Below are 55,142 nucleotides of genomic sequence, written 5' to 3' on the forward strand. Positions count from 1 at the left end.
GCCTGAGACCTGCGCCGTCTCGCTCACCGGCAGGGCCAGCGGATTGATGACGCGGCCGTCGAGCCGGGCGAGCAGCGCCGCCTGCTCGGCCTCCGTCGCGTCGAAGGTGACCAGCGCGCCCCAGCGGAAGGCGAAGGCCGGATGGGCGGCGCCGGTGAGGATGACCGGGTCCGCCCCGCCGCCCGCGCCACGGGAAAGGCCGCGCAGCTCCAGCCGCTCGCCCAGCAGCAGGGCGGTGGCGGTGAGGGGCGGCGTGGGGCTCAGCGCTGCCGCCAGGGCAGCTTGTCGGCCTTCCAGCCGGCGACGGTGCCGCGATGCCCCTCATGGTCGACCGGGCCCTCGAAGCCATCGGCCACGTTATAGGCATGCGGAAAGCCGGCCTGCTGGGCGGCCTGGCCGGCGGCGAGGCTGCGCGCGCCGGAGCGGCAGATGTAGAAGACGTGGCTTTCCGCCGTGACGCCGGCCTTGCGCAGATGCTCCACGAAATGGCCGTTCACCTGCATCCCCGGGAAGACCTGCCAGGGGATGAGCACCACCTGCTTGCCGAGGGGCGAGAGGTCCGGCACGCCCACGAAATTCCACTCGGCATCGGTGCGGACATCCACCAGCACGGCGTTGGGGTCGTTTTCCAGCGCGGCCCAGGTGTCGGTGGGCGAGATGTCGGGCACTCCGGTCATGCGATTCTCCTCAGGCTTGGCATGAGAATGGGGAGTCGGGCGTGCGGCAGCAATGAGGGGTGTGCAGGCTCTGGCATGCCCTGCTAGAGGGGCAGCCTGGACTTCCAGGGGAAAACGCCATGACGCCGCGCCGCCATCTGCTCCTCGCCACGGGCCTCGCCGCCCCCTTGGCCGCCCCCGGGGTGCTGCGCGCCCAGCCGGCCCCCCGCCTGCGCCTCACGCTGGACTGGGCCTTCCAATCGCCCAATGCCTTCGCCCTGGTGGCGCGCGAGCGTGGCTATTTCCGCGAGGCCGGCATCGATGTGCAGATCGATCGCGGGCAGGGCTCGGGCGGCGTGCCGCCCGCACTGGCCGCCGGCAGCCACGATATGGGCTATGCCGACATCAACCCCGCCATCCGCTTCCTGGCGCAGAACCCCGAGAGCGGGCTGATCTGCGTGGCCGTGCTGCATGACCGCGCGCCGCTCTGCGTCATCACCCGCGCCGATGGGCCGATCCGCACGCCGAAGGATCTGGAGGGGCGGCGGCTGGCCGCGCCCGATTTCGACGCGGGCCGCCAGCTCTTTCCGGCCTTCGCCCAGGCCGCCGGGGTGGATGCGAGCCGCGTCACCTTCCTCTCGGTGGCGCCGGCGCTGCGCGAGCCCATGCTGGTCCGGCGCGAGGCGGATGGGGTGACGGGCTTCGTCACCACCTCGGCGCTGGCGCTGAAGGGCATCGGCCTGCCCATCCCGCAGCAGCGGATCATGATGTATTACGACCACGGGCTGAACCTCTATGGCGGCGCGCTGCTGACGACCCGCGCCTATGCCGAGCGCAACCCGGCCGTGGTGCGCGGCGCCGTCGCCGCGCTCATCCGCGGCTTCCGCGACACGCTGAGCAACCCCGCGGGCATGATCCAGGTGCTGCGCCAGGTGGAGCCGCTGACCGATGCGGCCCTCGAGATGGAGCGGCACCAGTTGAACGTCGAGCGCGTGATCATGACCGACAATGTCCGCGCCAATGGGCTCTCGGCGGTGGACATGTCCCGCATGCAGACGGGCATCACGGCGGTCGAGGGCGCCTTCAACCTGACGCCGCGCGTGGAGGCGGCGCAGTTCTACCTGCCGGACTTCCTGCCGCCGGCGGAACAACGCCGCATCTGAATGCTTCCCGGGCGGTGGCAGCACGCCGCCGCCCGATTCCGAGGCATGCCGGGTGCGGCGGACGCATCGCCGCACATGCATGCGGTGGGAAGCGCCGCCCCGTGCTGCTAGCTGAAGATGCCAGGACAGCCCGGAGGCCCGCATGACCCGCCCCTTCGTCGAGATCGATCGCGTCGCCATGCGCTATGGCGGGGTCGAGGGCACGCTCGCCCTGCAGGATTGCAGCCTGAACGTGGAGAAGGGGGAGTTCATCGCCGTCGTCGGCCCCTCGGGCTGCGGGAAATCCACGCTGATGCGCCTCGTCTCCGGCCTCTGGCCCGCCACGGATGGCAATGTGGTGGTGGCCGGCGAGGAGGTGGACCGGCCGCTCAGCCTCGTCGGCATGGCCTTCCAGAACCCGACGCTGCTGCCCTGGCGGACCATCCTCGACAACGTGATGCTGCCGCTGGAGGTGGTGCCGGAGCACCGCAAGCGCCTGCGGGCCGAGCGCCCCAAATACGAGCAGAAGGCGCTGGACCTGCTGAAGCTGGTGGGCCTGGAAGGCTTCGGCGCGAAATACCCGTATCAGCTCTCGGGCGGCATGCAGCAGCGCACCAGCCTCTGCCGCGCGCTGATCCATGAACCGCCCCTGCTGATGCTGGACGAGCCCTTCTCGGCGCTCGACGTCTTCACGCGCGAGGATCTGTGGGAGGTGCTGCAGCAGGTCTGGATGGCGCGCAAACCCACCGTGGTGCTGGTGACGCATGATCTGCGCGAGGCCTGCTACCTGGCCGACCGCGTGCTGGTGATGTCGGCCCGTCCCGGTCGGATCATCGCCGAACGCACCGTGCCCTTCGCCCGGCCGCGCAGCCAGGAGACCATGGTGGAACCGGAATTCACGAAGCTGGTGGCCGAATTGCGCGGCTTCATCGCGCTGGCCCGCAAGGGCGAGGAGGTCACCTGATGGCGAGCAAGGCGCAATCCCGCATCGAGGCGCTGGCCGCCTCGGCCCGCCGTCGCCGGCGCCTGCAGGCCTGGCTGCCCTGGCTGGTGATCGCGGGCACCTTCATCCTCTGGGAGCTGGCGACGGACCTGTTTGGCATCTCCACCTTCATCCTGCCGGCGCCGAGCGACGTCTTCGCCGCCGCCGTGAAATGGTGGAAGCCCTTGCTGGATGACAGCCTGCACACGCTGATCTCGACGCTGGCGGGCTTCGGCCTCGCGGTGGTGGCGGGGCTGCTGCTGGGGGTGGCGATCGGTTCCTCCACGCTGGTCTACAAGGGGCTCTACCCCCTGCTCATCGCCTTCAACTCCATCCCCAAGGTGGCGGTGGTGCCGGTGCTCATCATCTGGTTCGGCATCGGCGTCTGGCCCGCGATCATCACGGCCTTCCTGATCAGCTTCTTCCCCATCGTCGTGAATGTCGCGACGGGCATCGCGACGGTGGAGCCGGAATTGCGGGACGTGCTGCGCGCCTTGGGGGCCAAGCCGTCGGACATCATCCGCAAGGTCGGCCTGCCGCGGGCCATGCCCTATTTCTTCGCCTCGCTGAAGATCGCGATCACGGTGGCCTTCGTGGGCTCGATCATCGCGGAAAGTGTCGCGCCCAATGCAGGCATCGGGCGGCTGATGATGGTGGCCTCCTCGCGCTTCGACGTGCCCCTGGTGTTCGCGGGCCTGATCGTGACGGGGATGATGGGCATCATGCTCTACTGGATCGCGGAATTCATCGAGCGGCGGACGACCGGCTGGGCGACGCGCGGGCAGGACGCGCAGAACTTCACGCCCGGTGGTTGAGAGCGGGCGGGTGACAGGTTAACGGGGCGCATGCGCCTCGGCTTCCTCACCCCCTCCTCCAACACCGTGCTCGAGCCGGCCATGGCCTGGCTGCTGCGGGACAGCCCGGGGATCACCGCGCATTTCGCACGCTTCCGGGTGCTGGCCATCAATCTCGGCCAGGCGGCGAACCAGCAATTCGACCCGGCGCCGGTGCTGGCGGCGGCGGAGATGCTGGCGGATGCGAAGGTGGATTCCATCTGCTGGGCCGGCACCTCGGGCTCCTGGCTCGGCTTCGCGCAGGATGAGGCGCTCTGTGCCGCCATCACGGCGCGCACCGGCATTCCCGCGACGACGGCGACGCTGGCGCTCAGGGATGCGCTGCGTCTGGCGGGGATGACGAAGCTGGCGCTGGTGACACCCTATCTGGCCGATGTGCAGGCGGCGATCCTGGCCAATCTGGCGCGCGAGGGCTTCACCGTGACGGCGGAGCGGCACCTGGAAGATCCGGGCAATTACAGCTTCGCCCTGCACGACGCGGAGAAGGTCGGCGCGCTGATGGAAGCCGCCGTGGCCGAGGCGCCGACCCAGGCGGTGGCCATCCATTGCACGAATTTCCGTGGCCTGCCGGCGGCGCGGGAGATCGAGCAACGCCATGGCGTGATGGTTGTGGATTCGATCGCAGCCTCGCTCTGGGGCGGCATCCGCGCGGCGGGCGGAGCGCAACCGAGCCGCGAGGATCGGCTGTTTCGACTCGCATAACGTGAATAATCTCTTTTTTGGTTAAAAATCGGTTGCAAAATACAGGCCCTGGTTGTATCCAGGGCCATGCTTCCCGCCCCGTTCCCCCGCCTTGCCTGGCCGTTCGGCACGTCGCCGGACCTCTCCTTCACCTGGATCCCCCTTGGGGCCACGCCGGAACCCGCACCGGCTTTCATTCCGCCCGTCGGGCCCGGCCTCGCGGAAGCGGGGCTGGCGGAGCCCGGGCTGCTGGCCCCCCTGCCCCCATCCGTGCCGGAAGTCTTGCCGCCGGCGGAAGCGCCCGCCCCGCCCATCCCGATCCCGGCCGGCTTCGCACCGGGCGCGCCCTTGCCCGAGCCGCCCGCCACCGTGATCCCGCCCACCGGGCCCGCACCGATACCCCCGCTGCCGGACATCCCCTTCGTGGTGCCGGAGCCGCCGCTCCCCGTGATCACGCCGCCCGGGCCCAATCCTTTCGCGGCGGACCCTGCGGCGCTGCTCGCGGCGCTTCAGGCCGCCCTGCCGCCCCTTCCGGAGGGGTTGCCCCCGGTGCCCCCACCCCACTTGGCCTGGTTTATGTAATAACATAACGTTTCGGGCAGCATCCGAATGAGCCTGCCCCATGCACCCATCGCTTCGTCTTTCCGCCGCCGCCCTTCTGCTCGGCGCCGGCTCCTTCCCGGCCAACGCCGAAGAGGCGGTGGAGGTGCCCGACACGGTGGTGCAGGCGCGCCGGCTGGACGCGGCGCGCGGCACCATCTCCCCCACGCTCGGCGCCACCGTCTCCACGCTGGACCGCAACGCGATCGAGGGCCTGCCCCAGGGCGTGCAGGCGCCGATCAACGAGTTGCTGCTCACCTTCCCCGGCGTGGTGCAGGACAGTTTCGGCGAGATCCATGTCCGCGGTGAGCACCGCAACCTGCAATACCGCATCAATGGCGTGACCATCCCCGAGGGCATCCAGGGCTTCGGCGCCTTCCTGGATGCGCGGGGCGTGCGCTCGCTCTCGCTCATCACCGGCTCGCTGCCGGCGCAGTTCGGTTACCGCACCGGCGGTGTCGTGGATGTGAACCTGATCTCCGGCACCTCCAATCCGGGCGGCTGGGCCAGCGTCTATGGCGGCAGCTTCCGCACCTTCCAGCCCTCGCTCGGCTATGCCGGCGTCTTCAACGGCTGGGATGTCTTCGCCATGGGGACAGCGAAGCAGAGCCTGATGGGCATCGAGCCGCCCACCGGCTCCTACGACGCCATCCACAACCGGACGAACCAGTATCGCGGCCTGCTCTCGGTCTCGCGGCCCGTGACCGAGTCCACGCGGATCAGCTTCATCGGCGGCGCCTCGGCCAATCGCTTCCAGATGCCGAACAATCCGGGCCAGCCGCAGGAATATCCGGTGGATGGGATCACCGATTTCAACAGCGCGCGGCTCAACGCGCATCAATGGGAGCGCAACCAGTTCGGCATCCTGGCCCTGCAGGGCGGCGACGCCGCGCTCGACTGGCAGGTGGCGGGCTTCGCGCGGCGCTCCTCCACCAAATACATCCCCGATGTGCAGGGCGAGCTGGCCTTCAACGGCGTGGCCTCCGGCATCCAGCGCCTCAGCCAGGCGGCGGGGGTGCAGGCCGATGCCTCCTACCGCCTCAATGCCGAGCACACGCTGCGCTTCGGCCTGATGACGATGGCCGAGCGCGTGCGCGCCTGGAACACCAGCTACGTCTTTCCCATGGATGCGGATGGCGAGGTGTTCGACGCCGCCTTCCCCGTCATCAACAACAACCGCCGCACCTCCTGGCTCTATGGCATCTACCTGCAGGATGAATGGCGCATCACCGACCGCTTCACGCTGAATTTCGGCCTGCGCGGCGATTATGCCGACCAGGCGGTGCAGGCGGGCCAGGTCTCACCGCGCATCAATGCCGTCTGGCGGCCCTGGGACGGCACGACGCTGACGCTGGGCTATGCGCGCTACTTCACGCCGCCCGCGCAGGACCTCATCACGCCCTTCACCGTCAGCCAGTTCGAGAACACGACCGGTGCGCCGCCCGGCACATACGGCGCGACGCCACGGCCCGAGCGCAGCAATTATTTCTCGGCCGGCATCTCGCAGCGCGTGACGCCGCAGCTCACGCTCGGCAGCAATGCCTGGTACAAGCAGGCGACCGACATGCTGGATCTCGGCCAGTTCGGCCGCGCGCTGGTCTTCACGCCCTTCAACTACGCGCGGGGGCAGAGCTACGGCATCGAGCTCACCGGGCAATGGACGAGCGAGCGCCTGAGCGTCTTCGCCAACCTCACCCTCTCACGCGCCATCGGCACCAATATCCGCAGCAGCCAGTTCAACTTCGACGCGGAGGAGCTGAGCTACATCGCGGGCAAGTATGTGCGCACCGATCACGACCAGCTCATCACCGCCTCGGGCGGCATCAGCTACCGGCCCTGGGAGGGGGCGCGCGCCTCGGCCACCGCCTACTATGGCAATGGCTTGCGGCGCGGCTTCGCCAACAGCGAGAAGCAGCCGGCCTATGCCACGATGAACCTTGGTTTCGCCCAGGAATTCCGGGCGTTTGACGGCGGCGCCTGGACCGCCCGCGTGGACCTGATCAATGTGACGGACCAAGTGGTGCAGCTGCGCGACGGCTCGGGCATCGGGGTCGGCGCGCCGCAGTTCCTGCCGCGGCGCGCCATCTATGCGGGGCTGTCCCGCGCCTTCTGAGGGGGCTCAGGCCGCCGCTCGCTCCGCCAGGAAGCCTCGCAGCGCCTCCTGCTGCGCGGGCGAGAGGGCGAAGGCCAGGCCGCAGCGCTGCGCGCCCGCCTCCACCACGCGGCCGGGCAGGCTCATGCCGCGCAACACCAGCGTGACCTGCGCGCCGGCGCCCAGGTCCGGCACCGGCTCCAGCCCCGCGCCGCCCTCGGAGAGATCGAGCAGCACCGCCTCCAGGCCCCTGCCCTGCCGTTCCAGCCGCACGGGAATGCCGAGCGCCATGCGGGGCGACCGGCGGCGATCCGCCGCGGCACTGCATTCGCGCACGGTGCGGACCAGCGTGCCCCGCACCTCATCCAGCGCACCGGCCGCCGCATCGGCGCTGCCGCGCATGCGCTCGGCGCTGTTCGCGGCCTCGGCCGCCTCATGCCCCAGGGATTGGACACGGCCCGAGACCTCGCGCGCCGCCTCGGCCGAACTGGCCACCGCGCGGGCGATCTCCTGCGTGGCGGCGGATTGCTGCTCCATCGCGGCGGCGACGCCGGCGGCGATGTGCTCGAGCCCCTCCACCGTCTGGCCGATGCGGCCGATGGCCTCGACGGCGCGGCCGGTCTCGGCCTCCACCTCCGCAATCTGCTGGCCGATCTCCTGCGTGGCTTGCGCGGTCTGGCTCGCCAGGCTCTTCACCTCCGAGGCGACGACGGCGAAGCCCTTGCCCGCCTCGCCCGCGCGCGCCGCCTCGATGGTGGCGTTCAGCGCCAGCAGATTGGTCCGGGCTGCGATGTCGGCGATCATCTCGGCCACCTTGCCGATGCGCTGCACCGCCTCCGACAGGCCACGGATCGTGCCGCTGCCCTCGCGCGTGCCCTCGACCGCGCCCTGCGTCAGGCTCGCCGCCTCCTGCATGCGGGCGGAGATCTCCCGGATGGAGGCGGACATCTGCTCGGCGGCGGCGGCCACCGTCTCGCTCGCTTCCAGCGCGTGGCTTGCGGCCTGGGCGGCACCCTGGCCGGCGGCGGAGATGCGCTCGGCGCCCGCGGCCACACCCTGCGTCTCCTCCGTCACGCTGCCCATGCGGGCGCCGATGGCGGCGAAGCTGTCCCGCGTCTGGTTCTCGATGCGGTCGGCCATCTCGGCCAGCGCCGCATCCTGCGCCTGGCGCGCTGCCTCGCGCTCGGCATCCGCGGCCTCCCGCAGGCGGGCGGCCTCTTCCTGCTGCGCCTGGAAGGCGGCCATGGCGCGGGCCAGCACGCCGATCTCGTCCGCCCGGGCGGTGCCGGGGACGGTGACGTCGCGCGCGCCTTCGGACAGGCGCCGGACGGTGATGGCCAGGGCATCCAGCGGCCGTGCCACGCGCAAGCTGATGAGCAAGGCCAGCGCGGCCGAGAAGGCCAGGCCCAGCAGGGCGAGCACGCCCTGGGACCACATGGCGGCCTCGGCCCGCGCGGTGCGCTCCGTGCCGAAGCGCGCCACGCCGGCCTCGGTCGCGGCCATCACGCCGACCATCCCATCGAGCGCGGGATTGGTGACGCTCATCCAGCGCGCCACATCCACCTCCGGCGCGCGGCCGGCCGCCCAGGCGGCGAGGATGTCGCGGGCCAGGGCGTCGAAGCCGGCCGGCGCGAGATACCGGCCGCGCGAGGTCTCGATCGCCTGCACGGCGGCGGGCAGGAAGAAGCCGGAGCGGGCCTGCACGTCGAGCGAGTCCAGCAGGGACCGCGCGGCGCCGCGCAACTCGATGATGCGGGTGAGCGCCGCGGCGTCCGGCGCGCGGCCGGCGGCGAGGCCCTCAGCGATGAGAGAGCGCGAGAGGCCGGCCGCATCGCGCAGGCGCCAGCTCATCATCAGCAGGTCGGCCCGGCGGAGCAGCGCCGCCTCATCCCCCGCGGCATGCGGCAACACCGTCATCCAGCCCGATCCCGCGGCCGAGACATGGCGGCGCGTCTCCTCGGCGTAGCGGCGCCGGGCGGCGGGGTCGCGCTGGGCGAGCGGCTGGGCGAGCAGGCGGTCGGCCTCGGCGCGCAGGGCCGGGACATCCCGCAGCAGGGCCTCGATCGGCGCATTTTGCGCGCTGCCGGGGGAGATCCGCAGCAGGGCCTGCGCGCCCGCCCGCATGGCATCCGCCGCGGCACGGTAGCGCTGGATTTCGGCACGCTGCGCGGCATCGGCCGGCGCCTCGGCCAACAGGGCGGTGAGGGTGAGCTGGCGCTCGGTCAGGAAAGCGGCGAGACCGGTGCCGAAGCGAACGGCGCCCATCATCTCCTCCGCCTCGGAGCGCACCGTGTCGAGCTGCACCTTGGCGCGATAGGCCAGGCTGCCGAGCGTGGCGGTCAGCGCGAGGCCCAGCAGCAGGATGGCGCCCGTCAAGGTTCGGCGGAGCGTGAAGAAGCGAGAGAAGCGCGAGGCGGACATGACGAACTCCAAGAGAAAGTTCCGTTCTACGGAACGAGGGTAAAGGCTTCCTTTCCGCGCCCCGCCCCTTGCCCCCGGCGCGCGGCCGCGCGAGCCTTCGGGCATGAGCGATTGGCAGGCCCGCGCGGGCACCTCCTTCACCCCCCGCAAGCAGCCGGCGACCGGTGCGCGCGGCATGGTCGTCACCAACCATCCGGCGGCGAGTGCCGCCGGCGCGCAGATGCTGGCCGAAGGCGGCAATGCGGTGGATGCGGCCGTCGCCGCCATTCTCGCCCTTTCGGTCTGCGAGCCGATGATGGTGGGGCTCTTCGGCGGGGGGCTGATGCACCTCGCGCATCCGGACGGCACGCATGAGGTGCTGGACGGCATGGCCTGCGCGCCCTTCTCGGCCAGGCCCGAGATGTTCGAGGGGCGCGAGCCGCATCGGCAGCTGCGCGGCGGGCAATCCGTCGCCGTGCCGGCCAATCTGCTGGCCTGGGAGGCGGCGCTGAAGCGGCATGGGCGCTTCTCGATGGCCGATGTGATCGCGCCCGCCATCCGCCTCGCCGAGCGCGGCTTCGCCGTCTCGGGCTATCTGAACGAGTGCATCCAGGAGACAGCGGCGGATCTGGCGCTTGATCCCGGCATGGCGCGGCTGTTTCTGCCCGATGGCGCGCCGCTGGCGCCCGGCGCGCGGCTGGTCAATGCCGCGCTGGGCGAGACGCTGCGCGCCATCGCGGCCGAGGGCGCGGATGCGCTGCATCAGGGGGATCTCGGCACCTCCGCGAGCCATGACCTGGCGCGCAAGGGCGGCATCATCACGACGGATGACCTGGCGGCGGCGAAGGTGATCAAGCGCGAGGCGGTGCGCGGGACCTATCGCGGGATCGAGGTCTGGGGGCCGCCCCCGCCCTCGGCCGGGGGCGTGCATGTGCTGCAGATGCTGAATCTGCTGGAGGCCTATGACATCGCCGCCAGCGGCTTCGGCACGCCCCAGACGCTGCACCTGATCGCGGAAGCCTTGAAGATGGCCTTCGCCGACCGCGCGGTGGCGACGGCGGATCCGGCCTTCCTGAAGGTTCCCGTGGCCAAGCTGATCAGCAAGGAATACGCGGCGGAGCGGCGGGGCTTCCTGGACCTCACGCGCGCGCAGGTGTGGACGGCGGGGCTATCCAACCGGGAGAGCGCCAACACCACGCATATCACGGTGGCGGATCACGAGGGGCGGATCGCCTGCTGCACCCACACCATCAACAGCCTGTTCGGCGCCAAGATCCTGCTGCGCGAGAGCGGGCTGATCCCGAACAACTACATGGCGCTGTTCGACCCGCGCCCGGGCCTCGCGCAGTCCATCGAGCCGGGCAAGCGCGTGACCACCTCGATGTCGCCCTTGATCCTGCGGAAGGAGGGGAAGCCTTACGCGGCGCTGGGGCTGCCGGGCGGCCTGCGCATCTTCGCCTCGACCTTCCAGGCGGTGATGAACCTGGTGGATCACGGCATGTCGGTGCAGGAGGCGGTGGAAGCGCCGCGCGCCTGGACCATGGGCGGACCGCTGGAGATGGAGCCGGGCTTCGGCGCCGAGACGCGCGAGGCATTGGCCGCGATGGGGCATGAGCCGCTGGCCGTGCCGCATGTGGCGGGCGGCATGGGGGCGATCCGCTTCCACGAAGACGGCCCCATGGAAGGAATGATGGAGGGCGCCTCCTGCTGGCGGGCGGATGGCGCGCCGGTGGGGATCGGCGGCGGGCCGGCGGCAAGCGGGGTGCGGTTCTTCCCGGATGTGGTGAAGTAGCTTTTCCGCCCTCAGGCGCCGGGCGCCGGCTCCGCCGGCTTGGCTACGCCGCGCCACGGGCGCGCCGGAGGGTCAGGGCTCATGGGCGGCGCCGGCCGCGTTGCGGCCGGATTCTTCCCGCGCACCGCCCGTTGGAGATCGCGGCGCGCGGCGCTAGAAGCCCCGCATGACCAAGCCGCTCAGCTTCCAGGACATGATCCTCACCCTGCACCGCTACTGGGCGGCGCAGGGCTGCCTCATCCTCCAGCCCTATGACATGGAGATGGGGGCCGGCACCTTCCATCCGGCCACCACGCTGCGCGCGCTGGGGCCCGCGCCCTGGTCGGCCGCCTATGTGCAGCCCTCGCGCCGGCCCTCGGATGGGCGCTATGGCGAGAACCCGAACCGTCTGCAGCACTACTACCAGTACCAGGTCATCATGAAGCCGAGCCCGCGCGACCCGCAGGCGCTGCTGCTGGAGAGCTACAAGGCGCTTGGCCTCGATCCCGCGCTGCACGACATCCGCTTCGTCGAGGATGACTGGGAAAGCCCGACGCTGGGCGCCTGGGGGCTCGGCTGGGAGGTCTGGTGCGACGGGATGGAGGTGACGCAGTTCACCTATTTCCAGCAGGTGGGCGGCATCCCCTGCGAGGTGCCCTCCTGCGAGCTGACCTATGGGCTCGAGCGCCTGGCCATGTACATCCAGGGCGTCGAGAATGTGTACGAGCTGGATTTCAACGGCCGCGGCGTGACCTATGGTGAGGTGTTCCACCGCGCCGAGGTGGAATACAGCGCGCACAATTTCGAGCATGCCGATGTGGCGCTGCTGAAGCGGCAATTCGAGGAGGCCGAGCAGGAATGCCATGCGCTGGTGGCGCAGCACCTGGCCCTGCCGGCCTATGACCACTGCATCAAGGCGTCCCACCGCTTCAACCTCTTGGATGCGCGCGGTGCGATCAGCGTGACCGAGCGCGCGGCCTATATCGGCCGCGTGCGCGCGCTGGCGAAGGCGTGCTGCGAAAGCTGGCTTCGGGAGCCGGCCTAGGGTAGAAAGGCCACGGAGGTTCTACCATGGGGCAGCTCAACATCAAGGATGAGGCGCTGATCGAGAAGGTCCGGCGCCTGGCCGAAAAGCGGCAGACGACACAGACCGATGTGCTGCGGCAATTGGTGGATGAGGCGCTGGCGCGCGACGACGCCGAGCGCGAGGCGCGGCGGCTGGAGAAGCTCGCCGCCATCCGCGAGATCACGGCCCGGACCGCCAAGCTGTTTCCGCCTGGCACCACCAGCGACCATTCCGACCTCTATGATGAGAATGGCCTGCCGAAGTGATTCTCGACACATCGGCCATCATGGCGATGCTGCTGGCGGAGCCGGAGGCAGCGGCCTTCGAGGATCAGGTGACGCGGACGGAAGCGGTCGCGATCTCCGCCGCCACGCATGTCGAGCTCACCCTCGTCGCGGCAGGGCGGCTCGGTCCGGAGATCTGGCCGGAGATGGATGATCTTCTGCTTCGGATGGGCGTCGAGATCATTCCCTTCACCGCCGAACACGCGGCCCTGGCGCGCGAGGGCTTCCGCCGCTTCGGCAAGGGGCGCCACCCGGCCGGCCTGAATTTCGGCGATTGCTTCGCCTATGCGCTCGCCCGCGCGCGCAACCAACCCCTTCTCTTCAAGGGCGATGATTTCGCCCGAACCGATGTGAAAGCCGCCCTCTAGTGCCCGAATTGCTCATCGAACTCCTCACCGAGGAAATCCCCGCGCGCATGCAGGCGCGGGCCGCCGAAGACCTCTGCCGGCTGATCAAGCCGGCGCTGGCGCCGCTGCTGGCTGGCGAGGCGCGCGGCTTCTACGGGCCGCGCCGGATCGGCCTGGTCGCCGAGATGGCGCTCTCCGCCGAGACGGCGGCGAAGGAGGAGCGCGGGCCGCGCGTCGGCGCGCCGGAGCAGGCGCTGGCGGGCTTCCTCAAGAAGCACAATGCGACGGCCGAGATGCTGGTGGAGCAGAACGGCTTCCTGGTGCTGGTGAAGCCGGGCGAGACCATCACAGCCGAGGCGCTGCTGATGCGCGCGCTGCCCGAGCTGCTCTGGAGCTTCCCCTGGCCCAAGAGCATGCGCTGGGGCGTGAGCCAGTTCACCTGGGTGCGGCCCTTGCAGCGCATCCTCTGCCTGCTGGATGGCCGCGTGGTGCCGGTGGCGCTGGCCCGTGGCGAGGATGCGGCGCATGGGCTGGTGGCGGGCGACATCACCGAGGGGCATCGCGTGCATGCGCCGGGGGCCGTGACCGTGACGGGTTACGCCGATTATCTCGCCAAGCTGCGCGCGCATTACGTCGTCGCCGATGTGGCGGAGCGGATTTCGATGATCCGCGACGGCGTGGCGGCACTCGCGGCCGAAAAGGGGCTGGAAGTGGTGCCCGATGAGGGGCTGCTGGCCGAGGTCGCGGGCCTCGTCGAATGGCCGGTGCCGCTCTTGGGGCGGATCGACGACGCCTTCATGGACCTGCCGCCCGAGGTGATGCGCACCTCCATGCGAGTGAACCAGCGCTACTTTTCCCTGTGCCATCCGGATGGGCGGGCTGCGCCGTTCTTCGGGATCGTGTCCAACATCGCGGCATCCGATGGCGGGGCGGCGCTGGTGGCGGGGAATGAGCGCGTGCTGCGGGCGCGGCTCTCGGATGCGCGCTTCTTCTGGGACCAGGATCGCAAGCAGAGGCTGGAGGCGTTCCTGCCGAAGCTGGAAGGCGTGGTGTTCCACGCCAAGCTCGGCACCCAGGCGCAGCGGGTGGAGCGGATCGCGAAGCTCGCCGCGCATCTGGCGCCGATGGTGGGCGCCGATGCGGCACTCGCCGAGCGCGCGGCGCGGCTGGCCAAGGCGGACCTGGCCTCGGGCATGGTGGGCGAGTTCCCGGAATTGCAGGGCGTGATGGGCGGCTACTACGCGCGCCTGCAGGGCGAGGATGCGCGCGTGGCCGATGCCATCGCCCAGCATTACCGCCCGCTGGGGCCCACCGATGAGGTGCCGCGCGAGCCGGTGGCCATCGCGGTCGCGCTGGCGGACAAGATCGACCAGCTCGCGGGCTTCTTCATCATCGGCGAGAAGCCCACCGGCAGCGGTGACCCCTATGCATTGCGGCGCGCGGCCCTCGGCCTCATCCGCATCATCCGCGAGGCGCGGCTGCGGCTGCCGCTGCGCGTGCCCTTCCTGGAGCACAGCGCGGCCGTGATCGGCCAAATCTACAACACGCATGTCTCCGCCGCGCAGCATGAGCTGGATCGGCTGGACGAGGCCTTCCCCTGGCTCGGGATCAAGGCGCTGGCGGTCGGCGGCAAGCCCCTGCCGGAGGAAGAGGGGCATGGGCCGCTCTACCGCTACGCCCAGCACCGGGACGAGACGAGCGGCGCGCTGCGCGAATTCATCGCCGAGCGGCTGCGCGTCCAGCTCCGCGCCGAGGGTGCGCGGCATGACATCATCGCCGCCAGCCTCGTCGGGGATGACGACATCCTGCGCATCCTCGCCCGCGCCGAGGCGCTCAAGGTGCTGGTCGAGTCGGAGGACGGCACCAACCTCCTCGCCGCCTACAAGCGCGCCCAGAACATCCTCCGCATCGAGGAGAAGAAGGACGGCCCGCATGACGGCCCGGTGGATGAGGCGCTGCTGACGCTCCCGCAGGAGCAGGCGCTGAATGCCGCGCTGGCCGGGGCCGAGGCCGCCGTCGCCCAGGCGCTCGGCTCGGAGGATTTCGCCGCCGCCATGGCGAGCCTCGCCGCGCTCCGTGCCCCGGTGGACGCCTTCTTCGAGTTGACCATGGTCAATGACCCGGTCCCCTCGTTACGGCAGAACCGTTTGCGGCTATTGTCACGCCTCAGGCGCGCCATGGACCAGGTGGCGGACCTGTCAAAGATCGAATCCTGAAGGAAACTCGCATGACCCAGTGGGTGTACAGCTTCGGCGCGGGGCATAATGAAGGCCGCGCCGACATGCGCAACCTGTTGGGCGGCAAGGGCGCGAACCTGGCCGAGATGGCCAGCATCGGCCTGCCCGTCCCCCCCGGCTTCACCATCACGACCGAGGTCTGCACCTATTATTACGACCACGGCCAGCAATACCCGGCCGACCTGAAGGCGGCCGTGAACGGCGCCCTCGCCCGCGTCGAGGCCGCGGTCGGCCTGAAGTTCGGCGATACCGAAAAGCCGCTGCTGGTCTCCGTCCGCTCCGGCGCGCGGGTCTCCATGCCGGGCATGATGGACACGGTGCTGAATCTCGGCCTGAACGACGCGACCGTCGAAGGCCTGGCCCGCGCCTCGGGCGATGCGCGCTTCGCCTGGGACAGCTACCGCCGCTTCATCCAGATGTTCGGCGCCGTGGTGCTGGACGTGGACCACCACCAGTTCGAGGACATCATCGAGGGCGTGAAGCTCGACCGCGGCGTGGCCGAGGACACGCAGCTCACCGCCGAGGACTGGAAGATCGTCGCCGCCGGCTACAAGGAGGTGGTCGCCCAGGCCACGGGCAAGCCCTTCCCGCAGGACCCGCATGACCAGCTCTGGGGCGCCATCGGCGCCGTCTTCGGCTCCTGGATGAATGCGCGGGCCAACACCTATCGCCGCCTGCACGACATCCCGGCGAGCTGGGGCACGGCCGTGAACGTCCAGGCCATGGTCTTCGGCAATATGGGCGAGGATTGCGCGACGGGCGTCTGCTTCACGCGCGACCCCTCCACCGGCGAGAACATGTTCTACGGCGAATACCTGGTGAACGCGCAGGGCGAGGATGTCGTGGCCGGCATCCGCACGCCGCAACCCATGTCCAGCCTGCGCGCCAAGCCCGGCGAGAAGCCGATGGAAGAGGTGATGCCCGCCGCCTACCAGGAACTCGTCCGCGTCCGCGCCGTGCTGGAAAAGCACTACAAGGACATGCAGGACATCGAGTTCACGGTGCAGCAGAACAAGCTCTACATGCTGCAGACGCGCAACGGGAAGCGCACCGCGGCCGCCAGCCTCAAGATCGCGGTGGACATGTGCGCCGAGGGCCTGATCGACGAGAAGGAGGCGATCAAGCGCGTCGCCCCCGGCTCGCTCGACCAGCTGCTGCACCCGACGCTCGATCCGAAGGCGCCGCGCAAGCTGCTCTCCAAGGGCCTGCCGGCCTCGCCGGGTGCGGCCTGTGGCGTGGTGGTGTTCAGCTCCGATGAGGCCGAGATGCGGGCGCAGAAGGGCGAGAGCGTCATCCTGGTGCGCATCGAGACGAGCCCGGAGGATATTCACGGCATGCACGCGGCGCGGGGGATCCTGACGACGCGCGGCGGCATGACCAGCCACGCCGCCGTGGTGGCGCGCGGCATGGGCCGGCCCTGCGTGGCGGGTGCGGGCGGCATCGCGGTGGATTACGCGGCGCAGGCGCTCTCGGCCGGCGGCCATGTGGTCCGCGCCGGTGACACCGTGACGCTGGATGGCGCGACGGGCGAGATCTTCCTGGGCTCCGTGCCCATGATCGAGCCCAAGCTCTCGGGCGATTTCGCCAAGCTCATGGAATGGGCCGATGGCGTGCGCCGCATGAAGGTGCGCGCCAATGCGGAGACGCCGCTCGATGCCGAGACGGCGCGCAAGTTCGGCGCCGAGGGCATCGGCCTCTGCCGCACCGAGCACATGTTCTTCGACCCCGCGCGCATCGGCGCGGTGCGCCAGATGATCATGGCCGAGCACGAGGATGGCCGCCGCGCCGCACTCGCCAAGCTGCTGCCCTTCCAGCGCAGCGACTTCACCGAGCTGTTCCGCATCATGGCGGGCCTGCCGGTGACGATCCGCCTGCTCGATCCGCCGCTGCACGAATTCCTGCCGCACACGGAAGAGGAAATCGCGGAGGTCGCGACCGGCCTCGGCGTGGAAGCGGTCGCCATGCAGCGCCGCCTGGCCGATCTCTCGGAAGCCAACCCGATGCTCGGCCATCGCGGCTGCCGCCTCGGCATCTCCTACCCCGAGATCTACGAGATGCAGGCCCGCGCCATCTTCGAGGCGGCCATCGCGGTCGCCAAGGAGACCGGCACGGCGCCCATCCCGGAGATCATGATCCCGCTCGTCATGTCCAAGCGCGAGCTGGACATCACGCGCGCGCAGGTGGAGGGCATCGCGGCCCAGGTCTTCGCCGAGACGGGCACCACCATCGAATACATGGTGGGCACCATGATCGAGCTGCCGCGCGCCTGCCTGACCGCCGACTCCATCGCGGAATCCGCCGATTTCTTCAGCTTCGGCACCAACGACCTGACGCAGACCACCTTCGGCCTCTCGCGCGATGACGCCGGCAAGTTCCTGCCGGCCTATGTCGAGAAGAACATCATCCCGAAGGACCCCTTCGTCTCGATCGACCCGGAAGGTGTTGGCGCCCTCGTCGAGATCGCGGCGCAGAAGGGCCGGCGCGTGAAGAACGGCCTCAAGCTCGGCATCTGCGGCGAGCATGGCGGTGACCCGGCCTCGGTGCAGTTCTGCGAGACGGTGAAGCTCGACTACGTCTCCTGCTCGCCCTACCGCGTGCCGGTGGCGCGCCTGGCCGCGGCGCAGGCCGCGCTGGACAGCGCCGGCCGGACCGACCGGACGGCGTGACCGCGGGGGCCTTGCCCCCGCACCCCCACCAAAGGCCGGGGCCTTTGGAAACCACTTATGGGGATTTGGGAGAGGGGCCTGAACGCGCGAAGGGCCCGGCGTGAGCGCGGGCCCCTCTCTCAAATCCCCATCACTGACGGGTTGCAAGGGCCTGGGCCCTTGCCGGGGAGCGCGAGGGGCAGCGCCCCTCGCAGGCCGCCCTCACGTCCGCCGGACGTTCCAGAAGACCGGGATGCCGCCCGGCTGCATCACGCCCGTCAGGTTGCGCCGATGCGCCAGCGGCTGGAAGAACTGGCCGAGCGGGATATAGGGCACGTCCTCCAGCATCTGGCGTTGCATGTCGGCGGCGATGGCCTGCTGGGCCGGCAGGTCGGGCGCTTCGAACCAGGCGTCGCGGAGTGCTTCGAGGCGGGCGCTTTCGGGCCAGCCGATGAAGCCCGCGCGCCCCTGGCCGCGCAGCATGAGATGGCCGGCGGGGTTCAGGTGATCGAGGCCGCCCCAATTGGTGCAGAAGGCGCTCCAGCCGCCCTGGTCGATCGGGGTCTGCTGCGCACGGCGCTGCACCACGGTGCCCCAGTCCATGGACTGGAAGTCGATGTTGACGCCCAGGCGGCGGAACATGTCGGCCGCGACCTGCGACCAGGCGGCAAGGCTCGCGATATCGGTGGTGCCGAGCAGCACGATGCGCTCATTGGCGTAGCCGCTTTCGCGGATCATGCGGCGCGCCGTGTCCATGTTGCGCTCGAAGACCTCGAGACCCACGGTGCTGGCGAGCGGCGTGCCCGGCGTGAAGGCGCCCACGCCGGATTTGAAGCCGGCGGGGTCGGTGCCCATGAAGGCGGTCATGTAGCTCGCCTGGTCCACGGCGCGCAGCAGGGCGCGGCGGAAAGCCGGGTTGTTCATCGGCGCGTGCAGGTGGTTGGGGCGCATCACGGCGATGGAGCCGAGGGGGTCGGGCTGCACCACGGCCACGTTGCGGTTGCGGCCGAGCATGGGGGCGAGGTCGGGCGTGACCGTCTCCCACCAGTCCATCTCGCCCGAGGCGAGCGCCGCGGCGGCGGTCGCGAAGTCGGGCATGATGTGCCATTCGACGCGGTCGAAATGCACCACCTTGGGGCCGGCGGTGCCCGAGGGCGTGCCGCCCTGCCGCGGGCGATAGCCGGCGAAGCGCTCATAGACGACGCGACTGCCGGAGACGAGCTCGTCCCGCTTGAAGCTGAAGGGCCCGCTGCCGATCACCTGCTCAGGGCGGATCTGGGTGAAGGCATCCGTCGCCGCGATGCTGGCTGGCATGATGAAGGGCGCGTTGCTGGTGGGCTTGGCCAGGCTGTCCAGCATCAGGCCGAAGGGGCGGCTCAGGCGGATGGTGAAGCGGCGGTCGTCGAGCGCCGTCATTTCCTCGGTGAGTGCGGCGAGGCGGGCGCCCATGGCGTCACGCTTGCCCCAGCGCGCGAGGGAGGCGACGCAGTCGGCCGCGCGGACGGGCTCGCCATTGTGGAAGCGCAGGCCCTCGCGCAGCGTGAAGGTCCAGAGCTTGCCGTCATTCGCGACGGTGTGGCCTTCGACCATCTGCGGCTGCGGGCGGTATTCGGAATCGAGGCCGTAGAGCGTGTCCCACACCATGAAGCCGTGGTTGCGGGTGATGTAGGCGGTGGTCCAGACCGGGTCCATCACGGTGAGGTTCGCGTGCGGCACCATCTTGAGGACGCGCGCGGATTGCGACTGCGCGATGGAGGGCGCGGCCGCGATGGCGGCGCTGGCGCCCAGGAATTGGCGACGATCCATTCTGGCTATCCCGGGTTGGGGTGGCGGAGGGGCGCAGCATGACGAGAAGGTCATCCGCCTGTCCATCGCATTCGTATCCTGGGGCGAGACGCCGGGGTGGAACGATTGTGACAGAAGCGTGACATGCCCTGGCCTTGGGCATAATCTGCGAAAAACCTGGGCTTTGGGAGGATTCATGCCGGCACGCATCGTCATCGCGGCTGTCGCGGCGCTGGGGCTCGCCGCCGGGCCGGCCGCGGCGCAGGGGTCGCTGAACCTCTATTGCTCGGTGCAGGTGGAATGGTGCCAGGCGGCGGCGACGCAGTTCCAGCGCGAGACGGGCATCCGCGTGAACATGACGCAGCGCGGCAGCGGCGAGATGCTGGCCGCGATCCGCGCCGAGGCGCAGAACCCGCGCGGCGATGTCTGGTTCGGCGGCACGGGCGATCCGCACATGGCCGCCGCCGAGGAGAACCTGACCCAGGCCTATGAGAGTGCGAACAATGCCGGGCTGCAGCCCTGGGCGCTGACGCAGTGGCGGCAATCCGAGCGGCGCTCCATCGGCGTCTATGCGGGGGCGGTGGGCTTCGGCTTCAACACGGAATTGCTGGCGCGGCGCAATATCGCGGCGCCGGCCTGCTGGGCCGATCTGCTGGAGCCGCGCTTCCGCGGCGAGGTGCAGATGGCGAACCCGAATTCCTCCGGCACGGCCTATGTGATCATCGCCACACTCGTGCAGCTGATGGGCGAGGATCAGGCCTTCGCGTATCTGCGGCGTCTGCACCCGAATGTGAACAGCTATACGCGCAGCGGCACCGCGCCGATCAAGGCGGTGGCGCGGGGCGAGACGGCGGTCTCGCTCAGCTTCGTGCATGATGCGGTGACGGAGCGGAATGCGGGCTTCCCCGTGGCCTGGGCGACGCCCTGCGAGGGCACGGGCTTCGAGATCGGCTCCATGTCCATCATCCGCGGCGCGCGCAACATCAACCAGGCGCGGCGCTTCTACGATTGGGCGCTGACGGCGCCGGCGCAGCGGCTCGGCTTCGAGGTGGCGGGGCAGTTGCAGACGCCCTCCAACCGCGAGGCGCCGCTGCCGCCGGGCGCGCCCGATCTCTCGCAGATGCGGCTGATCGAATACGACTTCGCGCGCTATGGCCGGGGGGCGGAGCGGCGGCGGCTGATCGAGAAATGGGACCGCGAGGTGGGGGCGCTGCCGCGATGATCGCACGGATTTTCGCCCTGGCGCTGATGGTGGCGCCGGCTGTGTCCCAGGCGCAGGGCAGCCTGAACATGCTCTGCGCGCCGGCCTCGGACTGGTGCGAGGCCATCGCCGCCGCCTTCCAGCGCGACACGGGCATCCGCGTGGCGATGGCGCGCAAATCCACCGGCGAGATCCTGGCGCAGCTGCGCGCGGAGGCGCAGAACCCGCGCACCGATCTCTGGTTCGGCGGCTCGGCCGAGACGCATCTGGTGGCCGCCGAGATGAACCTGCTGCAGGCCTATACCTCGCCCAACATGGCGGGGCTGCATGACTGGGCGCGGGAGCTGCACCGCATGTCGAACGGGCGCTGCGTGGGGGTGTCTTCGGGCGCCATCGCGCTGGTGTGGAATCGCGAGCTGATCGCGCGGCGCAACCTGCCGGTGCCACGCAGCTGGGCGGACCTGCTGAACCCGGCCTATCGCGGCGAGATCCAGCTGCCCAACCCCAATTCCTCCGGCACGGCCTATACGATCATCGCGGGGCTCATCCAGCTCTGGGATGAGGAGCGCGCCTTCGCCTATCTGCGGCGGCTGCATGCCAATGTGAACGCCTATACGCGCTCCGGCGCCGCACCCATGCAGGCGGTGGCGCGGGGCGAGACGGCGGTGGCCGTCAGTTTCAACATGGAGACCATTTCGCAGCAGCAGGCAGGCTTCCCGATCGAGATGGGCTATCCGGAGGAGGGCACGAGCTATGAGGTGGCCTGCATGTCCATCGTGCGCGGCGCGCGGAACCTGGCACAGGCGCGGCGCTTCTATGACTGGTATCTGACGCCGGCGGCGATGGATATCGGCCCGCGCGTGAACCAGTTCCACGCGCCCGCGCATCGCGACGCGACGCCCGATCCGCGCATCGCGGACATGAGCGGCATCCGCCTCATTCCCTACGACTTCGCGCTGTTCGGCGAGGCGGCGACGCGGCGGCGCATCCTGGAACGCTGGGACCGCGAGGTGGGCGCGCTGCCGCGTTGAGCCTGGCCCGCGCCCCTGGCCTGCCCGCCTGGCTGCTGGCGGCCCTCGCCGCCACGCTGCTGCCCTGGCACATGCAGCAGGATGGGGTGGCGGGGCTTTTCGCGCTGCGGGCGGAGGAGGCGGATGCGGCCTCGGCCCTCGGCCAGGCCTGGTTCCATGGGCGCTTCTGGTTCTGGCCGGTGCTGGCGGCGCTGGCGCTGGCCCTGCCGGGCGCCCTGGCGCGGCGCTCGGTCTTCCTGTTGGCGGGCGGGGGCCTCGGCTTGCTTGCGATCGTGGCGCAGGGCTTCGCCATCGGCATCCAGGGCTGGTCCTGGCCGTTCCTCGAGGCGTGGTTCGGCCCGCTGGAGGAGCGGCAATTCGGCATGGGGCTGGGCGGCGCGCTCTGCTTCCTCGGCTGCCTGCTGCTGGTGACGGATGGGCTGGCGCTGCGCGGCTTCTTCAAGGGCGATCGCTTCGTGGCGGGCGCGGTGGGGGTGCTGGCGGCCTCCATCCTGATCTTCACCGCCTGGCCGGTCGGCACCATGCTGCTGCAGATGTTCACGCCACGCGAGGAGCTGAGCGGCCTCACGGCGCTGGGCGTCCGCCTCTTCGACGGCAAGATCTGGGGGCTCGGTTGCGTCACCGGCCGGGTGCATTGCGGCGTCTTCTGGAACACGCTGGTGCTGGCGGTCTCCACCGCCTCGGCGGCGACGCTGCTCGGTCTCTGCTTCGCGCTCTTGGTGACGCGCAGCGGCTTTCCGGCCAAGCGCGCGCTGCGCCTGCTGACGGTGCTGCCCATCATCACGCCGCCCTTCGTGATCGGCCTCGGCCTCATCCTGATCTTCGGGCGTTCGGGCGTGGTGAACCAGTTCGTGCAATCCGCCTTCGGGCTGGAGCTGGGCCGCTGGATCTATGGCTTCAACGGCGTCTGGCTCGCGCAGGTGTTTTCCTTCACGCCCACCGCCTTCCTCGTGCTGATCGGCGTGGTGGAGGGGATTTCGCCGGCGATGGAGGAGGCCTCGCAGACATTGCGCGCGAGCCGCATGCGGACCTTCCGCGCCGTCTCGCTGCCGCTGATGCGGCCGGGTCTCGCCAATGCCTGGCTCGTCGTCTTCGTGGAGAGCCTGGCCGATTTCGGCAATCCGATCGTGCTCGGCGGCTCCTTCGGCGTGCTCTCCACCGAGATCTTCTTCGCCGTGGTGGGCGCGCAGCAGGATTTCGGGCGCGCGGCGGCGCTGGCGGCGATCATGCTGCTGGTGGCACTCGCGGCCTTCCTGATCCAGCGCGCGGTGGTGGGGGGCCGCTCCTATGTCGCGATGACGGGCAAGGGCGATGCCGGCCTGCCCACGCCCCTGCCCGCGCCCGTGCGGCGCCTCGCCTATGCGGTGGCGTTGCCCTGGGCGCTGCTCACCATCCTCGTCTATGGCATGGCGCTGGCGGGCGGCTTCGTGCGCGTCTGGGGGCGGGACTGGACGCCGACGCTGAGCCACTTCACCCGCGCCTTCGCGCTGGAATGGAGCGCTTCGGGCCAGATCATCTTCGTGGGCGGCGCCTGGAATTCGCTGTTTACCACCGTGACGCTCGCCGCCATCGCCGCGCCCATCACCGCGGGGCTCGGGCTGCTGGCGGCCTGGCTGCTGACGCGGCAGAGATTCGCCGGGCGCACCGCGCTGGAATTCGCACTGATGCTGACCTTCGCCGTGCCGGGCACCGTGATCGGCGTGGCCTATATCCTGACCTACAACCTGCCGCCGCTCGAGATCACGGGCACGGCGATGATCCTCGTCGCCTGCTTCGTCTTCCGGAACCTGCCGGTCGGCGTGCGTTCGGGTGTCGCGGCCATGAGCCAGCTCGACAAGTCGCTGGACGAGGCGGCGATCACGCTGCGTGCCTCCACCTTCCGCACGCTGCGCACCGTGGTGCTGCCGCTGCTCAAGCCCGCCATCGTCACCGCCCTGGTCTATGCCTTCGTGCGCGCGATGACGACGGTCTCGGCCGTGATCTTCCTCGTCTCGGCGGAATACGAGATGGCGACGGTCTTCATCATCAACCGCGTGATCAATGGCGATTACGGCCTCGCCATCGCCTATTGCGCCGTGCTGATCCTGCTGATGCTGGCGGCGATCGGGCTGATCAATCTGCTGGTGGGACGCCGCCAGCTCGGCCGGCGTGAAGGAGCGCGCACATGACCCGACACGGGGCAGAGGTCCGGCTCGAAGGCCTCGGCAAAAGCTACGGGCCGGTGCGCGCGGTGAAGCCGCTCGACCTCGTGATCGAGGGCGGCACGCTGGTCACGCTGCTGGGCCCCTCCGGCTGCGGCAAGACGACGCTGCTGCGCATGATCGCGGGGCTGGAGCAGGCGAGCGAGGGGCGCATCCTGATCGGCGGGCGGGACGTGACCTTGCTCTCGGCGGGCGAGCGCAATGTCTCCATGGTGTTCCAGAGCTACGCGCTGTTCCCGCATATGAGCGTGCTGGAGAATGTGGCCTATGGCCTCGTCTCCTCCGGCATTGCGCGGCGCGCGGCGGAGAGAACGGCGGAGGGCGCGTTGGAGACGGTGGGGCTGGCCGGCTTCGGCGCGCGCCTGCCCTCGGAGCTTTCGGGCGGGCAGCAGCAGCGCGTCGCCGTCGCGCGGGCGCTGGTGCTGGAGCCGGATGTGCTGCTCTTCGACGAGCCGCTCTCCAACCTCGATGCCCGACTGCGGCGCGCGATGCGCGAGGAGATCCGCGCCTTGCAGCAGCGCCTCGGCCTCACCGTCATCTATGTGACGCATGACCAGGCGGAGGCGATGGCGGTCTCGGACAAGGTGGTGGTGATGCTGAATGCCGGCATCGCGCAGATCGGCACGCCGCATGCGCTCTACACCCAGCCCGACAACGTCTTCGTCGCCACCTTCATGGGCGAGGCGAACCATGTGCGGGCCGAGATCGAGGCGCTGGAAGGCGATGCCGCGCGGGTGCGGCTGGGCGAGACGGTGCTGCACCTGCCGCATCGCGGGCTGACGCCGGGGCCGGTGGATCTGATGATCCGGCCGGAGGCGATCCGCATCGCGGCGGAGGGCGCGCTGCCGGCCACCGTCGCGCGCGCCACCTATATGGGGGCGCATACGGAATACGTCTTCACGACGCCGGTGGGGGAGCTCTTCGCCACCGACCGCCCGGGTGGAAGCCCGGGCGAAGCGGTGCGGCTGGCGCTCGATCCTGTCGGGACCGTGCTGGTGAGGCCCTGATACGAGAGGGCTCTGCCCTCTCGTGCTCTCCCGCCAAGAAACTCGTTTCTTGGATCTTCGATCTATTGGGTGCCCGAGGGGCTGGCCCCTCGGTCCCACAATGAGTGATCGGTCAGCCCTGGCGGGCCACCATCATCGACTTGATCTTGCCGATCGCCTCGGCCGGGTTCAGCCCCTTCGGGCAGGTCCGGGTGCAGTTCATGATGGTGTGGCAGCGATAGAGGCGGAACGGATCCTCGAGATTGTCGAGGCGCTCGCCCGTCGCTTCGTCGCGGCTGTCGGCGATCCAGCGATAGGCCGCCAGCAGGATGGCGGGGCCGAGATAGCGGTCGCCATTCCACCAGTAGCTGGGGCAGGAGGTGGAGCAGCAGAAGCACAGGATGCATTCCCACATCCCGTCGATCTTCGCGCGCTCCTCCTTGGACTGGCGGCGCTCCTCATCGGGCGGGGGCGGCGTGTCGCTCTTCAGCCAGGGCTCGATGCTGCGATATTGCGCGTAGAGCTGGCTGAGGTCGGGCACCAGGTCCTTCACCACCGGCAGATGCGGCAGCGGGCTGATGCGGACATCGCCCTTCACCTCATCGATCGGCTTCAGGCAGGCCAGCGTGTTCAGCCCGTCGATGTTCATCGAGCAGGAGCCGCAAATGCCCTCGCGGCAGGAACGCCGGAAGGTGAGCGTGCTGTCCACCTCGTTCTTGATCTTGATGAGCGCGTCCAGGACCATCGGGCCGCACTTGTCCATGTCCACCTCGAAGGTGTCCGTGCGGGGGTTGGCCCCGTCATCCGGATCCCAGCGGTAGATCTTGAACGCCTTGACGTTGGTGGCGCCCTCGGGCGCCTTGAACGTCTTGCCACCCGTGACGGTGGAGTTCTTGGGGAGGGTGAAAGTCGCCATGGATCAGAGTCCGATCGGCTGAGGTTGCTTGCAACCGAAGCCGTGAATCGGCCTCGCAAAAACGACTGAGACGGGTGCCGCGAGCGGAAGCGAGCGGCGCATGGCTCAGTACACCCGTGCCTTGGGGGGGAAGACCTGCACCTCGTTGGTGAGGGTGCGCATCTTCACGCCGCGGTAATCGAGGCTCACCTCGCCCTTCTCGTTCATCCAGGCCAGGGTGTGCTTCATCCAGTTCTCGTCGTCGCGCTCGGGGTAATCCTCCTGCGCGTGGGCGCCGCGGCTTTCCTTGCGCGCCTCGCCACCGACGATGGTGGTCAGCGCATTGCCGACCAGGTTGTCGAGCTCCAGCGCCTCCACCAGGTCGCTGTTCCAGATCAGGCTGCGGTCGCTGACCTTGAGGTCGCTCATGCCGGCATGGACGCCCTGCATCTTCTCGACACCTTCCTTCAGCAGCGCGGAGGTGCGGAAGACGGCGGCATGCGTCTGCATGGTGCGCTGCATGGCGAGACGCAGCTCGGCCGTGTTGGTGCTGCCCTTGGCGTGCCGCACGCGGTCGAAGCGATCGAGGCTGCTCTCGCCCGCGCGCGGCGGCAGCGGCGGCTGGGAGGCGCCGGGTTTCACCGTCTCGGCGGCGCGGTGCGCGGCGGCGCGGCCGAAGACCACGAGGTCGAGCAGGGAGTTGGTGCCCAGGCGGTTCGCGCCATGCACCGAGACGCAGGCCGCCTCGCCCACCGCCATCAGGCCGGGGACGATCGCGTCCTCATCGGCGCGGGTCGGGCGCAGCACCTCGGTGTGGATGTTCGTGGGGATGCCGCCCATATTGTAGTGGACGGTGGGGAGCATCGGGATCGGCTCCTTCGTCACATCCACGCCGGCGAAGATGCGCGCCGTCTCGGAAATGCCGGGCAGGCGCTCATGCAGGATGTCGGCACCCAGATGCTCCAGGTGCAGATGGATGTGGTCCTTCAGCGGGCCGACGCCGCGGCCTTCGCGGATCTCGATGGACATGGCGCGGGAGACGACGTCGCGCGAGGCGAGGTCCTTCGCGGTGGGCGCATAGCGCTCCATGAAGCGCTCGCCCTCGGAGTTCGTGAGGTAGCCGCCCTCGCCGCGGGCACCCTCGGTGACGAGGCAGCCGGCGCCGTAGATCCCCGTCGGGTGGAACTGCACGAATTCCTGGTCCTGCAGGGGCAGGCCGGCGCGCAGCACCATGCCGCCGCCATCGCCCGTGCAGGTGTGGGCGGAGGTGCAGGAGAACCAGGCGCGGCCATAGCCGCCGGTGGCCAGCACCACCTTCTGCGCGCGGAAGCGATGGATCGAGCCATCCTCCAGGCACCAGGCGGTGACGCCGCGGCAGACGCCCTCATCATCCATGATGAGGTCGAGCGCGAAGTATTCCACGAAGAACTCGCAGCCATGCTTGAGCGACTGCTGATAGAGCGTGTGCAGGATGGCGTGGCCGGTGCGGTCGGCCGCGGCGCAGGCGCGCATGGCGGGCGTCTTGCCGTAATCCTGCATATGGCCGCCGAAGGGGCGCTGGTAGATGCGGCCATCCTCGGTGCGGCTGAAGGGCACGCCGTAGTGTTCGAGCTCGATGACGGCGGGGATCGCCTCGCGGCACATGTATTCGATGGCGTCCTGGTCGCCCAGCCAGTCCGACCCCTTCACGGTGTCGTACATGTGCCAGCGCCAGTCATCCTCGCCCATATTGCCGAGTGCCGCACCCACGCCGCCCTGGGCGGCCACGGTGTGGGAGCGCGTGGGAAAGACCTTGGTGATGCAGGCGGTCTTCAGCCCCGCCGCCCCCATGCCGAAGGTGGCGCGCAGACCCGCACCGCCGGCGCCGACCACCACCACGTCATAGGTGTGATCGACGATGCGATAGGCCCCGAAGGTAGGCTTGCTGATGGCGTTCATGCGACCCGGTCCGCTCCGCTCAGGCCCGAGATGTGTCACCCCGGGCGGAATGTCATGCCGGGCGTTGTTCCCGGCCTCTTGGGTGGAGCTTGGTGGTTCCCGTGGAACCGCAAGCCCCTCTCGTGGCGCTTAGAGCGCGAAGGCGATCCGCAGCACGGCGAAGGCGCTGGCCAGCGCCATCAGCAGCGACGCCGCCTTGATCAGCAGGATGAAGGCAAGGCGCTTGAACTCGTCCCGCACGTAATCCTCGACCACCACCTGCAGGCCCGCGGCCATGTGATGGAAGGTGAGGCCGATCAGCACCAGCAGCAGCACCGCGTTCAGCGGCTGCGCGATCCAGAGCAGCGTCTCGAGGTAGGAGGCGCCGGCGAGGCCGATCATGCTCGCCACGAACCAGATGGTCAGCGGCAGCAGCGCGATGGAGGTGACGCGCTGCATCCACCAGTGATGCGTGCCCGTTTTGGCCGAGCCCATGCCGCGCACGCGGCCGAGCGGCGAGCGGAGGGAAGTCTGGGTGATGCCGTCCTTTGCCATCCGCGTCAGCCCCAGAACATCAAGGCGAGGATCCAGGTGAGGATCGAGAGGACCGCCGTGCCGATCAGCACGAGCCGGCCGGTGCGATGGACGGAGGGCATGTCGAAGCCGCGCCCCGCATCCCAGGCCAAATGCCGGAGGCCGGCCAGCGTATGATACCAGGCCGCGATGGTGAGGCCGAAGAGCACGAGCAGACCGAGGAAGGAGCCCATGAACCACTGCACCGCGGCGAAGGCGCCCTCGCCCGTGGCGGCGGCCATGAGCCACCAGACCATGAGCACGGTGCCCACCGACCACGCGACGCCGCTGATGCGGTGCATGATGGAGAGCGCGCTCGTGATCTGCATCATGTCATAGGCCTGCAGATGCGGAGAGAGCGGCCGGCGGATGATGGTGCCGTCGGAGCGGCGGGCAATCATCCCGGCTTCGCGCGGATCGCTCATGCCTGCGGCGCCTTCACGGCTTCCCGCATCGTCACGGCTTCAACATCCATGAGACTTGACCCCAACCTTTGGCCTTGCGGCCTGAATTCTTGGGCGTTGTTCTAGGCGTCTCTTCGCAGTTGCGTCAATCCGCGCAGACTGCGGAACCGGCGTGGATTTCCGCGCATTTCATCCGGGCCGATCGATACGGCATCATACCGAGCGACGACCTCGACAAAAAGTGGATTGACCCGCTCGGTCTCTGCCGCGAGTGTGTCTCGTTTTCTGGCCTTACGGCCCCGATGAGCGGGCCGGGGGAAGCGCCGGCAGGGCAGGGTTCACGCGTGATTTTGGTTCAGCGCCTGTTGCATTGGGGTGGCCGCCTGGGCGCGGCCTGTTTCGTCACGGGCCTGCTCCTTGCCGGTCCGGCCCATGCGATGGCCCAAACGCCCGCCCCCGCGCCGCCCCTTGGTCCGCCCTCTGGTCCGACCGATGGGCGGGAACCGATCCGCGTGCTGATCGGACTGCCGCCAGGCAGCGGGGTGGACCAGGTCTCGCGCCTCTTCGCGGAGGCGCTGAGCCAGCGCCTTTACCGCCCCGTGGTGATCGAGAACCGCACGGGCGCTCGGGGCAATGTGGCTGCGGAAGAGGTCGCGCGCGCCGCCCCCAATGGCAATACGCTCGGAATCGTGACCGCGACGACGCTGCTGCTGAACCGGCATTTATCGCGGCAGATGGGCTATGACCCACAAGCAGACCTGACCCCCATCAGCCGCTTTGCCGCCCTGCCCTTCCTGGTGCTGGGCGCGCCTGGGCAGGGGGTGCGGACGCTCGGGGACCTCATCGAGCTTTTGAAAGCGCGACCAAGCACTTGCGGGACGCCGGGCGCCGGAACCGCGCAGCATCTGGCGCTCGAATTGCTCATTCGCTCGGTGGGTGCGCGGTGTGATTTCGTGCATTTCCGGGGCCTGTCCGGTGCGCTTCCGGAATTGCTTAACGGGGGGGTCCAGGTCTATGTGGAGTCCGCTGTCATTGGATTGCCATTGGTGCGGGAAGGTCGGGTTCGCCTGCTTGCCGTGACCTCGCGGAACCGCTCTGCGCTGTTTCCCGAGACCCCGACAGTCGCCGAGACGGTCTCCGGCTTCGAAGCCGAGACCTGGCTGGCGCTCATGGGGCCTCGCGGACTGCCCGATTCCGTTCTGGCCAAGCTGGAGACGGCGGCCATGGCGGTGGCACGTGACGCTGCCGTGGTCCATCGGTTGCGAGCCCTGGCGGCGGAACCCATCGGGGGAACGCGGGCGGAGCTGGCGACCACCATTCGCGCGCAGGATTCCATTTGGGGGCCGGTGGCTCGCGCCGCCGGGTTGACCACTGATTGACGTTGCCATTCAAGCCACCATTCCCCGCAAGCTCGGCTTCAAGCCGGGCATGGTCTGCGCCGTGCTGGAGCCGCCGCCGGGCCTGAAGCATGGCCTGCCCGCCACCTCGGCCTCCGAGCCCGAGCTCATCCTCGCCTTCGCGCCGGATCGCGCGGCACTCAGCCGCGTCGCCGCCCGTGCGCTCGATCTCTACGGCGTGGGCGGCCGGCTGTGGTTCGCCTATCCGAAGAAGACCGGCCCCGTCCGCTCCGACCTCGACCGTGACCATGGCTGGGAGCCGCTGACCCAGGCCGGCCTGCTGCCAGTGACGCAGGTGGCGCTGGACGCCACCTGGTCCGCGCTGCGCTTCCGCCTGCGCGAAGAGATCCCGACCCTCACCCGCAAGGCGTGAGACGGGCCGGGGCGGCCTCAACCCGCCCCGCTCCGCTTCCTTCATGACATGGCCTCAGCCCTGCCGGGGGTGACCTTCCCGGCCGATGGTTGAGAGGCTTTCGCGCCCCGCCACCGCCAGCGCACCGCGGGCGAAGATGGCGGAAGCCGCGTTCAGGAGCCCGCGGCGTCCCCGGACTGGCAGGCGCCGGCGGGCACCTTGCCCTTGGCCCGGGCCAGGCTGGTGCGCCAGGCCTGGACCAGCGCGCTGTCATGCCAGCCTTGCAGGCTCCCCATCCAATCCCGCGAAACCGAGACCGCACTCTCCTGCTGGAACAGGCAGGGCGAGCCACGCTCACGCGCGCCGGGCAGGACCGTCGCGGCGGGGGCAAGGAGCGGCAGCAGGGCAAGCGAGCCGCCGGCGATGAGAAGCGGCAGGGCGCTACGCATGACGCAGCCCGGCAACGCCCCGGGGCGCGGTAGCGGCGGCCTGCGCGGCCGTGGCGTGGAGGAGGGGGAGACGGGGGGACATCTCGACGGAAGACTCTCTCTTTTTGAGACTCTATCTTCGCTTTTTTGGCGAGACCCGCCTGAAAGCTGCGTATTGATACAACTCAACCCGGATTCCCACAAGGAAAATCGACATTTGTCGCTTTATTATCTTTTTTTGGATTCTCCTGGCGCGGTCAGGGGCGCGTGAACGCCACGCGGCCAGGCCGGACGGCCGCAATCGACACGTCGGAACGGGCGTTGCGCGGGACGCGGCCGCTCGCCAAAGGCGGCCGGCCCTGGCGCCGAAGGGCGGATCGCCGGCCTGCCGCGCCGCAGACTCACGCCCGTTGCGCAGTCAGAGGGGATCCGAGGCTTCGCTGCGAGACGGATTCACGCCCCCGGCGCCGCCGGGGACGATCCGGCACGTTGCCGAGAGGCGGATTCACGCCCCCGGCGTCGCCGGGGACGATCCGGCTCGACGCCACGAGACGGATTCACGCCCCCGGCGCCGCCGGGGGCGATCCGGCTCGACGCCACGAGACGGATTCACGCCCCCGGCGTCGCCGGGGACGATCCGGCTCGACGCCACGAGACGGATTCACGCCCCCGGCGCCGCCGGGGGCGATCCGGCTCTACTGACTCGCGATCAGCTCCGTGGGCGAGATGGTGAGGGTGCCGCTGGTGCAGACATCCATGGCCGGCATCTCGGCGGCGCGGCCATTGGCGAAGACGATGCGCACCGCATTGCGCCCCGGCGTCGCCATCACCGTCCGGTCGCCGCCGGGCGGAATGTCCGTGGGCGTCAGCAGGTCCCGCCCCCAATTGCCGGGGCCCGCCGCGCTGAAGAAGGCCTGCTCCACGGCCATGGGGCCGATATTGCGGAGCAGGACCTGGCCCGAGCAGCCGATGCTGGCGGCCGGGTTCGTGCCCTCGCCGCCCGCGCAGGCCGCGGCGATCAGAGGCAGGAGAAGAAGCGTGTTGCGCATCACCATGTGGGGTCCACCGGGCTCGGGGGTGTGCCGGCGGCGGCGATGGCCTCGCCGGCCGCCAGAAGGAGATCCTCGCGATAGCGCGCGCCGACGAGCTGCACGCCGACCGGCGCGGTGCCGACCATCCCGGTCGAGACGGCGAGACCGGGCAGGCCCATGAGCGGCAGGCCGACCTGCGTCAACTGCGCCTCGATGATGGCGGTGAAGGCCTCGGCGCCGTTCTGGTCCGCCTCGTTCGCGAAGGGCAGCTCGCCCGAGACGGGCATGAGCACCACGGGATAGCGCTCGAAGAACAGGCTCCAGGCGCGCAGGAAGCCGAGGCGGGCGGTCAGCGCGTCCTGGTAGTCGGCATAGGCCGGTGGCGCGGTCAGCTTCTGCATATGCCCATAGACGGCGAGCGAGCGCGCCTCGGCCTCGCGCTCGGCCGCGGCGATGCCGCCGCGCGGCAGCATGGAGAGCCAGAGCTGCGCCTGCAGGCGCGCGGGTTCGCGCAGCGGCGGCAGGCTCGCCATCTCCTCCACCTCCCAGCCGGCGGCGCGCAGGCGCGATGCCGCGTCACGGAGGGCATTCGCCACCTCGGGCGCGACCTTCATGCCGTCGGGCGCCACGCAGAGGGCGGCGCGCTTCGGCGCGGGCGGGCCTTCGAGCGGGGCCGGCACATACCAGGGGTCGCGCGGATCGGGCGCGCTCATGGCGGCGAGGCTGAGGCGGAGGTCCCGGATGCTGCGCGCCAGCGGGCCGCTGACGGCCATGAGCTGCGCGCCGATGTCACGCTCGGGCAGGCAGGGGTTCCAGGCGGGGATACGGCCCAGCGTGGGGCGCAGCCCGTGGATGCCGCAGGCATAGGCCGGGTAGCGGATGGAGCCGCCGATATCCGTGCCATGGCCGATGGCGCCGATGCCCGCCGCGGTCGCCGAGGCCGCACCGCCGGAGGAGCCGCCGGGCGTCAGCCCCTTGTCATGCGGGTTGAAGGTCGCGCCGTGGATGTCGTTGGAGGTGAACCAGCGCAGCGAGAAGGCGGGCGTGTTGGTGCGGCCGATGATGACCGCACCCGACTTGCGGAAATTGGAGACGACGGGGTTGTCCTCCTTCGCCACCGCATTCGCCTGGATCTTCAGGCCATTGGTCGTGGCGAAGCCCACCTGGTCCATGTTGACCTTGATCGTCACCGGCACGCCGGCGAGCAGGCCGGGATCCTCGCCACGGGCGATCTGCGCGTCCACCGCGTCCGCCGCCGCCAGCGCCTCTTCCGGCAGGAACTGGATGACGGCGTTGAGCTTGGGATTCACCGCATCGAGGCGGGCGAGGTTCGCGAGCGTGACCTCGCGCGCCGAGACCTCCTTCGCATGGACGCGGCGCGCCACTTCCGTCGCATCCAGCCGCCAGAGATCGGTCATCGCGTGCTCCGTGAGATTCGCTGTGATCCTTTCGCCTGGGCGCGCGCAGGTCAACCGCGGCGGCGCTCGATTCCGGCGGGCAGCGTGGCGAGGCGCGCCATCTCGCCGCGCGTGAAGAGGGCAGGATCGGCCAGATACGCCTCGGCCATGGGCATGGCGTCGGCGCCCCAGAACAGCTCCGTCCCGACCGCAAGCGTGGGCACGCCGAAGACGCCGGCCGCGATGGCGGATTCGGTGGCGGCGCGGAGTTCGGCCTTGGCGGATTCCATCGCTTCGTCGCTCACGCTGGGCAGGCGTTCGCGAAGGGCGGCGAATTCCTCATGCGGGTCCCTCCCCTCGCCCCAGACAAAGGCGAAGGCGGCCTGCACCGCGTCGCGATCGCCGCGCAGCGCCGTCAGCAGGCGCAGCGCGTCGAGCGAGCGGAAGGGGTGGCGCGGCGGATAGCGCATGGGGATGCCGGCCTGATCCGCCGCGAATTGCGTCTGGCGATAGGTCTGGATGCGCTTGGGTTCGATCTCGGCCGGGCCGAGCTGGCCCCAATGGCCCAGCACGGCGCCGAAGACGATGGGCTTCAGCTCCACCTCGCCCATCCGCAGCACCCGCGGGAGCGCGAGGTGGGCGAAGGGCGAGATGAGGTCGAAATACCAGGTGAGCTTCACGGTCCCGTGGCCCCGAGGAACGTCCAATCGACCGCCGCCGCCAGGGAAGCGACAGAGAGAAACAAGGAAGCCAAGGCAAGCCAGCCATTCGTATCAGGCCAGAAACTTGAACCCGCCTTGGTGGACTTGCGGATTCTCCATGCCGCCGCGAACGCCACAGCAAGACCCACAATGGCCATCCAGAAGGGCGCGCCAACGGCCGCCACCGACAGCAGGGCGATTGTGACCAGGCACCCGAGGACGAAGGCGGCGAAGGGATTCACCCAGGCAGGTCCAGCACGTTCTTGCTGATGATGTTGCGCTGGATCTCGTTGGTGCCGCCATAGATGCTGGTCGGCCGGGCCTGGATGTAGAGCGCGCCGGGGTTGAGGTTCCGGTTGCCCTCCATCGGCCCGAAGAGGCCGGCATTCTCGCCCGCCACTTCCAGCATCGTCTCCGTGATGCGCTGGAAGAGCTCGGACTGGATGACCTTGAGCTGGCTGACATCGGCGCCCAGCGGGCGGCCCTGCTTCAGCACCTCGACATAGCGGCCGTAGAGGGCCTTGAGGTCTTCCAGATCGCAGCGGTGGCGCGCGTAGCGCTCGGCGAAGAGCGGCTCCTCCGCGACACCCATGCGCTCGGCGAGTTGCTTCAGGCGCGTGAGCGCATAGGCGGACTGGCGCGGCGAGCCGAGATAGATGCGCTCGAAGCTCAGCAGCGCCTTCGCCATGTCCCAGCCCTTGTTGAGCTGGCCCACCAGATTCTCCTTCGGCACCTTCACATTGTCGAAGAAGACCTCGCAGAACTCGTCATGCATCTCGAGGTTGATGATGGGGCGCACGGTGATGCCGGGCGTGTTCATGTCCACCAGCAGGAAGCTGATCCCCTCCTGCTTCTTGGCGGCCTTGTCGGTGCGGACGAGCAGGAAGATCCAGTTCGCGTCCTGCGCCAGCGTGGTCCAGATCTTCTGGCCGTTCACCACATAATGGTCGCCCGCATCCACCGCCTCGGTGCGCAGGCTGGCGAGGTCGGAGCCGCTGTTGGGCTCGGAATAGCCCTGGCACCAGATGTGCTCGCCGCTCAGGATCTTCGGCAGGAAATGCTGCTTCTGCGCCTCGGTGCCGTAGCGGATCACGAGCGGCCCCAGCATGATGATGCCGTGGTCGTTGCAGCGGGCGCAGCCATGGCGCTCCAGCTCCTCGGTGAAGATGATCTGCTTGGCCGGCGCGAGGCCGAGGCCGCCATATTCGCGCGGCCAGCCGGGGCAGAGCCAGCCCTTCTCGGCCAGCTTGAAGTACCAGACCTTGTTCTCCTCCCAATGGAGGCGCTTCTCCGGGTTGCGGATCTCGGCCGGGTAATTCGCCTCGATCCAGGCGCGGATGTGCAGCCGGAACACCTCGTCCGGCAACAGGTTCAGATCCTCAGGCTCACGGCCGGTGATGGCGTTCATGCCAGTCCTCCAGGGGATGGTTGAGGGGGCCCTTGGGTGGCACCTGGGAGGGCGCTGCCCTCCCAGACCCTCCCGCCGGGGACTTTGGGTCCCCGGACCCCTTGATACGTTTGTTGGGTTTGGGGGAGGGACATGAAGGGCGCGCCCTGCATCACGCGCACGCCATGCCCCTCCCCCAAACCCAACCATGTGCCCGGGTCCAGGGGCCAAGGCCCCTGGCGGATGGGGTCCGGGGAAGGCAGCGCCTTCCCCGAGGAGCGACCCCGGGCATCCTCACCGCCCCTGGAAGACCGGCTTGCGCTTGCCGAGGAAGGCGGCCTTGCCTTCCTTGTGGTCTTCCGTGACGAAGAGGGCGGCCTGGAAATCGGCCTCGCGGGCGAGCGCGCGTTCCAGGTCATCCGCGAACCATTGGCGCGTATAGGCGATGGGGAGCGGGGCTTCCTGCGCCAGGGCCTGGGCCTTTTCGAGCGCCGCCTTCAGCGCCTCGCCCTTGGGGACGACGTAGTCCACCAGGCCGATCTTCAGCGCGTCGGGGCCGAGATATTGCGTGTGGTGCAGCAGCATGTCGCGCGCGCGGCCGACGCCGATGCGGGCGGGCAGCGTGGCGGGCATGCCCATGTCGCACATCAGGCCGATCTTGTGAAAACCGGCCATGAAGCGCGCGTCATCGGCGGCGACGATGGTGTCGCAGAGGAGTGCCATGGAGAGGCCGGCGCCGACCGCCCAGCCTTCGACGGCGGCGACGATGGGCAGGTTGCCGCGCGCCATGAGGCGCACCAGACGATGCGTGCGGCGCATGCGGTCGCGCCCGTCATAGGCGGTCTCGATGTTCATGCCGGAGATGTCGCCGCCGGCGGAGAAGACGCCGCCGCTGCCGGTCAGCACGATGGCCCGGGTCTGCCCATCCACGCTGGCGCGTTCGAGCGCGTGTTCGAGCTTTTCGCGCAGCGGCACGGCGAGCGCGTTGCGGCGGGCGGGGTAATCAATGGTGAGCACCAGGACGGCGCCGTGGCGCTCCTCCAGGATGTTCATCTGGGGCATGTCGTTCATGCGTCTTCCAGCTCCGGCGAGAGTTCCATGAAGCGGCGGCGGTGCAGGGCGGCGCCGCCGAAGGCGGGCACCAGCACCATGGCGCGGCGCATGTGCAGGCCGACATCGTAGTCGTCCGTGTAGCCGATGCCGCCATGCAGTTGCACGCAGGCCTGCTGGACAAGCATCGCGGCCTCGCTCGCGCGGGCCTTGGCGCGGCTGACGAGGTGCGAGGGCGCGCCTTCATCCAGCGCGGCGGCGGCCTGCTCGACGGCGGCGCGGGTGAGCGCGATCTGCATCTTGGCGTCGGCCGCCTTGTGCTGCAGTGCCTGGAAGGTGCCGATGATCTTGCCGAATTGCTGCCGCGTGCGGAGGTAGTCGAGCGTCATGGCAAAGGCCGCCTCCATGCCGCCCAGCAGCGCGGCGGCGGTGGCGAGTGCGGCGCGGTCCAGCGCCTCGGCGAGCGGCACGTCATCGGCGATGTGGCGGCCGGGGCCGTGACCGCTATAGGGCAGCGGGCGGATGGTGCCGAGATGGCCGCCATCCTGCGTGGCCTCGGTGGTGATCTCGACCTGGTCGCGTGTCAGCACATGCAGCGCGACGCGGCCCGCTTCGGCCACGGGCCAGAGGATGTGGGTGGCACCCCCGGCGGCGAGGACGAAGCCGCGCGCGCCATCGGCGGTGCTGGCGAGGCTGAGCGTATTCGCGCGGTCCTGCCAGGCGGTGAGGACCACCGCGTCACCGGCGAGGAGTTGGCCGAGCAATTCGCTCTCGCCGGCCGCGGCCAGCAGATGCGCGGAGAGGGCGCAGCCGATCAGCGGCTCGGGCGCTGAGGCACGGCCGATTTCCTCGGCCAGCGCCACCATCTCGGCCATGCCCAGGCCGGTGCCGCCGGCCTCTTCGGAGACGGCGAGACCGATCCAGCCGGCCTCGGCCATCTGGCGCAGCAGGCCCGCATCGAAGCCCGGCTCGGTGAAGCGCAGCTTGCGCACGCGCGCCATGTCTGCCCCAAGCAATCCGCGCGCGCTGTCGCGGATCATCTCGATGCTCTCGGCGCGGTCGCCCGTGAAGGGGGCGACGCCCGCGGCGGTCGCGCTCACGACTGCGTGTGCAGCTTGGCGCCGCTCTTCGCCTGGAGTTCTTCCAGGCTCATCCCCGGCACGATGTCACGCACGACGAAGCCGAGGCCCGGCACCACATCCAGCACGGCCAGGTTGGTGTAGACGCGGCTGACGGAACCCAGCGAGGTCAGCGGATAGCCGCAGCGCTCGACGATCTTGGGGCGGCCATCCTTCGTCGTGTGGTCCATCACCACCCAGAGGCGCTTCGCACCCGCGCCGAGATCCATCGCACCGCCCACGGCGGGGGCGGTGTCGTTCTCGCTGGTCGCCCAGTTCGCGAGGTCGCCATTCTCGGCCACTTCGAAACCGCCGAGGACGCAGAGGTCGATATGGCCGCCGCGGATCATGGCGAAGCTGTCGGCGTGGTGGCAGATGGAGCCGCCGGGGCGCAGCGTGACCATCTGCTTGCCGGCATTGATGAGCCAGGGGTTTTCGTGCCCCTTCTCCGGCGCGGGGCCCATGCCCAGCACGCCATTCTCGGACTGGAAGATGACCTCGCGCGAGAGGGGGACCTGGTCGGCGATCAGCGTCGGCATGCCGATGCCGAGGTTGACCACCCAGCCCTCGGGAATGTCGGCGGCGGCCTTGGCGGCCATGTCAGTGCGGCTGTAGCTCGGCATGACGTTTTCTCCTCTGGAGACAGGCTAGAAGGATGGAGGGGCGCGGTCCAGAACGGGGTCAGGACGGCCCCACAAGAATGCGGCCGCGACGCGGCCGCCGCGCCCAGACTGCGCGTTTGGCCCGCGCGCCAGTGGCGGCGCGAAGCCAAGCGCGCGGAGCGCGCGCCCGGCGTTTGAGGGCACTAAACCCATCCCTCGCCACGGTCCACACGGACCACGCGGTTCACGAAGATGCCGGGCGTCGCGACACGCTCGGGATCAATCGCGCCGAGTTCCACGATGTGCTGCACCTGCGCGATGGTGAGGTCGGCCGCCATCGCCATCACCGGATTGAAGTTCCGGCCGGAGAGATTGTAGGTGAGGTTGCCCCAGCGATCGGCCTCCCAGGCCTCGATCAGCGCGACATCGGCCTTGAGCGCGTGCTCCATCACGTATTTGCGCCCGTTGAACTCACGCTCCTCCTTGCCCTTGGCCAGCAGCGTGCCGTGCGAGGTGGCGGTGTAGAAGGCGGGGATGCCGGCACCCGCGGCGCGCATGCGCTCGGCCATCGTGCCTTGCGGGACGATCTCCAGCTCGATCTTGCCCTCGCGGTAGAGCTCCTCGAAGACGACGCTGCCGGCGCTGCGCGGGAAGGAGCAGATGATCTTCCGCACCCGGCCCAGCTCCATGAGGCGCGCCAGGCCGACGCGGCCCGTGCCGGCATTGTTGGCCACACAGGTGAGGTCCTTCGCCCCCTGCTCGATCAGCGCCTCGATCAGCGCATCGGGCTGGCCCACGCTGCCGAAGCCGCCGATGAGGACGGTGCTGCCATCCTTCACGCCCGAGAGCGCCTCGGCCAGCGTGTTGACGATCTTGTTGATCATAATTTCCTGCCCTCAGACGCCGGGCGCGCCCTCCGGGCGCTTGGCTTGCGCGCCTCAGACAGGTGATTCCCGGCTCGTCGGTGGCGCACCGCGCGCCGCCGCTATTCGCGGCGGATACTGCGTTGTCGGCGGCGGTTCTGGAAGGGGGGTGCGGGGCTGGGGACGCCGGGCGCTGCCTCCGGCGGCTTGGCTTGCACGCCGCAGGGCTGGCGTTCCCGGCATTGCGGTTGCGCACCCCGCGCCGCCGCACTTCGCGGCGGATACCGCGTTGTCGGCGGCGGTTCTGGAAGGGGGGTGCGGGGTGGGAGGTTTGGGGTAGGCGTGCGTTTTGGGCATGCCAGGCGGCATCATTCGATGCTATATCGCGTGCCTCACTGGAGAGCTGACGATGCGCACCACCCTCGCCTTGGATGACGAACTCCTGGCCAAGGCCCAGGGATTCACTGGCATCACGGAGAAATCGGCGCTGGTGCGCGAGGCGCTGACGGCGTTGATCGAACGTGAAAGCGCGCGCCGCCTCGCCCGGCTTGGCGGGAGCGAGCCGGACCTCGTCGCGGCCCCTCGGCGGCGCGCGACGCCGGCTTGATCCTGCTCGATACCTCCGTCTGGGTGGATCATCTGCGCCAGGACGATCCTGATGTGGCCGCGCTGCTGGCGGAGGGTCGGGTGCTCGCCCATCCGCATGTCATCGGCGAATTGGCACTGGGGCATTTGCGGCAGCGCGCCACCATCCTCTCGGCGCTCTCCGGCTTGCCGAAGGCCATGCCCGCGACCGACGCCGAAGTGCTGGGGTTTGTGGACCGGAGCGGGCTCGCCGGGCGCGGGATCGGGTGGGTGGACGCGCATCTGCTGGCCGCAACGCGCCTCACGCCCGGCGCCCGCTTCTGGACGCGCGACCGGCGGCTCGCGGTCATCGCGCAGGAGATGGGACTCGCCGTTTAGCGCGGCAGCAGCGCGGTGATTTCGGCGGCTGTCGGCGCGGCCCCCATGATGTCGAAATCGCCGGCCTTCAGGCGGCGGGCGGCGGTGACGAGGCTGCCCATGGCCTGGCGGTAGAGCGCGCCGCCGAGCGAGACGCGCTTCACGCCGGCGGCCTCCAGCACGGCCAGCGGCACGGGGCCGCTGCGGGGGCCGAAGACGATGTTCACCGGCTTGGGGGCGACGGCGCGGACCACGGCCTCGATCGCTTCCATGTCGGGCAGGCCGGGGGCATAGAGGACATCGGCGCCGACCTCGGCGAAGGCCACGAGGCGGCGGATCGTGTCCGCGAGGTCCGGGCGGCCATGCAGGAAATTGTCGGTGCGCGCGGTGAGCAGGATGCGGCCCTTCGCGGCCTTCGCGGCGGCGGCGATGCGGGCGACGGCGTGGTCGAACTCATGGATGGGGCGCGCGGGGTCGGCCGTCGTGTCCTCGATGCCGAGGCCGGCGAGGCCGGCGGCGATGGAGGCCTCCACGGTCGCCACCACATCCTCGGGCCCAGCGCCGAAGCCATCCTCCAGATCGCCATTCACCGGCAGGCCCGAGAGGCGCGCGATCATCGCCGCGTGCTGGATGGAGAGGTCGCGGCCCAGCGCCGCCGCGCAATCCGGCCGGGCCAGGCCGAAGGCGAGGCCGGCGGAGGTGGAGGCGAGTGCGGGAAAGCCCTCGCGCTTCAGCAGCAAGGTGGAGGCGCCATCCCAGGGGTTGGGCATGACGAAGATGTTGCGATGCAGGTCGCGGAAGGTTTCATAGGCGGCGGACATGGCGGCGGCTCCTCGGCGGATGGGGTGAGCCTAGGCGCGGCCGGGCGGGGGATGCTTCGGGGAATTGCGAAGGGCTGGGTTGCGCGGTCAGGGGGCGGTCCACGTCACGGTCAGGCCGGGTTGGGGATTGGGGTTCCACACCCAGCACCCATTATGCGCATCAACCGTCCAGCCCGGGCGGCCCGGCTGCGCCACACTCTCCGCCGCCGGCGGCGCAGGGCGCGCGCGCGGCTGCGTCTGCGCCACCGCCGGGCCAGCAGCGCAGATCAACACCATCAGCGCGAGGCTCCAGCGCATGGGGCGTCTCCAGTGTTCCAACCCATGAAACAACAGACCGCATGCCCCCGCCAACACCATCTTGCCGCAGGGGCGCGGGGAGCCCGTGGCTCCCCGACATGAATCGGGTTGGTTCCGGGGGGGCGGGCGCCTTGGGAAACCCAGCCTTGTCCGGCCGCGCAAAGCTCTGGAATCCCCTTGGGAGGGGGGGTATCCTCGCGCCATGCTCACCGCCATTCCCCTGACCGAAGCGCAAGCCGCCGAGATCGAACGCCTGCTGGCCTCCGGCGCCTGTGCCGATGCGAGCGAGGTTGTGGCGGCCGGGCTGGAGGCCCTGGCGGCGCAGGAATCGGCGTGTTTCGAGGCGGAAATCCGCCCCGTGATCGAGGCGATGGAGCGCGATCCGTCCCGCGCCATTCCGGCCGGGCAGGTCTTCGCGGAGCTCCGCGCCCATCACGCGCGGCGCCTTGCCGGCGATTGAGTTCACCCCGGAGGCCCGGGCGGACCTCCTGGCGCTCTATGAGCTGATCTTCCGCGAGGCCGATGCCGCGCGCGCCGGGGCCTATCTGGACCGGATCGAGCGATGCTGCGCCGCGCTGCTGCTGTTTCCCCTTGCCGGCCGGGATCGCGGCGAGGGCGTGCGCAGCCTGGGCTTCGAGCGCCGCGCCAGCATCATCTACCGCCCCGACCAGGACCGCATTCTTATTCTGCGCGTCCTCCACGCCGGGAGAACGCATTGATCGCAGGGGTTCGGGGAGCCCGTGGCTCCCCGAGTTCCTTGACTTTTCACCCTGATTAGGTATAGTTTCCTGGGATGCAACAGCGCGTCCCCTTCTCCGCCCTCTCAGACCGCCAGTGGGACGCCCTGCGCCCCTATGTCCTGGCGCAAAAGGCCAGCCCCGCAGGCCGCAAGCTCGTGGACCTGCGCGAGCGCATGAACGCCATCCTCTTCCTGCTCTCCACCGACGCCCCCTGGCGGGAATTGCCCGAACGCTACGGCCCACCCGGCACTGTCTCGCGCCATTTCCGCAGGCTCAGCCATGGCGGCTTCTGGGAGCATCTGCTGGAGGCGCTGCATGACCTGGGGCCGCGCCATCCGCTCCAGCAGCTCCGCCGGCTGATCTTCCGGGGCGCCAGACGGGCCGCGAAGCTCGTCGGATTGCGCATCATTGTGCTGGCGCGGCGGTTGCAGCTTCTCGAAGCCCTACCTGGGCCGCCCTGGCTGCTGCCCGACCCCGATTTGTCCAAAACCCTGGTCGAGCTGTTCAAACGCAAATTCGAAGATCCGGAGCCCCGCCGCTTCCGCCGCTGGTGGCGCAAGATGGGCCGCACCTATATCCGGCTCTTCAGCGCCGCGACCGGAAGGCGCCACATCCCGCGCTCCGTCAGGCTCGCCATGCCGTGAGGGCGCTCAGTCCGTCTCTTCGGCGTAGGGGTTTTCGGTGCCGCGCAATTGCAGGCGGATGGGCACGCCCGGCATGTCGAATTCCTCGCGGAAGCCGTTCAGCAGATAGCGCTGGTAGTCGAGCGGCAGAAGCTCGGCCCGCGTGCCGAAGAGCACCAGGGTGGGGGGGCGCGCCTTGGGCATGGTGGCGTAGCGCAGCTTCAGGCGCTTGCCGTCCACCAGGGGCAGCTGGTGCCGCTCCAGCATCTGCGCGAACCAGCGGTTCAGCGCGCCGGTGCCGATGCGGCGGTTCCAGCGCTCATGGGTGCGGCGCACCGCGGGCATCAGCTTGTCCACGCCGGCGCCGGTGGCGGCCGAGATGGTCACCACCTCGATGCCCCGCAGCTGGTTCAAGGAGGTTTCCAGCGTGTCGGCGATCCGGTTCCGGGCGGCGGCGCGGTCTTCCACCGCATCCCATTTGTTCAGCGCGATGACGACGGCGCGGCCCTCGCGCTCGGCCAGGCGGGCGATGCGGATGTCCTGCTCTTCGAGGCCGAGATTGGCGTCGAGGACGAGGATCACAACCTCCGCCTCGCGCAGCGCCGCGATGGAGGAAGCGACGGACATCTCCTCCAGCCGGTGGGTGATGCGCGCGCGCTTGCGCATGCCGGCCGTGTCCACGATGCGGATGGGGCCGGCCTCGTCCTGGAAGATGGCGGCGATGGCATCGCGCGTCAGGCCGGGCTCGGGGCCGGTGATCATGCGCTCCTCGCCCAGCAGCGTGTTCAGCAGCGTGGATTTGCCGGCATTGGGGCGGCCGAGGATGGCGAGGCGCAAGAGCTTGGCCTCGCCCTCCTCCGGCTCGGGCACCTCTTCGGGCAGGTGTTCGCCGATGGCCTCCATCAGGCCCGCGATGCCCTCATTGTGCTCGGCCGAGACGGCGATGGGGTCGCCCAGGCCGAGTTCATAGGCTTCCAGCGCGGCCTGGGCGCCGCCGCGGCCCTCGGCCTTGTTGGCGACGAGGATGACGGGCCGGCGCGCGCGGCGCAGCCAATTGGCGAAGGCGCGGTCGGACGCCGTGATGCCGGATTTGGCGTCCACCACGAAGACCGCGACATCGGCCTGCTCGAGGGCGGCCTCGGAGCTCGCGCGCATGCGGCCGAAGAGGGTTTCGGGCGCGGCTTCCTCAAGGCCGGCGGTGTCCACCAGCAGGATGTTGCGGCCGGCGATCTGCGTCTCCGCCTCCTTGCGGTCGCGCGTGACACCGGGCGTGTCGTCCACGATGGCGATGCGCCGGCCGACGAGGCGGTTGAACAGCGAGGACTTGCCCACATTCGGCCGGCCGAGGATGGCGACGACGGGCAGGCCGGAGGTGTCGCGGTGGCGCGCCGGGTTTTCCGGGTCACGCGCCATGGGAAACGCGGCGCATCAGCCGACCCCGCGCAGGGCCACGGCGTTGCCGCCATCGGTGATGAGATACACGCTGTTGTTCACCACCACGGGCTGCAGGCTGCTGCCATCGGGGATGCGCGAGCGGGCGAGGATGTCGCCGTTTTCGGCATTCACCTCGAAGAGCTGCGCATGGCTGCCGGTGATGAGCAGGCGGCCGCCGGCCAGCACGGGCGGGCCCCAGGAGATCGGGTCGCGGTTGCGGGCTTCATTGGCGAAGGCGGGCAGCGGGGTGATCCAGCGCACCAGGCCCTCGTCGCGCGTCATGCAGATGAGGGAGCCCGCGCGGGTCAGCATGAACATCCAGTCGCCCGCAACGGAGGGGGTCTGGGTGCCGCCCACCTCGCGTTCCCAGACGCGGCGGCCGGAGCGCAGGTCGAGCGAGGTGGAGGCGCCGGCCATGCCGACGGCAAAGACGCGGCCGCGGTCGATGACAGGCAGGGCGGTGATGGCGCCGATATCGGCGATGGAGACGCCGCCGCGGCTGGTGCCCAGGCTCTCGCTCCACTGCACGCGGCCATCGGCGATGCGGAAGCAGACCACCTCGCCCGAGGGGAAGCCGCCGACGGCCACGTCACCCTCGACGGCCGGGCTGGGCAGGCCGAGCGGCATGGCCTGGACGGGGGTGGCGCGGAAGGTCCAGGCGCGGGCGCCGTCCTCGGCGTTGAGGCCGAGGAGCTGGTTCTCGATGGTCGGCACCAGGATGCGGTTGCCCGCGACGGTGAGGCCGCCGCGCGCGGGGGCCGGGAGTGCGGCGCGCCAGCGGATCTCGCCCGAGGCGGGGTCGAGCGCCATGATCTCGGCGAGGCCGGTCGCGCAGTAGAGCGTGTCATTGGCGTAGGCGATGGCGCCGCCCACCGCGCCGTCGCGGTCGCGCCGGGGGCGGGTGTCGGTCTGCCAGCGGCGGCCGCCGCGGGCCACATCCACCGCCGTCACCCAGCCGAAGGCGTCCACGGCGAAGAGGGTGTCGCCCACCACGCGGGCGGAGGCGGTGAGGCGCTGGCGGTATCCGGTGCCCGAGCCGATGGAGGTGTTCCAGACTTGGCCGATGGGGCTCGGGAGGGAGACATGGCCGGGCGCGTGGCCGGCATTGCCGCCGGCCGTCGGCCATTCGGTGTTGAGCGCGGCGGGCGGCAGGGTGAAGGGGCGGCCGGCGGCCGAGGAATCCACGGCGAGGCCGCGCTCCACCGCCATGACGGGCATGCGCTCGCCGGGCAAGGGCGTCTTGGTCTGGCCGAGGGCGGCGTCGAACCAGTCGCGCATCGTGTCGCAGCCGGCGAGCAGCGTGGCGCTGCCGAGCAGGGCGGCGCGGCGGCCCAGGGCGCCGCGCGAAGGGGTGCGGTCTTGCATCTAGCTTCCCAATCCTTGCAGCAGGCGGCTTGCGCGGTCACGCAGGCCCTGCGGCGTGGCCGCATCGGCGAGCACGGCCTGCAACGCGCGGCGGGCCTGTTCGGTGTTGCCGCGCTTGAGGGCGGCCAGCGCCAGCACCTCCTGCGCGGAGGCGCGCCAGGGGGCGCCGGGGGTGGCGAGCGGCGTCATGCGCGCCTCGATCTGCGCGGCGTCGCCCGCATCCAGCGCATGCAGGCCCCAGAGCACGGTGGCGAGGTCGCGATAGAGCGGGTCCACCTCATTGTCGCGGGAGATGGCCTCCCAGGCGGCCAGCGCGGGGTCGAGCTGGCCGGTCTCGGCGAGCAGGGCGGCGGCGCGCAGGCGGGCGAGCGTGCGGTAGCCGGCGGGCGCGCCCTGGGCGAGGCCGGCGAAGCGCTCGGCCGAGGCGCGGAGATCGGCGCCCTCGGCGGCGGCGTCACGCGTCGCGGTCAGGAAGGCCTGGCCGGCCTGGGCGGCCTCACGCCGCTCATACCAGCGCCAGCCCTCCCAGCCGCCGATGCCGGCGATGGCCAGCAGCAGAACGCCGGTGGCAAGGCCGCCATAGCGCTGGGCGAGCTTCTTCGCGCGTTCGGCGCGAAGCTCCTCATCCACTTCGTCAATCAAATCCGGCAAGGTCACGCGCCTTCTGGTTCAGAGTCCCCGCAGCGGGGGCCCTGCGGTATAGAGCATGATCGCCCTGGGGTGAAATCTCGGGCCGCGCGCCTTCACCCGCCGGTAACTCCCGCGGTCCATCCTGGGCCGGATGCGCGCCGCCCTTCCCGTCATCGCCCTGCTGGCCGCCCCGCTCCCGCTCGCGGGTTGCGACACGACGAGCCTCGCCATCGCGGGCGCGGCCAGCGTCGCCTCCATCACGCTGGTGGGGCGTGGCGTGCCGGACATCCTGGTCTCGGGGCTGAGCGGGCGGGATTGCTCGATCGTGCGGCTGGACCGGGGGATGAGCTATTGCGCGCCGGTACCGCCGCCGCCCGGGCCGCCGCCCTATTGCACGCCGAGCCTGGGGCGCGTGGATTGCTGGGTGACGCCGCCGGCCAGCGTGCCCCTGCAGCGCGGCGTGGTGGATGGGCCCGTCTATCTGACGCCCGCGCAGGAGGCGAACCGCACGGCCTGGTGGCCCGGCATCCCGCGCGACCTGCTGCCGCGGATCGAGCCGATGGCCGAGCGCACGCCCTGACGGGCCATCCGGACGGGCCGTCAGCAGTGCCGCCAGTTCGGGTTGTTGGCGCGGCAGAAATTGCGCTCCTCGAGCCGCTGCACCATTGGCGTGGAGGGCAGAGACGGGGCCGTCAGTGCGTCGATGATCGTGTCCTCGATCATCAGGGCCATGCGCTCGCGCTCCTCCAGGATCCTGCGCCGCTCGGCCGCGGGCAGCGCCGCCCATTCGCGGTTCCGGCGGGCCTGCAAGGCGGCGAGCTGGAAGGTGTCACCCGGTTGCGTGCCCTCGACATAGTAGATGACGCGACGGCTGCGCGTATCCACGACGGCGATCCGGCCATCGCCCAGGCGCTCCAGCTCGACGCAGGGGAAGCTGCCCGAGATCTGGCGGCACAAGCGGTTGCCCTCCCAGCGATAATCCCGCTCCTGCAGGCTGAGGTTCGGGAGTTCCAGCGCCGAACGCGACATGCCGCCGGTCTCGTAGATCTGGCGACCGCCCAGATACCAGGTGGCGGGCAGGGCCGGATCGCCGGTCGCCCGGATCAACCGGACCGTCCGGCCCTCCAGCAGCGCGCGCGCGGCGGCGGCGTCCAGCGTCTCGCCCCGGTTGGCGGAGCCGGGGGCGGGCGCATCGCCGCGCGGCGCCGCCAGGGCCGGCATGGCGCCGCGTCCGCCGGCGCTGCCCTGTAAGGCGGCGGAGGCCGCGGCCAAGGTCTCGCCCACATCGGCGGCGCGGCTGCGGGTCAGCTCGAGATGGCCGCAGCTGCGGTCATCGAATCGGGCACGCAGCGGCGCATCGGGCCGCGCCCCGCCGACAAAGCCACGCATCGGCGTCGTGCCGCCAGGCTCGATCCAACGGACCGGGTCCACGCGCAGGCCGCTGCCGCTGCGGTCGGTGGCCGAGACGCGCACCTCATAGCTGCCCGTCTCGCCCGACGCGGCGGCGAAGCGGAACAGCCCTGCGCCGCGCCCGTCGGGCATGACGAGCTGCCCGGCATACCGCTCGGATCCGCAAAAGTAGCGGCCGTTCCAGACGCCGCGGAGATCGGCCGGGCCGCTGGCCACGCCCAGGGCCTGCAGCTGGCCCGCCGTCTGGCCGCGCGTCGCCTGCTGCCAGGGGTTCGCGCCCCGCATGTCAAATCCGGCGCCGGTCCTCACCAGCCCTGCGACAGGCCGCGCCTCCGGCACGCAAGCGGTCAGCAGAAGGAGGGCCGGGACACAGAGACGCAACGCCATCGACGGCATGGATATCGCATTCCCTTGGAGTTGATGCCGTTTGACGTATTTAGCGGGCGGGACGAAGTCAAGGCGAGGGAATGCGGTGCGCACTGCCGCGGATGGAGCCCTAACCCTCCAGGAAGCGGGCGATCCAGCCGCGCATGCGTGGCGCGTCATCCGGGATGCGGAGCGATTCGATGGCGGCCTCGCCGGCCGCGCCATGCATCTCGCGCCGGCCTTCCAGCAGGGCGATGGAGAAATCCGCCGTGAATTCCGGGTGGCACTGGAAGGAGATGGCATCGCCGTAGTCGAGCCCGGCAAGCGGCGTGAAATCGCTGGCCAGCGTCACCCGCGCGCCGGGTGGCGCCGCCACCACCTGGTCCTGGTGGGAGGCGGCGATGCGGATGGGGGCGGCGCCATCCATCCAGGGGGCGGGCGCCGTCACCGCATAGCGGTGCAGCCCGATGCCCCAGCCCTTGTCGGATTTCACCACGCGGCCGCCGAAGGCCTCGGCCATCACCTGGTGGCCGAAGCAGATGCCGACCAGCTTCGCGCGGCCGCGCGCGGCGACCAGGAACTGCTTGAGCGGCGCGATCCAGGGCAGGTCGTCATAGACGCCGGCGGCCGAGCCGGTGACGAGCCAGGCGTCGCAGGCGGTCGGGCTCTCGGGCAGGGCGGTGGTCACGTCATGCAGCGTCGCGTCCCGGCCGGGCGGGAGGAGGCGGCGCATCATCCCGCCCATGCTGCCATGGGCGGGGATCAGCGCCTCGGGGATCTCCCCGCATTGCAGGATGCCGATGCGCATGCGCGTGGCTTCAGCGGAAGTTCACCGGCTTGCCGATGGGGCCGCCCAGCACCTCATCCTCGCGCATGGCGACATGGCCGCGGATGATGGTGCCGACCGGCCAGCCCTGGCAGCGATAGCCGTCGAAGGGCGTCCAGCCGCAGGGGCTCGCGATCCAGTCATTCGTGATCTCGCGCGACTTCGCCATGTCCACCAGGGTGAAGTCGGCGTCGTAGCCGACGGCCAGCCGGCCCTTGTTCACCGCGCCGTAGATGCGCGCGGGGCCGGCGCACATCAGGTCCACGAGGCGCATGAGGCTGAGGCGCCCGGCGCTGACATGGTCGAGCATGACGGGGACGATGGTCTGGATGCCGGTCAGGCCCGCCGCCGTGTCGGGCCAGGGGCGCTCCTTCGCCGCGCGGGAATGCGGCGCATGGTCGCTGCCCACCACATCCACCGTGCCGTTGCGCACGGCGGCCCAGGCGGCCTCCAGATGGCGCTGGTCGCGGATGGGCGGGTTCATCACGGCATAGCCGCCCAGGCGGTCATAGGCCTCGTCGGTCTGGGTCAGGTGGTTCATCAGCACCTCGACCGAGCAGATATCCTTGTAGTCGGCGAGGTAGGCGAGCTCCTCCGCCGTGCTCACATGCAGGATATGGGCGGGGCGGCCGGTCTTGCGCGCGATGGCCATGAGGCGCTTGGTGCCGAGCAGCGCGCATTCCACGTCGCGCCACTCCATGTGGTTCCGGTGCGGCATGCCCGAGCTGTAGTTGGGCTTGCGCGCCTGCAGGCGATACTCGTCCTCCGAGTGGTAGCAGATGCGGCGCCGGCCGGAGCGCATCACGGCTTCCAGGCTCGCATCGTCCTCGATCAGCAGATCGCCCGTAGAGGAGCCGGCGAAGACCTTCACCGCGCAGACATTCTCCTCCAGCTCCAGCGAAGCGAGGTCGGGGATGTTCTTCTTGGACGCGCCGACATAGAGGCCGACATCGCAATACGCGACCTCGGCCACGTATTTCCGCTTCCAGGCAAGCTGCGCGGAATCCGTGATGGAGGGCGCGGTGTTGGGCATGTCGAAGACGGCGGCGAGGCCGCCCAGGACCGCGGCCTTGGTGCCGGTCGCGATGGTCTCGACGGCCGCGTCGCCCGGCTCGCGCAGATGGACATGCGCGTCGATCAGGCCGGGCAGCACATGCAGGTGGCGGCAATCCACCTCCTGCGTGGCCTCGGCATTGCGCAGGCTGCCCATGGCGGCGATGCGGCCATCGCGCACGCCGATGTCCAGCGGCTCGATGCCCCAGGGGAGCACGGCCTGGCCGCCGCGCAGGATGAGATCGTAATGGGGCATGGAAGTCTCCGTCGAACGAGGCGCCAATCTGACGCGTCCCGCGCCGCGCGCAAGACGGGCGCTGGACGCGGGGCATCGGCTTGGGGAAGGATGGCGGCAAGCGGCCCAAGGCCGCAGCCGCCGGGTGGTTCCTCAGGAGTTGCCGCTTGCGCGATGCCCCACCCTCCCCCTGCCGCAACCTCTGCCGCCTCGAAGCGCAGATCTGCGCCGGCTGCGGCCGCACCGGCGCGGAAATCGCGCGCTGGCCGGCGGCGGAACCCGCGGAGAAGCACGCGATCCTGCACCGCAGCGCCGCGCGCATGGCGGCGCGAACCGCATGCGGCGAAGTTGTGCTTGACGCCACATGACATAAGGATATGTTGATATTGCGTTGGTCCGGCGCGAGCCGGTGAAAAGGGAACGCCGTGCGGCCCCCTCCCCGCCAGGGAGGCCAGGCCAAGTCGGCGGCTGCCCCCGCAACTGTCAGCGGTGAGCTGACCCTGCTTCGCCCCGCTTCGGGGCGCGCCACTGGGGTTCATCCCCTGGGAAGGCGGCAGGGCCGGCGACGACCCGTGAGCCAGGAGACCTGCCAGCGCATCGACCCACCCAATCCCGGCGCGGGGTGCCGCCGGACAGGAGACTTGACCATGCGCCTTCACCGCGCCCGAACGCCCATCCCCAGACCCGGCCCCGGCCGTTGGCGGTGTCCCGGCCCCCTCCAGGGCTGACCGCCATGCCAGCCCCCCTTGGCCAGGCCGAGGCGCCCGCCTCGCCCTGCGTGCAGCTCTGCGCGCTGGATGCGGCGGGCATCTGCCTCGGCTGCGGCCGCAGCCGTGACGAGATCACCCGCTGGATGCAGGCCTCGGCCGCGGAACGCGCCGTGATCCGCCGCGCGGCGCAGGAGCGGCTGGCCCTTCGCCACCTTCCGCCACACCCGGTGCGCTGACGCAGCCCCCGCGATCGCGGGGCCAGATCCGCCGCCCGCCCCGCACAGGGCGAACGGCGAAGGCCGCGCCACGCCCGGACCTCGTCTCAGGGATGACAACACATGACCGCCTACAATCTCGGTTTCCCGCGCATGGGCCTCCGGCGCGAACTCAAGACCGCGCTCGAGGCCCATTGGTCGGGCCAAGCCGATGAGGCCGCGCTGCGCGCCACCGCGGCCGAGCTGCGCGCCCGCCACTGGGCCCTGCAGCGCTCGGCCGGCATCGCCGTGCCGCCGAGCAACGACTTCGCGCTCTATGACCACGTGCTCGACCACGCCTGCGCCTTCGGCGTGATCCCGGAGGGCTATGGCTGGCGCGCGGGCGAGCCCGTCTCGCTCGCCACGCGCTTCGCCCTCGCCCGCGGGGCCCGCGGCACGGCGGCCGAGCAGGCGGCCGGCATCGCCCCCGGCGCGCCGGCGCTGGAGATGACCAAGTGGTTCGACACGAACTACCACTACCTCGTGCCCGTCTTCCGCCCGGGCCAGGCCTTCGTCGCCACCGGCTTCCCGGCCGTCGAGGCTTTCGAGGAAGCGAAGGCGCAGGGCATCCTGACGCGGCCCGTGCTGCTCGGCCCCGTCTCCTTCCTGCTGCTGGGCAAGATGGCGGAGGGCAAGGGCGATCCGCTGGAGCTCCTGGGCAGCCTGCTGCCGCTCTATGCCGAGACGCTGCGGCGGCTGCAAGCCGCGGGCGCGCGCGAGGTGCAGATGGACGAGCCCTGCCTCGCGCTCGATCTCGCGCCCGCCGCACGCACCGCGCTGCGCGCCGCCTATCTGGTGCTGGCCGGCGCGGCACCGCGCCTCTCGATCATGCTCGCCGCCTATTTCGGCGACCTGCGCGAGAATCTCGAAACGGCGCTGACCCTGCCTGTCGCGGGCCTGCATCTCGACCTGGTGCGCGCGCCGCGCATGCTGGAGGTCGCGCTGCGCCACGCCCCGCCGCGCATGATGCTCTCGCTCGGCGTGGTGGATGGGCGCAATGTCTGGGCGACGGATCTCTCCCGCGCCTTCCAGCTGCTCCGCGCCGCCGCCGCCGCGCGGCGCTTCGAGCTCTTGCAGGTGGCGCCCTCCTGCTCGCTGCTGCACAGCCCGGTGGACCTCGCGGGCGAGACCGGGCTCGACCCCGAGCTGCGCGGCTGGATGGCCTTCGCCCGGCAGAAGCTGGAGGAGGTGGCGATCCTCGCGCGCGGCCTGACCGCCGGGCGCGGCGCCATCGCGGCCGAGCTCGCGGCGAGCGATGCGCGCCAGGCGGCAAAGCGGAACTCGCGCCGGCTGCATGATCCGGCCGTGGCGGCGCGCCTCGCCGCCGGCCGCGCCGAGGATGCGGCGCGCGCGCCCTTCGACGAGCGGCGCATGGCCCAGCAGGCGCGGCTGCGTCTGCCCGCCTTCCCCACCACCACCATCGGCAGCTTCCCGCAGACCGCCGAGATCCGCGCCGCCCGCGCCGCCCGCAAGCGCGGCGAGGTGACGGAGGCGGGCTATGACGCCTTCCTCACCGAGCGCATGGCGGAGGCGATCCGCTGGCAGGAGGAAATCGGCCTCGACGTGCTGGTGCATGGCGAGTTCGAGCGCAACGACATGGTGGAGCACTTCGCCGATTTCCTCGCGGGCTTCGCGGTCACGAAGAATGGCTGGGTGCAGAGCTATGGCTCGCGCTGCGTGAAGCCGCCCGTGATCTTCGGCGATGTCTCGCGCCCCGCGCCGATGACGGTGGAATGGGCGCGGCGCGCCCAGGCCATGACCGCGCGGCCGATGAAGGGCATGCTGACCGGCCCGGTCACCATGCTGCAATGGTCCTTCGTGCGGGACGACATTCCGCGCGCGGTGGTGCGCCGCCAACTCGCCTACGCCATCCGCGACGAGGTGACCGATCTGGAGGCCGCCGGCATCCCCATCGTGCAGATCGACGAGCCCGCCTTCCGCGAGGGGCTGCCGCTGCGGCGCGATGAATGGGACGCCTACCTGACCGATGCGGTGACCTGCTTCCGCATCGCGGCCAGCGGCGTGCGGCCGGAGACGCAGATCCACACCCACATGTGCTACTCGGAGTTCAACGACATCATGACGCGCATCGCCGCGATGGATGCGGACGTGATCTCGATCGAGACGGCGCGCAGCCGGATGGAGCTGCTCGCCGCCTTCGTGGATTTCGCCTATCCGAACGAGATCGGGCCGGGCGTCTATGACATCCACGCGCCGCGCGTGCCCGAGGCGGCGGAGATGGAGCACCTGCTGCGCCTCGCGGCGCGGCGGCTGCCGGCCGATCGCCTCTGGGTGAACCCCGATTGCGGGCTCAAGACCCGCCGCTGGGAGGAGGTGCGCCCCGCCCTGCAACGCATGGTGGAGGCCGCGCGCAGCTTGCGCGGCTAGAGCCATTTCACCGCAAGCAAAGACGGTGAAACGGCTCCAGCACGTTGTTTTCACGCATTTTCCGAGTCGCCAAGCAAAGCTGCTTGGCTTGAAAATGCTCTAAGCCTCACCCGGCGCGGCGGGCGACGCCCGAGCCGCGGATCGCCGCCTCCACGCCGGGGCGCACCTGCTGGATGAGCGCGGATGTCTCCGCGCCATCCAGCACGCGGGTCGCGATGCTGGCGCCATTCTGCCGCGCCTGCACCTCGGGCGCCCGCGCGGCGCTGAGCAGGGCATCCGCCAGCCTTTCGCGGATCGGCGGCGGCAGGCCCACGGGGCCGGCCCAGATGATGGGCTGGCGGGTCGCCGTCTCGAAGCCCTGCTCGATCAGCGTCGGCACCTCGGGGAATTCGGGCCAGCGATCCACGCTCGCACTCGCCAGCATGCGCAGATTGCCGGAGCGCACGAGGCCGATCATCTCCGGCGTGCCGGTGTAGGTGTCGATATGGCCGCCCGCCACCTGTGCGGCCGCATCGGTGATGCTGCCGAACTGGATGTAGTTCATCTCGAACCGCGCAAGGCGCTGGAACTCGAACATCGCGACCGCCGAACCCGGATTGGTGCTGGCGAAGGTGACCGGCCGGCGCCGTGCCTCGGCCACGAAATCGGCGAGGCTGCGCACATTCGGCATGGAGGGGCCGACCGGAAAGCCGATCCGCAGTTCGGAGGTCGTGCCCAGGATGTCGAAGCTCTCGAAGGGCCGGTAGGGCACCTCCATCGTGAGTGGCGCCACGACCAGCGCGGAGAGGCCGACGAGCCCGAAGGTGTAGCCATCGGGGCGCGAGGCCGCGATGCGCGCGGGGCCCAGCGTGCCGCCGGCGCCCGGCGTGTTGCGCACGATGACGCTGACGCCGAGCGCGCGCTCCATATGGGCTGCGATGGATCGCGCCACCACATCCGTGCCGCCGCCGGGGCCGAAGCCGGTGACGAGCTGGATCTCGCGCGTCGGCCAGGCTTGCGCGCTGGCCTGGAAGGCGGGAATGGCGAGGCTGGCGCCCGCGAGCAGGCTGCGGCGATGCATGGCGTGTCTCTCCCGGGTCGTGGCCTGGCTTGGGGCCGCGATCTCCGCCGCGAGCCTCCCTGGCGGGGCCGCGCGCTGTCAACGAAAACCGTGGAGGGGGTGACGATCAGCGCGGGGGGTCGCATATGCGGGAGGTGACCCAGGCCCTGATCGTCGAGAATCTCGTGAAATCCTACGCCGCGGATCGCCCGCCGGCGGTGGATGGGCTCAGCTTCACCCTCGCCCGCGGGCAGACGCTCGGCCTGCTCGGCGGCAATGGGGCGGGCAAGACCACCACCATCGCGATGCTGCTGGGCCTGCTGGTGCCGACATCGGGGCGGATCACGGCCCTCGGCCACGACATGGCGACGGACCGCTTCGCGGCACTGGCGCGGATGAACTTTTCATCCCCCTATATCTCGCTGCCGCACCGCATCTCGGTGCGCGAGAACCTGACCGTCTACGGCCATCTCTACAATGTGGCGGGCCTGAAGCGCCGCATCGCCGAACTGGCGGAGGAATTGCAGCTCACCGATTTCATCGACCGGCCGGCCGGCGAGCTTTCGGCGGGGCAGAAGACGCGCGTCGCACTCGCCAAGGCGCTGATCAACACGCCCGAACTTCTGCTGCTGGACGAACCGACCGCGAGCCTCGACCCCGATACGGGCGACTGGGTGCGAACCGGCATCGAGCGCTACCGGGAGGCGACGGGCTGCGCGATCCTGCTCGCCAGCCACAATATGGGCGAGGTGGAGCGGCTCTGCGGCCATGTGCTCATGCTCAAGCAGGGCCGCGTGGTGGATGAGGGCGCGCCGTCCGACCTCGTCGCCCGCTACGGGCGCGAGGATCTGGAGCAGGTGTTTCTCGACATCGCGCGGGGCACGCGCGTGGGGGAAGCCGCATGACGGACTCGCTGCGCCGCGTCTGGGGCCT

The 55,142-nt window shown here is 70.3% G+C and carries 55 protein-coding genes and 1 riboswitch (2 of these 56 cut by a window edge); of the genes, 29 read left to right on the forward strand and 26 right to left on the reverse strand.

The genetic code is table 11. The features are described from left to right. Both KTR66_RS16060 and KTR66_RS16065 read right to left on the reverse strand, forming a co-directional pair. Window positions 1-297 carry the start of an RMD1 family protein gene (locus tag KTR66_RS16060; protein ID WP_213614373.1) on the reverse strand. Its footprint begins 516 nt before the window's first position, so the window shows 297 of its 813 coding nt (coding positions 1-297); its start codon is at window positions 295-297; its stop codon lies beyond the left edge, outside the window. Beyond that, complete coding sequence (locus tag KTR66_RS16065) at window positions 261-677, reverse strand: rhodanese-like domain-containing protein (protein ID WP_213614199.1); 417 nt, start codon at window positions 675-677, stop codon at window positions 261-263. The genes KTR66_RS16060 and KTR66_RS16065 overlap by 37 nt, the downstream gene beginning before the upstream one ends. Window positions 678-796: 119 nt before the next feature. On the opposite strand from KTR66_RS16065, the gene KTR66_RS16070 reads away from it, so the two are divergent. The 6 genes from KTR66_RS16070 (at window position 797) to KTR66_RS16095 (ending at window position 7,028) form a co-directional block, all read left to right on the forward strand. Then, on the forward strand, window positions 797-1,819 hold the full coding sequence (locus KTR66_RS16070; protein WP_213614201.1) for an ABC transporter substrate-binding protein: 1,023 nt from the start codon (window positions 797-799) through the stop codon (window positions 1,817-1,819). 142 nt (window positions 1,820-1,961) lie between these two features. Continuing rightward, entirely contained in the window at window positions 1,962-2,762 is an 801-nt protein-coding gene (locus KTR66_RS16075) for an ABC transporter ATP-binding protein (RefSeq protein WP_213614203.1), read from the forward strand. Next, window positions 2,762-3,595 (forward strand): ABC transporter permease, encoded by an 834-nt coding sequence (locus KTR66_RS16080; RefSeq protein ID WP_213614205.1) that lies wholly within the window; start codon window positions 2,762-2,764, stop codon window positions 3,593-3,595. Before KTR66_RS16075 ends, KTR66_RS16080 begins: the two co-directional genes overlap by 1 nt. A gap of 30 nt (window positions 3,596-3,625) precedes the next feature. Further along, on the forward strand, window positions 3,626-4,336 hold the full coding sequence (locus KTR66_RS16085; protein WP_213614207.1) for an Asp/Glu/hydantoin racemase: 711 nt from the start codon (window positions 3,626-3,628) through the stop codon (window positions 4,334-4,336). A gap of 66 nt (window positions 4,337-4,402) precedes the next feature. Continuing rightward, entirely contained in the window at window positions 4,403-4,897 is a 495-nt protein-coding gene (locus tag KTR66_RS16090; protein WP_213614209.1) for a hypothetical protein, read from the forward strand. 40 nt (window positions 4,898-4,937) lie between these two features. Continuing rightward, a complete protein-coding gene (locus KTR66_RS16095; protein ID WP_213614211.1) occupies window positions 4,938-7,028 on the forward strand; it encodes a TonB-dependent receptor in 2,091 nt (696 codons plus the stop codon). A 6-nt stretch (window positions 7,029-7,034) separates the two neighbouring features. On the opposite strand, the gene KTR66_RS16100 is transcribed toward KTR66_RS16095, so the two are convergent. Continuing rightward, the gene (locus KTR66_RS16100) at window positions 7,035-9,428 is read right to left on the reverse strand and encodes a methyl-accepting chemotaxis protein (protein WP_213614213.1); all 2,394 of its coding nucleotides are present in this window, start codon (window positions 9,426-9,428) and stop codon (window positions 7,035-7,037) included. A 103-nt stretch (window positions 9,429-9,531) separates the two neighbouring features. Here KTR66_RS16100 and ggt point away from each other — a divergent pair, with 103 nt between their 5' ends. From ggt to ppdK, 6 genes are all read left to right on the forward strand, one after another. Continuing rightward, entirely contained in the window at window positions 9,532-11,199 is a 1,668-nt protein-coding gene (ggt, locus tag KTR66_RS16105) for a gamma-glutamyltransferase (RefSeq protein ID WP_249732188.1), read from the forward strand. Window positions 11,200-11,365: 166 nt separating this feature from the next. Further along, window positions 11,366-12,223 (forward strand): glycine--tRNA ligase subunit alpha, encoded by an 858-nt coding sequence (locus KTR66_RS16110; protein ID WP_213614215.1) that lies wholly within the window; start codon window positions 11,366-11,368, stop codon window positions 12,221-12,223. Between the two features lie 26 nt (window positions 12,224-12,249). Beyond that, window positions 12,250-12,510 carry a type II toxin-antitoxin system VapB family antitoxin gene (locus tag KTR66_RS16115; protein ID WP_213614217.1) on the forward strand — a complete coding sequence of 87 codons (261 nt, stop codon included), beginning with the start codon at window positions 12,250-12,252 and terminating at the stop codon, window positions 12,508-12,510. Then, window positions 12,507-12,896: a type II toxin-antitoxin system VapC family toxin gene (locus KTR66_RS16120; RefSeq protein ID WP_371819146.1), complete on the forward strand. Its 390-nt coding sequence runs from the start codon at window positions 12,507-12,509 to the stop codon at window positions 12,894-12,896. The genes KTR66_RS16115 and KTR66_RS16120 overlap by 4 nt, the downstream gene beginning before the upstream one ends. Further along, window positions 12,896-15,091, forward strand: coding sequence for a glycine--tRNA ligase subunit beta (glyS, locus tag KTR66_RS16125; protein WP_213614219.1), 2,196 nt, complete (start codon window positions 12,896-12,898; stop codon window positions 15,089-15,091). Before KTR66_RS16120 ends, glyS begins: the two co-directional genes overlap by 1 nt. Before the next feature lie 11 nt (window positions 15,092-15,102). Further along, window positions 15,103-17,778, forward strand: a complete 2,676-nt coding sequence (gene ppdK / locus KTR66_RS16130) for a pyruvate, phosphate dikinase (RefSeq protein ID WP_213614221.1) — start codon at window positions 15,103-15,105, stop codon at window positions 17,776-17,778. 201 nt (window positions 17,779-17,979) lie between these two features. On the opposite strand, the gene KTR66_RS16135 is transcribed toward ppdK, so the two are convergent. Next, window positions 17,980-19,563, reverse strand: a complete 1,584-nt coding sequence (locus KTR66_RS16135; RefSeq protein ID WP_213614223.1) for an ABC transporter substrate-binding protein — start codon at window positions 19,561-19,563, stop codon at window positions 17,980-17,982. 175 nt (window positions 19,564-19,738) lie between these two features. Between KTR66_RS16135 and KTR66_RS16140 the strand changes: the two genes are divergently transcribed. The 4 genes from KTR66_RS16140 to KTR66_RS16155 are packed head-to-tail and all read left to right on the forward strand — an operon-like array spanning window position 19,739 to window position 24,982. Then, window positions 19,739-20,764 (forward strand): ABC transporter substrate-binding protein, encoded by a 1,026-nt coding sequence (locus tag KTR66_RS16140; RefSeq protein ID WP_213614225.1) that lies wholly within the window; start codon window positions 19,739-19,741, stop codon window positions 20,762-20,764. Continuing rightward, complete coding sequence (locus KTR66_RS16145) at window positions 20,761-21,774, forward strand: ABC transporter substrate-binding protein (RefSeq protein WP_249732189.1); 1,014 nt, start codon at window positions 20,761-20,763, stop codon at window positions 21,772-21,774. Before KTR66_RS16140 ends, KTR66_RS16145 begins: the two co-directional genes overlap by 4 nt. Beyond that, window positions 21,771-23,942: an iron ABC transporter permease gene (locus KTR66_RS16150; RefSeq protein ID WP_249732190.1), complete on the forward strand. Its 2,172-nt coding sequence runs from the start codon at window positions 21,771-21,773 to the stop codon at window positions 23,940-23,942. The genes KTR66_RS16145 and KTR66_RS16150 overlap by 4 nt, the downstream gene beginning before the upstream one ends. Beyond that, window positions 23,939-24,982 carry an ABC transporter ATP-binding protein gene (locus tag KTR66_RS16155; RefSeq protein ID WP_213614228.1) on the forward strand — a complete coding sequence of 348 codons (1,044 nt, stop codon included), beginning with the start codon at window positions 23,939-23,941 and terminating at the stop codon, window positions 24,980-24,982. Before KTR66_RS16150 ends, KTR66_RS16155 begins: the two co-directional genes overlap by 4 nt. Before the next feature lie 112 nt (window positions 24,983-25,094). Here the strand turns inward: KTR66_RS16155 and KTR66_RS16160 are convergent, their stop codons facing one another. The 4 genes from KTR66_RS16160 to sdhC all read right to left on the reverse strand — a co-directional run bounded on the left by KTR66_RS16160 (window position 25,095) and on the right by sdhC (window position 28,771). Continuing rightward, window positions 25,095-25,877 (reverse strand): succinate dehydrogenase iron-sulfur subunit, encoded by a 783-nt coding sequence (locus KTR66_RS16160; protein WP_213614230.1) that lies wholly within the window; start codon window positions 25,875-25,877, stop codon window positions 25,095-25,097. Window positions 25,878-25,982: 105 nt separating this feature from the next. Beyond that, window positions 25,983-27,794 carry a succinate dehydrogenase flavoprotein subunit gene (gene sdhA / locus KTR66_RS16165; protein ID WP_213614232.1) on the reverse strand — a complete coding sequence of 604 codons (1,812 nt, stop codon included), beginning with the start codon at window positions 27,792-27,794 and terminating at the stop codon, window positions 25,983-25,985. 129 nt (window positions 27,795-27,923) lie between these two features. Next, window positions 27,924-28,328 carry a succinate dehydrogenase, hydrophobic membrane anchor protein gene (sdhD, locus tag KTR66_RS16170; RefSeq protein WP_213614234.1) on the reverse strand — a complete coding sequence of 135 codons (405 nt, stop codon included), beginning with the start codon at window positions 28,326-28,328 and terminating at the stop codon, window positions 27,924-27,926. Window positions 28,329-28,333: 5 nt separating this feature from the next. Further along, window positions 28,334-28,771: a succinate dehydrogenase, cytochrome b556 subunit gene (sdhC, locus tag KTR66_RS16175; protein WP_213614236.1), complete on the reverse strand. Its 438-nt coding sequence runs from the start codon at window positions 28,769-28,771 to the stop codon at window positions 28,334-28,336. Between the two features lie 119 nt (window positions 28,772-28,890). Here sdhC and KTR66_RS16180 point away from each other — a divergent pair, with 119 nt between their 5' ends. Further along, complete coding sequence (locus tag KTR66_RS16180) at window positions 28,891-30,129, forward strand: tripartite tricarboxylate transporter substrate binding protein (RefSeq protein ID WP_213614238.1); 1,239 nt, start codon at window positions 28,891-28,893, stop codon at window positions 30,127-30,129. A gap of 61 nt (window positions 30,130-30,190) precedes the next feature. Continuing rightward, window positions 30,191-30,520, forward strand: a complete 330-nt coding sequence (locus KTR66_RS16185) for a hypothetical protein (RefSeq protein ID WP_213614240.1) — start codon at window positions 30,191-30,193, stop codon at window positions 30,518-30,520. 152 nt (window positions 30,521-30,672) lie between these two features. On the opposite strand, the gene KTR66_RS16190 is transcribed toward KTR66_RS16185, so the two are convergent. The 10 genes from KTR66_RS16190 to KTR66_RS16235 all read right to left on the reverse strand — a co-directional run bounded on the left by KTR66_RS16190 (window position 30,673) and on the right by KTR66_RS16235 (window position 39,097). After that, window positions 30,673-30,948 carry a hypothetical protein gene (locus KTR66_RS16190; protein ID WP_213614242.1) on the reverse strand — a complete coding sequence of 92 codons (276 nt, stop codon included), beginning with the start codon at window positions 30,946-30,948 and terminating at the stop codon, window positions 30,673-30,675. Window positions 30,949-31,622: 674 nt separating this feature from the next. Continuing rightward, entirely contained in the window at window positions 31,623-31,976 is a 354-nt protein-coding gene (locus KTR66_RS16195) for a hypothetical protein (protein ID WP_213614244.1), read from the reverse strand. Then, window positions 31,976-33,376 carry an amidase family protein gene (locus KTR66_RS16200; RefSeq protein WP_213614246.1) on the reverse strand — a complete coding sequence of 467 codons (1,401 nt, stop codon included), beginning with the start codon at window positions 33,374-33,376 and terminating at the stop codon, window positions 31,976-31,978. The genes KTR66_RS16195 and KTR66_RS16200 overlap by 1 nt, the downstream gene beginning before the upstream one ends. A 50-nt stretch (window positions 33,377-33,426) precedes the next feature. Beyond that, entirely contained in the window at window positions 33,427-34,035 is a 609-nt protein-coding gene (locus tag KTR66_RS16205) for a DsbA family protein (protein ID WP_213614247.1), read from the reverse strand. Then, window positions 34,032-34,298, reverse strand: coding sequence for a hypothetical protein (locus KTR66_RS16210; RefSeq protein ID WP_213614249.1), 267 nt, complete (start codon window positions 34,296-34,298; stop codon window positions 34,032-34,034). Before KTR66_RS16210 ends, KTR66_RS16205 begins: the two co-directional genes overlap by 4 nt. Next, window positions 34,295-35,464 (reverse strand): acyl-CoA dehydrogenase family protein, encoded by a 1,170-nt coding sequence (locus KTR66_RS16215; RefSeq protein ID WP_213614251.1) that lies wholly within the window; start codon window positions 35,462-35,464, stop codon window positions 34,295-34,297. Before KTR66_RS16215 ends, KTR66_RS16210 begins: the two co-directional genes overlap by 4 nt. Window positions 35,465-35,737: 273 nt before the next feature. Further along, the gene (locus KTR66_RS16220) at window positions 35,738-36,514 is read right to left on the reverse strand and encodes an enoyl-CoA hydratase/isomerase family protein (protein WP_213614253.1); all 777 of its coding nucleotides are present in this window, start codon (window positions 36,512-36,514) and stop codon (window positions 35,738-35,740) included. Next, a complete protein-coding gene (locus tag KTR66_RS16225) occupies window positions 36,511-37,593 on the reverse strand; it encodes an acyl-CoA dehydrogenase family protein (RefSeq protein ID WP_371819148.1) in 1,083 nt (360 codons plus the stop codon). Before KTR66_RS16225 ends, KTR66_RS16220 begins: the two co-directional genes overlap by 4 nt. Then, window positions 37,590-38,234 (reverse strand): 3-oxoacid CoA-transferase subunit B, encoded by a 645-nt coding sequence (locus KTR66_RS16230; protein WP_213614254.1) that lies wholly within the window; start codon window positions 38,232-38,234, stop codon window positions 37,590-37,592. The genes KTR66_RS16225 and KTR66_RS16230 overlap by 4 nt, the downstream gene beginning before the upstream one ends. 182 nt (window positions 38,235-38,416) lie before the next feature. Next, window positions 38,417-39,097 carry a 3-oxoacid CoA-transferase subunit A gene (locus KTR66_RS16235; protein WP_213614256.1) on the reverse strand — a complete coding sequence of 227 codons (681 nt, stop codon included), beginning with the start codon at window positions 39,095-39,097 and terminating at the stop codon, window positions 38,417-38,419. A gap of 388 nt (window positions 39,098-39,485) precedes the next feature. Between KTR66_RS16235 and KTR66_RS16240 the strand changes: the two genes are divergently transcribed. Both KTR66_RS16240 and KTR66_RS16245 read left to right on the forward strand, forming a co-directional pair. Beyond that, the gene (locus tag KTR66_RS16240) at window positions 39,486-39,683 is read left to right on the forward strand and encodes a type II toxin-antitoxin system VapB family antitoxin (protein WP_213614258.1); all 198 of its coding nucleotides are present in this window, start codon (window positions 39,486-39,488) and stop codon (window positions 39,681-39,683) included. Further along, window positions 39,680-40,039: a type II toxin-antitoxin system VapC family toxin gene (locus tag KTR66_RS16245; protein ID WP_213614260.1), complete on the forward strand. Its 360-nt coding sequence runs from the start codon at window positions 39,680-39,682 to the stop codon at window positions 40,037-40,039. Before KTR66_RS16240 ends, KTR66_RS16245 begins: the two co-directional genes overlap by 4 nt. On the opposite strand, the gene KTR66_RS16250 is transcribed toward KTR66_RS16245, so the two are convergent. After that, window positions 40,036-40,839, reverse strand: coding sequence for an isocitrate lyase/phosphoenolpyruvate mutase family protein (locus KTR66_RS16250; protein WP_213614262.1), 804 nt, complete (start codon window positions 40,837-40,839; stop codon window positions 40,036-40,038). The genes KTR66_RS16245 and KTR66_RS16250 overlap by 4 nt on opposite strands. A gap of 499 nt (window positions 40,840-41,338) precedes the next feature. Between KTR66_RS16250 and KTR66_RS16255 the strand changes: the two genes are divergently transcribed. The 3 genes from KTR66_RS16255 (at window position 41,339) to KTR66_RS16265 (ending at window position 42,520) form a co-directional block, all read left to right on the forward strand. After that, window positions 41,339-41,596 carry a type II toxin-antitoxin system ParD family antitoxin gene (locus tag KTR66_RS16255; RefSeq protein WP_213614264.1) on the forward strand — a complete coding sequence of 86 codons (258 nt, stop codon included), beginning with the start codon at window positions 41,339-41,341 and terminating at the stop codon, window positions 41,594-41,596. Beyond that, window positions 41,583-41,855, forward strand: coding sequence for a type II toxin-antitoxin system RelE/ParE family toxin (locus KTR66_RS16260; protein WP_213614266.1), 273 nt, complete (start codon window positions 41,583-41,585; stop codon window positions 41,853-41,855). Before KTR66_RS16255 ends, KTR66_RS16260 begins: the two co-directional genes overlap by 14 nt. Window positions 41,856-41,929: 74 nt before the next feature. Continuing rightward, window positions 41,930-42,520 carry a transposase gene (locus KTR66_RS16265; protein ID WP_213614268.1) on the forward strand — a complete coding sequence of 197 codons (591 nt, stop codon included), beginning with the start codon at window positions 41,930-41,932 and terminating at the stop codon, window positions 42,518-42,520. A gap of 6 nt (window positions 42,521-42,526) precedes the next feature. On the opposite strand, the gene der is transcribed toward KTR66_RS16265, so the two are convergent. From der to KTR66_RS16280, 3 genes are read right to left on the reverse strand one after another with little or no spacing between them, the layout of a single operon-like run. Then, entirely contained in the window at window positions 42,527-43,912 is a 1,386-nt protein-coding gene (der, locus tag KTR66_RS16270) for a ribosome biogenesis GTPase Der (RefSeq protein ID WP_213614270.1), read from the reverse strand. A gap of 15 nt (window positions 43,913-43,927) precedes the next feature. Next, window positions 43,928-45,298 (reverse strand): PQQ-like beta-propeller repeat protein, encoded by a 1,371-nt coding sequence (locus tag KTR66_RS16275; RefSeq protein ID WP_213614272.1) that lies wholly within the window; start codon window positions 45,296-45,298, stop codon window positions 43,928-43,930. Next, window positions 45,299-45,949: a tetratricopeptide repeat protein gene (locus KTR66_RS16280; protein ID WP_213614274.1), complete on the reverse strand. Its 651-nt coding sequence runs from the start codon at window positions 45,947-45,949 to the stop codon at window positions 45,299-45,301. A 130-nt stretch (window positions 45,950-46,079) separates the two neighbouring features. Between KTR66_RS16280 and KTR66_RS16285 the strand changes: the two genes are divergently transcribed. Continuing rightward, entirely contained in the window at window positions 46,080-46,508 is a 429-nt protein-coding gene (locus KTR66_RS16285) for a hypothetical protein (protein ID WP_213614276.1), read from the forward strand. Window positions 46,509-46,528: 20 nt separating this feature from the next. Here KTR66_RS16285 and KTR66_RS16290 read toward each other — a convergent pair whose 3' ends face one another. The 3 genes from KTR66_RS16290 to KTR66_RS16300 all read right to left on the reverse strand — a co-directional run bounded on the left by KTR66_RS16290 (window position 46,529) and on the right by KTR66_RS16300 (window position 49,839). After that, window positions 46,529-47,623: a hypothetical protein gene (locus KTR66_RS16290; protein WP_213614278.1), complete on the reverse strand. Its 1,095-nt coding sequence runs from the start codon at window positions 47,621-47,623 to the stop codon at window positions 46,529-46,531. A 211-nt stretch (window positions 47,624-47,834) separates the two neighbouring features. Beyond that, complete coding sequence (locus KTR66_RS16295; protein WP_213614280.1) at window positions 47,835-48,512, reverse strand: type 1 glutamine amidotransferase; 678 nt, start codon at window positions 48,510-48,512, stop codon at window positions 47,835-47,837. 10 nt (window positions 48,513-48,522) lie between these two features. Beyond that, window positions 48,523-49,839, reverse strand: a complete 1,317-nt coding sequence (locus KTR66_RS16300; protein ID WP_213614282.1) for a dihydroorotase — start codon at window positions 49,837-49,839, stop codon at window positions 48,523-48,525. A 146-nt stretch (window positions 49,840-49,985) separates the two neighbouring features. On the opposite strand from KTR66_RS16300, the gene KTR66_RS25310 reads away from it, so the two are divergent. From KTR66_RS25310 to metE, 3 genes are all read left to right on the forward strand, one after another. Next, a complete protein-coding gene (locus KTR66_RS25310; protein WP_213614284.1) occupies window positions 49,986-50,186 on the forward strand; it encodes a DUF1289 domain-containing protein in 201 nt (66 codons plus the stop codon). A gap of 7 nt (window positions 50,187-50,193) precedes the next feature. Beyond that, a riboswitch (cobalamin riboswitch) is annotated at window positions 50,194-50,427 on the forward strand. 124 nt (window positions 50,428-50,551) lie between these two features. Further along, a complete protein-coding gene (locus KTR66_RS16310; RefSeq protein WP_213614286.1) occupies window positions 50,552-50,764 on the forward strand; it encodes a DUF1289 domain-containing protein in 213 nt (70 codons plus the stop codon). A gap of 102 nt (window positions 50,765-50,866) precedes the next feature. Next, a complete protein-coding gene (metE, locus tag KTR66_RS16315; RefSeq protein WP_213614288.1) occupies window positions 50,867-53,170 on the forward strand; it encodes a 5-methyltetrahydropteroyltriglutamate--homocysteine S-methyltransferase in 2,304 nt (767 codons plus the stop codon). Between the two features lie 106 nt (window positions 53,171-53,276). On the opposite strand, the gene KTR66_RS16320 is transcribed toward metE, so the two are convergent. After that, window positions 53,277-54,230: a tripartite tricarboxylate transporter substrate binding protein gene (locus KTR66_RS16320; protein ID WP_213614290.1), complete on the reverse strand. Its 954-nt coding sequence runs from the start codon at window positions 54,228-54,230 to the stop codon at window positions 53,277-53,279. Between the two features lie 125 nt (window positions 54,231-54,355). Here KTR66_RS16320 and KTR66_RS16325 point away from each other — a divergent pair, with 125 nt between their 5' ends. Next, entirely contained in the window at window positions 54,356-55,114 is a 759-nt protein-coding gene (locus KTR66_RS16325) for an ABC transporter ATP-binding protein (RefSeq protein ID WP_213614292.1), read from the forward strand. After that, a protein-coding gene (locus tag KTR66_RS16330; protein ID WP_213614294.1) for an ABC transporter permease crosses the window boundary here: on the forward strand, window positions 55,111-55,142 show its 5' portion. 769 nt of this gene lie beyond the right edge of the window; only the first 32 of its 801 coding nucleotides appear in the window; the start codon lies at window positions 55,111-55,113; the stop codon falls past the right edge of the window. The genes KTR66_RS16325 and KTR66_RS16330 overlap by 4 nt, the downstream gene beginning before the upstream one ends.

Source organism: Roseococcus sp. SDR, from assembly GCF_019083995.1.
Classification (GTDB): domain Bacteria; phylum Pseudomonadota; class Alphaproteobacteria; order Acetobacterales; family Acetobacteraceae; genus Roseococcus.

Coding starts and splice junctions, on each gene's coding strand:
- KTR66_RS16065 (WP_213614199.1), bottom strand. CDS start 677: ATGACCGGAGTGCCCGACATCTCGCCCACCGACACCTGGGCCGCGCTG.
- KTR66_RS16070 (WP_213614201.1), top strand. CDS start 797: ATGACGCCGCGCCGCCATCTGCTCCTCGCCACGGGCCTCGCCGCCCCC.
- KTR66_RS16075 (WP_213614203.1), top strand. CDS start 1,962: ATGACCCGCCCCTTCGTCGAGATCGATCGCGTCGCCATGCGCTATGGC.
- KTR66_RS16080 (WP_213614205.1), top strand. CDS start 2,762: ATGGCGAGCAAGGCGCAATCCCGCATCGAGGCGCTGGCCGCCTCGGCC.
- KTR66_RS16085 (WP_213614207.1), top strand. CDS start 3,626: ATGCGCCTCGGCTTCCTCACCCCCTCCTCCAACACCGTGCTCGAGCCG.
- KTR66_RS16090 (WP_213614209.1), top strand. CDS start 4,403: ATGCTTCCCGCCCCGTTCCCCCGCCTTGCCTGGCCGTTCGGCACGTCG.
- KTR66_RS16095 (WP_213614211.1), top strand. CDS start 4,938: ATGCACCCATCGCTTCGTCTTTCCGCCGCCGCCCTTCTGCTCGGCGCC.
- KTR66_RS16100 (WP_213614213.1), bottom strand. CDS start 9,428: ATGTCCGCCTCGCGCTTCTCTCGCTTCTTCACGCTCCGCCGAACCTTG.
- ggt (WP_249732188.1), top strand. CDS start 9,532: ATGAGCGATTGGCAGGCCCGCGCGGGCACCTCCTTCACCCCCCGCAAG.
- KTR66_RS16110 (WP_213614215.1), top strand. CDS start 11,366: ATGACCAAGCCGCTCAGCTTCCAGGACATGATCCTCACCCTGCACCGC.
- KTR66_RS16115 (WP_213614217.1), top strand. CDS start 12,250: ATGGGGCAGCTCAACATCAAGGATGAGGCGCTGATCGAGAAGGTCCGG.
- ppdK (WP_213614221.1), top strand. CDS start 15,103: ATGACCCAGTGGGTGTACAGCTTCGGCGCGGGGCATAATGAAGGCCGC.
- KTR66_RS16135 (WP_213614223.1), bottom strand. CDS start 19,563: ATGGATCGTCGCCAATTCCTGGGCGCCAGCGCCGCCATCGCGGCCGCG.
- KTR66_RS16140 (WP_213614225.1), top strand. CDS start 19,739: ATGCCGGCACGCATCGTCATCGCGGCTGTCGCGGCGCTGGGGCTCGCC.
- KTR66_RS16145 (WP_249732189.1), top strand. CDS start 20,761: ATGATCGCACGGATTTTCGCCCTGGCGCTGATGGTGGCGCCGGCTGTG.
- KTR66_RS16155 (WP_213614228.1), top strand. CDS start 23,939: ATGACCCGACACGGGGCAGAGGTCCGGCTCGAAGGCCTCGGCAAAAGC.
- KTR66_RS16160 (WP_213614230.1), bottom strand. CDS start 25,877: ATGGCGACTTTCACCCTCCCCAAGAACTCCACCGTCACGGGTGGCAAG.
- sdhA (WP_213614232.1), bottom strand. CDS start 27,794: ATGAACGCCATCAGCAAGCCTACCTTCGGGGCCTATCGCATCGTCGAT.
- sdhD (WP_213614234.1), bottom strand. CDS start 28,328: ATGGCAAAGGACGGCATCACCCAGACTTCCCTCCGCTCGCCGCTCGGC.
- sdhC (WP_213614236.1), bottom strand. CDS start 28,771: ATGAGCGATCCGCGCGAAGCCGGGATGATTGCCCGCCGCTCCGACGGC.
- KTR66_RS16190 (WP_213614242.1), bottom strand. CDS start 30,948: ATGCGTAGCGCCCTGCCGCTTCTCATCGCCGGCGGCTCGCTTGCCCTG.
- KTR66_RS16195 (WP_213614244.1), bottom strand. CDS start 31,976: ATGCGCAACACGCTTCTTCTCCTGCCTCTGATCGCCGCGGCCTGCGCG.
- KTR66_RS16200 (WP_213614246.1), bottom strand. CDS start 33,376: ATGACCGATCTCTGGCGGCTGGATGCGACGGAAGTGGCGCGCCGCGTC.
- KTR66_RS16215 (WP_213614251.1), bottom strand. CDS start 35,464: ATGAACGCCATCACCGGCCGTGAGCCTGAGGATCTGAACCTGTTGCCG.
- KTR66_RS16220 (WP_213614253.1), bottom strand. CDS start 36,514: ATGAACGACATGCCCCAGATGAACATCCTGGAGGAGCGCCACGGCGCC.
- KTR66_RS16230 (WP_213614254.1), bottom strand. CDS start 38,234: ATGCCGAGCTACAGCCGCACTGACATGGCCGCCAAGGCCGCCGCCGAC.
- KTR66_RS16235 (WP_213614256.1), bottom strand. CDS start 39,097: ATGATCAACAAGATCGTCAACACGCTGGCCGAGGCGCTCTCGGGCGTG.
- KTR66_RS16240 (WP_213614258.1), top strand. CDS start 39,486: ATGCGCACCACCCTCGCCTTGGATGACGAACTCCTGGCCAAGGCCCAG.
- KTR66_RS16250 (WP_213614262.1), bottom strand. CDS start 40,839: ATGTCCGCCGCCTATGAAACCTTCCGCGACCTGCATCGCAACATCTTC.
- KTR66_RS16255 (WP_213614264.1), top strand. CDS start 41,339: ATGCTCACCGCCATTCCCCTGACCGAAGCGCAAGCCGCCGAGATCGAA.
- KTR66_RS16265 (WP_213614268.1), top strand. CDS start 41,930: ATGCAACAGCGCGTCCCCTTCTCCGCCCTCTCAGACCGCCAGTGGGAC.
- der (WP_213614270.1), bottom strand. CDS start 43,912: ATGGCGCGTGACCCGGAAAACCCGGCGCGCCACCGCGACACCTCCGGC.
- KTR66_RS16275 (WP_213614272.1), bottom strand. CDS start 45,298: ATGCAAGACCGCACCCCTTCGCGCGGCGCCCTGGGCCGCCGCGCCGCC.
- KTR66_RS16285 (WP_213614276.1), top strand. CDS start 46,080: ATGCGCGCCGCCCTTCCCGTCATCGCCCTGCTGGCCGCCCCGCTCCCG.
- KTR66_RS16290 (WP_213614278.1), bottom strand. CDS start 47,623: ATGCGGGGCGCGAACCCCTGGCAGCAGGCGACGCGCGGCCAGACGGCG.
- KTR66_RS16295 (WP_213614280.1), bottom strand. CDS start 48,512: ATGCGCATCGGCATCCTGCAATGCGGGGAGATCCCCGAGGCGCTGATC.
- KTR66_RS16300 (WP_213614282.1), bottom strand. CDS start 49,839: ATGCCCCATTACGATCTCATCCTGCGCGGCGGCCAGGCCGTGCTCCCC.
- KTR66_RS16310 (WP_213614286.1), top strand. CDS start 50,552: ATGCCAGCCCCCCTTGGCCAGGCCGAGGCGCCCGCCTCGCCCTGCGTG.
- metE (WP_213614288.1), top strand. CDS start 50,867: ATGACCGCCTACAATCTCGGTTTCCCGCGCATGGGCCTCCGGCGCGAA.
- KTR66_RS16320 (WP_213614290.1), bottom strand. CDS start 54,230: ATGCATCGCCGCAGCCTGCTCGCGGGCGCCAGCCTCGCCATTCCCGCC.
- KTR66_RS16325 (WP_213614292.1), top strand. CDS start 54,356: ATGCGGGAGGTGACCCAGGCCCTGATCGTCGAGAATCTCGTGAAATCC.